This window comes from Pantoea sp. NPDC088449 (genome assembly GCF_044753225.1).
GTDB classification, from domain to species: domain Bacteria; phylum Pseudomonadota; class Gammaproteobacteria; order Enterobacterales; family Enterobacteriaceae; genus Pantoea; species Pantoea floridensis.
Genome location: NZ_JBIVMT010000004.1, coordinates 519,390 through 577,060, shown reverse-complemented (window position 1 = coordinate 577,060; position 57,671 = coordinate 519,390). Strand labels below are relative to the sequence as shown.

General features: G+C 53.9%; 49 protein-coding genes and 5 tRNA genes (2 of these 54 cut by a window edge). 7 read left to right on the top strand and 47 right to left on the bottom strand.

The annotated features are described in order from the left end of the window. From gshA to tam, 14 genes are all read right to left on the bottom strand, one after another. On the bottom strand, nt 1-1,171 hold the 5' portion of the coding sequence (gene gshA / locus ACIP6T_RS19910; RefSeq protein WP_097096309.1) for a glutamate--cysteine ligase. It extends 434 nt beyond the left edge of the window; only the first 1,171 of its 1,605 coding nucleotides appear in the window; the start codon lies at nt 1,169-1,171; its stop codon lies off the left edge, out of view. Nucleotides 1,172-1,202: 31 nt separating this feature from the next. Next, on the bottom strand, nt 1,203-1,631 hold the full coding sequence (locus tag ACIP6T_RS19905) for a YqaA family protein (protein WP_097096308.1): 429 nt from the start codon (nt 1,629-1,631) through the stop codon (nt 1,203-1,205). Further along, nucleotides 1,628-2,194 carry a fructose-1-phosphate/6-phosphogluconate phosphatase gene (gene yqaB / locus ACIP6T_RS19900; RefSeq protein WP_097096307.1) on the bottom strand — a complete coding sequence of 189 codons (567 nt, stop codon included), beginning with the start codon at nt 2,192-2,194 and terminating at the stop codon, nt 1,628-1,630. The genes ACIP6T_RS19905 and yqaB overlap by 4 nt, the downstream gene beginning before the upstream one ends. 241 nt (nt 2,195-2,435) lie before the next feature. Continuing rightward, a tRNA-Arg gene (locus ACIP6T_RS19895) sits at nt 2,436-2,512 on the bottom strand. 43 nt (nt 2,513-2,555) lie between these two features. After that, nucleotides 2,556-2,632, bottom strand: a tRNA-Arg gene (locus ACIP6T_RS19890). A gap of 189 nt (nt 2,633-2,821) precedes the next feature. Then, nucleotides 2,822-2,898: transfer RNA gene (locus ACIP6T_RS19885), tRNA-Arg, on the bottom strand. Nucleotides 2,899-2,983: 85 nt separating this feature from the next. Further along, nucleotides 2,984-3,060, bottom strand: a tRNA-Arg gene (locus tag ACIP6T_RS19880). Nucleotides 3,061-3,068: 8 nt separating this feature from the next. Then, nucleotides 3,069-3,161: transfer RNA gene (locus tag ACIP6T_RS19875), tRNA-Ser, on the bottom strand. Between the two features lie 315 nt (nt 3,162-3,476). Continuing rightward, on the bottom strand, nt 3,477-3,662 hold the full coding sequence (csrA, locus tag ACIP6T_RS19870) for a carbon storage regulator CsrA (protein WP_004155916.1): 186 nt from the start codon (nt 3,660-3,662) through the stop codon (nt 3,477-3,479). Nucleotides 3,663-3,911: 249 nt separating this feature from the next. Beyond that, on the bottom strand, nt 3,912-6,539 hold the full coding sequence (alaS, locus tag ACIP6T_RS19865) for an alanine--tRNA ligase (RefSeq protein WP_400458542.1): 2,628 nt from the start codon (nt 6,537-6,539) through the stop codon (nt 3,912-3,914). A 135-nt stretch (nt 6,540-6,674) separates the two neighbouring features. Next, the gene (locus ACIP6T_RS19860; RefSeq protein ID WP_400458540.1) at nt 6,675-7,187 is read right to left on the bottom strand and encodes a regulatory protein RecX; all 513 of its coding nucleotides are present in this window, start codon (nt 7,185-7,187) and stop codon (nt 6,675-6,677) included. A gap of 116 nt (nt 7,188-7,303) precedes the next feature. Next, nucleotides 7,304-8,374: a recombinase RecA gene (gene recA, locus ACIP6T_RS19855; protein WP_345828557.1), complete on the bottom strand. Its 1,071-nt coding sequence runs from the start codon at nt 8,372-8,374 to the stop codon at nt 7,304-7,306. Nucleotides 8,375-8,466: 92 nt separating this feature from the next. Beyond that, nucleotides 8,467-8,961, bottom strand: coding sequence for a nicotinamide-nucleotide amidase (gene pncC, locus ACIP6T_RS19850; RefSeq protein ID WP_097096304.1), 495 nt, complete (start codon nt 8,959-8,961; stop codon nt 8,467-8,469). A 102-nt stretch (nt 8,962-9,063) separates the two neighbouring features. Next, entirely contained in the window at nt 9,064-9,840 is a 777-nt protein-coding gene (gene tam, locus ACIP6T_RS19845) for a trans-aconitate 2-methyltransferase (RefSeq protein WP_400458537.1), read from the bottom strand. 164 nt (nt 9,841-10,004) lie between these two features. On the opposite strand from tam, the gene ACIP6T_RS19840 reads away from it, so the two are divergent. Next, nucleotides 10,005-10,892 carry a dihydrodipicolinate synthase family protein gene (locus ACIP6T_RS19840; protein ID WP_400458535.1) on the top strand — a complete coding sequence of 296 codons (888 nt, stop codon included), beginning with the start codon at nt 10,005-10,007 and terminating at the stop codon, nt 10,890-10,892. A gap of 32 nt (nt 10,893-10,924) precedes the next feature. Here the strand turns inward: ACIP6T_RS19840 and ACIP6T_RS19835 are convergent, their stop codons facing one another. After that, nucleotides 10,925-11,260, bottom strand: coding sequence for a zinc ribbon domain-containing protein YjdM (locus ACIP6T_RS19835; RefSeq protein ID WP_400458533.1), 336 nt, complete (start codon nt 11,258-11,260; stop codon nt 10,925-10,927). An 85-nt stretch (nt 11,261-11,345) separates the two neighbouring features. Next, nucleotides 11,346-12,428, bottom strand: coding sequence for a lytic murein transglycosylase B (gene mltB, locus ACIP6T_RS19830; protein WP_400458531.1), 1,083 nt, complete (start codon nt 12,426-12,428; stop codon nt 11,346-11,348). 449 nt (nt 12,429-12,877) lie between these two features. On the opposite strand from mltB, the gene ACIP6T_RS19825 reads away from it, so the two are divergent. Beyond that, a complete protein-coding gene (locus tag ACIP6T_RS19825; protein ID WP_400458529.1) occupies nt 12,878-13,819 on the top strand; it encodes a fimbrial protein in 942 nt (313 codons plus the stop codon). 554 nt (nt 13,820-14,373) lie between these two features. Beyond that, on the top strand, nt 14,374-16,935 hold the full coding sequence (mutS, locus tag ACIP6T_RS19820; protein ID WP_400458527.1) for a DNA mismatch repair protein MutS: 2,562 nt from the start codon (nt 14,374-14,376) through the stop codon (nt 16,933-16,935). 108 nt (nt 16,936-17,043) lie between these two features. Here mutS and rpoS read toward each other — a convergent pair whose 3' ends face one another. The 18 genes from rpoS to cysG all read right to left on the bottom strand — a co-directional run bounded on the left by rpoS (nt 17,044) and on the right by cysG (nt 35,496). Continuing rightward, nucleotides 17,044-18,042 (bottom strand): RNA polymerase sigma factor RpoS, encoded by a 999-nt coding sequence (gene rpoS / locus ACIP6T_RS19815; protein ID WP_097096268.1) that lies wholly within the window; start codon nt 18,040-18,042, stop codon nt 17,044-17,046. A 48-nt stretch (nt 18,043-18,090) separates the two neighbouring features. Beyond that, nucleotides 18,091-19,206, bottom strand: a complete 1,116-nt coding sequence (nlpD, locus tag ACIP6T_RS19810; protein ID WP_097096267.1) for a murein hydrolase activator NlpD — start codon at nt 19,204-19,206, stop codon at nt 18,091-18,093. 172 nt (nt 19,207-19,378) lie between these two features. Continuing rightward, complete coding sequence (locus ACIP6T_RS19805; protein WP_061719940.1) at nt 19,379-20,005, bottom strand: protein-L-isoaspartate(D-aspartate) O-methyltransferase; 627 nt, start codon at nt 20,003-20,005, stop codon at nt 19,379-19,381. Continuing rightward, nucleotides 19,999-20,760, bottom strand: coding sequence for a 5'/3'-nucleotidase SurE (gene surE / locus ACIP6T_RS19800; protein ID WP_400458524.1), 762 nt, complete (start codon nt 20,758-20,760; stop codon nt 19,999-20,001). Before surE ends, ACIP6T_RS19805 begins: the two co-directional genes overlap by 7 nt. Before the next feature lie 229 nt (nt 20,761-20,989). After that, nucleotides 20,990-22,834 (bottom strand): glycoside hydrolase family 9 protein, encoded by a 1,845-nt coding sequence (locus ACIP6T_RS19795; RefSeq protein WP_400458523.1) that lies wholly within the window; start codon nt 22,832-22,834, stop codon nt 20,990-20,992. A gap of 27 nt (nt 22,835-22,861) precedes the next feature. Further along, nucleotides 22,862-24,241 carry an OprD family outer membrane porin gene (locus tag ACIP6T_RS19790; RefSeq protein WP_345828520.1) on the bottom strand — a complete coding sequence of 460 codons (1,380 nt, stop codon included), beginning with the start codon at nt 24,239-24,241 and terminating at the stop codon, nt 22,862-22,864. Nucleotides 24,242-24,324: 83 nt separating this feature from the next. Then, nucleotides 24,325-25,692, bottom strand: a complete 1,368-nt coding sequence (locus ACIP6T_RS19785; protein WP_097096263.1) for a PTS transporter subunit EIIC — start codon at nt 25,690-25,692, stop codon at nt 24,325-24,327. A 31-nt stretch (nt 25,693-25,723) separates the two neighbouring features. Next, nucleotides 25,724-26,794, bottom strand: coding sequence for an SIS domain-containing protein (locus ACIP6T_RS19780; protein WP_061719935.1), 1,071 nt, complete (start codon nt 26,792-26,794; stop codon nt 25,724-25,726). 159 nt (nt 26,795-26,953) lie between these two features. Then, complete coding sequence (locus ACIP6T_RS19775; RefSeq protein WP_061719934.1) at nt 26,954-27,997, bottom strand: LacI family DNA-binding transcriptional regulator; 1,044 nt, start codon at nt 27,995-27,997, stop codon at nt 26,954-26,956. A 15-nt stretch (nt 27,998-28,012) separates the two neighbouring features. Next, nucleotides 28,013-29,056 (bottom strand): tRNA pseudouridine(13) synthase TruD, encoded by a 1,044-nt coding sequence (gene truD, locus ACIP6T_RS19770; RefSeq protein ID WP_345828515.1) that lies wholly within the window; start codon nt 29,054-29,056, stop codon nt 28,013-28,015. Continuing rightward, nucleotides 29,053-29,535 (bottom strand): 2-C-methyl-D-erythritol 2,4-cyclodiphosphate synthase, encoded by a 483-nt coding sequence (gene ispF / locus ACIP6T_RS19765; RefSeq protein WP_097096259.1) that lies wholly within the window; start codon nt 29,533-29,535, stop codon nt 29,053-29,055. The genes truD and ispF overlap by 4 nt, the downstream gene beginning before the upstream one ends. Further along, complete coding sequence (gene ispD / locus ACIP6T_RS19760; protein ID WP_345828513.1) at nt 29,535-30,251, bottom strand: 2-C-methyl-D-erythritol 4-phosphate cytidylyltransferase; 717 nt, start codon at nt 30,249-30,251, stop codon at nt 29,535-29,537. Before ispD ends, ispF begins: the two co-directional genes overlap by 1 nt. A gap of 3 nt (nt 30,252-30,254) precedes the next feature. Then, nucleotides 30,255-30,572, bottom strand: coding sequence for a cell division protein FtsB (ftsB, locus tag ACIP6T_RS19755; protein ID WP_013510229.1), 318 nt, complete (start codon nt 30,570-30,572; stop codon nt 30,255-30,257). A 171-nt stretch (nt 30,573-30,743) separates the two neighbouring features. Beyond that, nucleotides 30,744-31,064: a DUF3561 family protein gene (locus tag ACIP6T_RS19750; protein ID WP_097096257.1), complete on the bottom strand. Its 321-nt coding sequence runs from the start codon at nt 31,062-31,064 to the stop codon at nt 30,744-30,746. Nucleotides 31,065-31,119: 55 nt separating this feature from the next. Continuing rightward, on the bottom strand, nt 31,120-31,725 hold the full coding sequence (cysC, locus tag ACIP6T_RS19745) for an adenylyl-sulfate kinase (RefSeq protein ID WP_400458518.1): 606 nt from the start codon (nt 31,723-31,725) through the stop codon (nt 31,120-31,122). Next, complete coding sequence (gene cysN / locus ACIP6T_RS19740) at nt 31,725-33,152, bottom strand: sulfate adenylyltransferase subunit CysN (protein ID WP_400458516.1); 1,428 nt, start codon at nt 33,150-33,152, stop codon at nt 31,725-31,727. Before cysN ends, cysC begins: the two co-directional genes overlap by 1 nt. Before the next feature lie 10 nt (nt 33,153-33,162). Continuing rightward, nucleotides 33,163-34,071, bottom strand: coding sequence for a sulfate adenylyltransferase subunit CysD (gene cysD, locus ACIP6T_RS19735; protein WP_007893231.1), 909 nt, complete (start codon nt 34,069-34,071; stop codon nt 33,163-33,165). A gap of 9 nt (nt 34,072-34,080) precedes the next feature. Beyond that, nucleotides 34,081-35,496 carry a siroheme synthase CysG gene (cysG, locus tag ACIP6T_RS19730; RefSeq protein WP_400458514.1) on the bottom strand — a complete coding sequence of 472 codons (1,416 nt, stop codon included), beginning with the start codon at nt 35,494-35,496 and terminating at the stop codon, nt 34,081-34,083. 248 nt (nt 35,497-35,744) lie between these two features. Here cysG and ACIP6T_RS19725 point away from each other — a divergent pair, with 248 nt between their 5' ends. After that, on the top strand, nt 35,745-36,767 hold the full coding sequence (locus ACIP6T_RS19725; RefSeq protein WP_097096253.1) for an aminopeptidase: 1,023 nt from the start codon (nt 35,745-35,747) through the stop codon (nt 36,765-36,767). A 9-nt stretch (nt 36,768-36,776) separates the two neighbouring features. Further along, nucleotides 36,777-37,061 carry a YciI family protein gene (locus tag ACIP6T_RS19720; RefSeq protein ID WP_400458512.1) on the top strand — a complete coding sequence of 95 codons (285 nt, stop codon included), beginning with the start codon at nt 36,777-36,779 and terminating at the stop codon, nt 37,059-37,061. A gap of 147 nt (nt 37,062-37,208) precedes the next feature. Here ACIP6T_RS19720 and ACIP6T_RS19715 read toward each other — a convergent pair whose 3' ends face one another. From ACIP6T_RS19715 to cysJ, 3 genes are read right to left on the bottom strand one after another with little or no spacing between them, the layout of a single operon-like run. After that, nucleotides 37,209-37,943, bottom strand: a complete 735-nt coding sequence (locus tag ACIP6T_RS19715) for a phosphoadenylyl-sulfate reductase (RefSeq protein ID WP_345828498.1) — start codon at nt 37,941-37,943, stop codon at nt 37,209-37,211. Beyond that, nucleotides 37,940-39,664: an assimilatory sulfite reductase (NADPH) hemoprotein subunit gene (cysI, locus tag ACIP6T_RS19710; protein ID WP_400458510.1), complete on the bottom strand. Its 1,725-nt coding sequence runs from the start codon at nt 39,662-39,664 to the stop codon at nt 37,940-37,942. The genes ACIP6T_RS19715 and cysI overlap by 4 nt, the downstream gene beginning before the upstream one ends. Then, nucleotides 39,664-41,463 carry an NADPH-dependent assimilatory sulfite reductase flavoprotein subunit gene (gene cysJ, locus ACIP6T_RS19705; RefSeq protein ID WP_400458508.1) on the bottom strand — a complete coding sequence of 600 codons (1,800 nt, stop codon included), beginning with the start codon at nt 41,461-41,463 and terminating at the stop codon, nt 39,664-39,666. The genes cysI and cysJ overlap by 1 nt, the downstream gene beginning before the upstream one ends. A gap of 298 nt (nt 41,464-41,761) precedes the next feature. Between cysJ and queD the strand changes: the two genes are divergently transcribed. Beyond that, nucleotides 41,762-42,121: a 6-carboxytetrahydropterin synthase QueD gene (gene queD / locus ACIP6T_RS19700; RefSeq protein WP_097096245.1), complete on the top strand. Its 360-nt coding sequence runs from the start codon at nt 41,762-41,764 to the stop codon at nt 42,119-42,121. A 104-nt stretch (nt 42,122-42,225) separates the two neighbouring features. On the opposite strand, the gene queE is transcribed toward queD, so the two are convergent. The 6 genes from queE to rlmD all read right to left on the bottom strand — a co-directional run bounded on the left by queE (nt 42,226) and on the right by rlmD (nt 50,917). Further along, a complete protein-coding gene (gene queE / locus ACIP6T_RS19695; RefSeq protein ID WP_097096243.1) occupies nt 42,226-42,897 on the bottom strand; it encodes a 7-carboxy-7-deazaguanine synthase QueE in 672 nt (223 codons plus the stop codon). A 149-nt stretch (nt 42,898-43,046) separates the two neighbouring features. Beyond that, nucleotides 43,047-44,345 carry a phosphopyruvate hydratase gene (eno, locus tag ACIP6T_RS19690; RefSeq protein ID WP_097096241.1) on the bottom strand — a complete coding sequence of 433 codons (1,299 nt, stop codon included), beginning with the start codon at nt 44,343-44,345 and terminating at the stop codon, nt 43,047-43,049. Between the two features lie 75 nt (nt 44,346-44,420). Beyond that, nucleotides 44,421-46,058, bottom strand: coding sequence for a glutamine hydrolyzing CTP synthase (gene pyrG, locus ACIP6T_RS19685; RefSeq protein WP_007891723.1), 1,638 nt, complete (start codon nt 46,056-46,058; stop codon nt 44,421-44,423). Nucleotides 46,059-46,300: 242 nt separating this feature from the next. After that, nucleotides 46,301-47,092 carry a nucleoside triphosphate pyrophosphohydrolase gene (gene mazG, locus ACIP6T_RS19680; RefSeq protein WP_097096239.1) on the bottom strand — a complete coding sequence of 264 codons (792 nt, stop codon included), beginning with the start codon at nt 47,090-47,092 and terminating at the stop codon, nt 46,301-46,303. Between the two features lie 244 nt (nt 47,093-47,336). Further along, the gene (gene relA, locus ACIP6T_RS19675; RefSeq protein WP_097096237.1) at nt 47,337-49,568 is read right to left on the bottom strand and encodes a GTP diphosphokinase; all 2,232 of its coding nucleotides are present in this window, start codon (nt 49,566-49,568) and stop codon (nt 47,337-47,339) included. A 32-nt stretch (nt 49,569-49,600) separates the two neighbouring features. After that, nucleotides 49,601-50,917 (bottom strand): 23S rRNA (uracil(1939)-C(5))-methyltransferase RlmD, encoded by a 1,317-nt coding sequence (gene rlmD / locus ACIP6T_RS19670; protein WP_345828489.1) that lies wholly within the window; start codon nt 50,915-50,917, stop codon nt 49,601-49,603. Nucleotides 50,918-51,008: 91 nt separating this feature from the next. Between rlmD and barA the strand changes: the two genes are divergently transcribed. Further along, nucleotides 51,009-53,738 carry a two-component sensor histidine kinase BarA gene (barA, locus tag ACIP6T_RS19665; protein ID WP_345828487.1) on the top strand — a complete coding sequence of 910 codons (2,730 nt, stop codon included), beginning with the start codon at nt 51,009-51,011 and terminating at the stop codon, nt 53,736-53,738. 241 nt (nt 53,739-53,979) lie between these two features. On the opposite strand, the gene ACIP6T_RS19660 is transcribed toward barA, so the two are convergent. From ACIP6T_RS19660 to gudD, 4 genes are all read right to left on the bottom strand, one after another. Beyond that, on the bottom strand, nt 53,980-55,119 hold the full coding sequence (locus ACIP6T_RS19660) for a glycerate kinase (RefSeq protein WP_400458504.1): 1,140 nt from the start codon (nt 55,117-55,119) through the stop codon (nt 53,980-53,982). 85 nt (nt 55,120-55,204) lie between these two features. Beyond that, on the bottom strand, nt 55,205-56,089 hold the full coding sequence (gene garR / locus ACIP6T_RS19655) for a 2-hydroxy-3-oxopropionate reductase (protein WP_400458502.1): 885 nt from the start codon (nt 56,087-56,089) through the stop codon (nt 55,205-55,207). A gap of 19 nt (nt 56,090-56,108) precedes the next feature. After that, the gene (gene garL / locus ACIP6T_RS19650; protein ID WP_400458500.1) at nt 56,109-56,876 is read right to left on the bottom strand and encodes a 2-dehydro-3-deoxyglucarate aldolase; all 768 of its coding nucleotides are present in this window, start codon (nt 56,874-56,876) and stop codon (nt 56,109-56,111) included. A 52-nt stretch (nt 56,877-56,928) separates the two neighbouring features. Beyond that, on the bottom strand, nt 56,929-57,671 hold the 3' portion of the coding sequence (gene gudD / locus ACIP6T_RS19645) for a glucarate dehydratase (RefSeq protein WP_400458498.1). 589 nt of this gene lie beyond the right edge of the window; only the last 743 of its 1,332 coding nucleotides appear in the window; the start codon falls outside the window, past its right edge; its stop codon occupies nt 56,929-56,931.

The window sequence follows — 57,671 nt, the reverse complement described above, 5'->3', positions numbered from 1 at the left end:
TATTACGCGTACACAGAAGCTCATCTGAACTCATTTCTGGCGCATCGGCCAGCGTACACCAAATCAGGAACAGATCGAGGAAACGTGCCTGATCGGCATCTACACCGATTGCGGAGAATGGGTTGATATCCAGTGAGCGCACTTCAATGTATTCGATACCGCCGCGCAGCAACGCATCGGACGGTGCCTCGCCTGAACGCGTCACGCGTTTCGGACGAATCGGCGCATACAGCTCATTTTCAATCTGCAGCACATTGGTATTCAGCTGTAGCCAGTTGCCTTCGGCATCTTTGGTGCCCATCGCCGCATACTCTTCCGACGGCGTTTTAATCGCTGCTTTCAGAGCCGCTACGTAGCCTTCCAGCGAGTTGAAGGTGATGCCTAATCCGCTCTGCGATTTATTGGTGTAACCCAGATCGCTTAAGCGCAATGACGTAGCGTGAGGTAGCCACAACGTCCCCTTGCCATCAGTTTCAAACGGCAACGTACTTTCACGCCCCTGCAGGAAAGAGGAGCAGATTGCCGGTGAGGCACCAAACAGATACGGAATCACCCAGCCAAAGCGATAATAGTTGCGAATTAAGCGCAGATAGCCAGCAGAGATGGTCTCTTTACCGCTTTCTGCATCTTTCACATCCGCCCATTCCTGCCAGAACGACAGCGGCAGCGAAAAGTTGTAATGCACGCCAGAGATGATCTGCATTAGCGCGCTGTAACGGTTTTTAAGCCCCTGTCGATACAACGTTTTCATTTTGCCGATATTAGAGCTGCCATACTGCGCTAGCTCAATGCTATTAACGTCATCAATGTAGCCAGGCATGCTAAAAGGCCACAAACGTTCCTCGCCCAATTCACGCGCCACATGACGGTGAATATCACGCAGGAAGGCCAGCGATCGATCGATGTCCTGATCAACTGGCGTGATGAACTCCATCAGCGTTTCAGCAAAATCGGTGGTAATCCAATCGTGCTTGAGCGCGGAACCGAGTGACTCAGGATGTCCTGTCGTTGCCAGGTGACCATCGGGCTTGACGCGTAATGATTCGCGCTCAATACCACGGCCGATACCCTTTAACGCGTCAGGATGCGCTTCCAGCCAGGAAAGCGCCTTTGATACGTCCGGGATCACATTAACCTCCCGCTGTGTGAATAATTTATTTTTGTTCAGCATAATGTTAACCGTAGCCTCGAATCTGTGCGAATCAATGCCACCATTGCAAAGTTTGTAAGGTGGCAGTCGCGATAACGATATAACGCAGCGTTTTACCGATGGTGAGGAACAGCACCGAAGGCAGCCAGGCAAAGCGTAACCAACCTGCAAGCACGCAAAGTAAGTCGCCCACTACCGGCAGCCAGCTAAAAATCAGTGCTGCAGGTCCCAATCGGTGTAACCACGTCATTGCTGTGTCGTGCCATCGCCCTTGCTTTTTAAGCGGCATCAGGCGACCAAGAAGAATGTTGGTCAGGCCACCCAGCGTGTTTCCCACTGATGCAGCCAATAACAATCCATAAACCGAGCCCTTTTGAGCGATCAGCAGTGCTACCAGCACCGCTTCCGAGCTTCCCGGTAACAGGGTTGCGCTCAGAAAGCTACTGCCGAATAACGATCCATAGGTCAGGAATTCATTCACAGTAAACGGACATCAACCACGTCCATGCCTGCTGCTTTAGCGGCTTGTACGCCAAAGTCAGCATCCTCAAACACCACACAGCGCTCGGGCGCGATACCCATCAATTCGGCGCAGCGTAAAAAGGTATCCGGTTGCGGTTTATGACGCTGTACGTCATCAGCCCCGACAACCGCATCAAACAGGTGGTAAACACCTAACTCTTCAAGCAGTGCTTTCGCCAGACTGTGCTCGCTGCCGGTGCCTACCGCCATCGGACGACGACCATGATAAGCCTTGACGACGTCCATCAACGGAAGCGGGCGCACATCATCCAACAGCATTGCTTTCAGTGCAGCGGTTTTTTCCGCCGCCAGCAGATGTGGATCGTGACTGGCATTATTCTGCTCAACAATGAACTGCGCCAGTTGCCAGGTTGGCGCACCGTTGAAACCCACCATTTTTTCTTCATCCATGGTGAAACCATAGCGGCTCAACACCTGCTGCCAGGCTTTTCGATGTGTCGGCTCAGTATCGAGAATGGTGCCGTCCATATCGAAAATCAGGGCGTCATATTGGTCGTACATTGTCACTCCGTCGAGTACCACAAAATGAGCCATTACTTTAGCGTAATGCGCTCAGGTTGTCGCCAGGCGCGCTTAACCGCAAATGCTTTGAAAGCATTAGCATTTTTCGTTTTAGGAAAAAGGTCAGAGTGCAATGCCGAAGATAAACGCCGGTTAATTCAGCGATTTTTTTACAAGTTGATTTGATTGCCGCAGGATTCAGAAACTGAGAGTCAAAAACAGAAAAGTATCGAAGAAGAGATGGTGCATCCAGGAGGATTCGAACCTCCGACCGCTCGGTTCGTAGCCGAGTACTCTATCCAGCTGAGCTATGGATGCATCGAGTTACCGCTGAAGAAATTTTGAGAGGTTTGAAGAGGAATGGTGCATCCAGGAGGATTCGAACCTCCGACCGCTCGGTTCGTAGCCGAGTACTCTATCCAGCTGAGCTATGGATGCATTGAGGTTTTCTTACGATGGACTAACTGAAACAACCTGAGGATGATACTAAGAATGGTGCATCCAGGAGGATTACTCGGCTACCGCCTCGCCCTTCAGGCCGTTGCTAAAGCAACGTTATCCTCCTTAGTGTTTACTGAACGTTTATCACGCCATGACACACTGAGGCACTTTCCATATTCGAGAATATGGTGCATCCAGGAGGATTCGAACCTCCGACCGCTCGGTTCGTAGCCGAGTACTCTATCCAGCTGAGCTATGGATGCATCGAATTAATTCTTGTACAACGCAGGGTGCTAACAACTCACCATGAAAGGAACTGCTCGTTCACTCTTACTTCATCTTTCCGAATGGTGCATCCAGGAGGATTCGAACCTCCGACCGCTCGGTTCGTAGCCGAGTACTCTATCCAGCTGAGCTATGGATGCATCGGAAATGGCGGTGAGGCGGGGATTCGAACCCCGGATGCAGCTTTTGACCGCATACTCCCTTAGCAGGGGAGCGCCTTCAGCCTCTCGGCCACCTCACCTTACGCGTTCTTCCGAACCGTGCTTCTGAACTTGTTTCTGCTCATCGGCACTGCGTGGCGCACATATTACTTTCCCGGACTTATAAGTCAAACATTTATTTCCAGCCATTTGTTTGATTGCACAAATGACACTCAATTCGGATGTTTTGACGACAAAAAGAGTGATTTATCAACAAAGAAAGGACGTTACAGATAATAAAATGGGAACAAAGACATTCAGGAACGCGAAAGGAAGATGAGAGAGAAAGAGAGAGAAAAGGCAGAAAGATAGAGGAAACCGGTAGCGCCTCGCTGATTAGCGAGGCGCTGAATCCGTTAGTAACTCGTTTGCTGAGTTTTTTCGGCTTGAATACGCTGATAGATCTCTTCGCGATGTACCGAAACTTCTTTAGGCGCGTTAACACCAATGCGGACTTGGTTACCCTTAACACCCAGCACCGTTACAGTCACCTCATCGCCAATCATGAGGGTTTCACCAACTCGACGAGTTAGAATAAGCATTCTTTGCTCCTTGAAAGATTAAAAGAGTCGGGCTTGTTCGGTCTCCCGGCCGTATCCATCATATAACGCTGAACAATGCCTATGACAAATACACCATTGTGCTTCGCCATGCCAATACATTCTGCTGATAGTTAGTTTAGCCGAAATACACTACATCAACCGGACTTTGTCATTACCTGGTGCGCACCGCGTTAAAAAAGCGCCAGAAAACGGGCTTCTGGCGCTTATCACAATGCGAAGTTTTATACGTTACAGTCGGTTACTGACCCATTCCTGCACGCCAGCCAGCGCGCCAGCCAGCGCCTGCGGATCGGTTCCGCCTGCCTGAGCCATATCTGGGCGACCACCGCCTTTACCGCCAACCTGAGAGGCCAGTTCGCCCACCAGTTCGCCAGCTTTTACGCGGTCAGTGAGATCTTTGGTCACGCCAGCAATCAGTGAAACTTTTCCTTCATCAACGGTTGCCAGCACGATAATGGCAGAACCTAACTGGTTTTTCAGATCGTCAACCATGGTACGCAACATTTTTGGCTCAACATTGCTCAGTTCTTTCACTAACAACTTAGTGCCTTTAATTTCAACTGCTTTGCTGCTCAGTGAAGCGCTTTCCTGCGCTGCTTGCTGATCGCGAAGTTGTTGTAACTCTTTTTCCAGCGCGCGGACGTGATCAACCAGGCCGCGCACTTTCTCGTTGAGATTACTGCTGTTGGCCTTCACCAGCTGCGCGACATCCTGCAACTGTTGGCTCTGCGCATTAATTTGCGCCAGTGCGCCTTCACCCGTTACGGCTTCGATACGACGTACACCGGCCGCAGTACCCGATTCAGACTGAATACGGAACAGACCGATATCACCGGTACGAAGTGCGTGGATACCACCACACAGCTCGGTAGAGAAATCGCCCATGGTCAGCACACGGACGCGCTGATCATATTTCTCGCCAAACAGCGCCATTGCGCCTTTCTGTTTCGCGTCGTCGAGGTCCATGATCTCCGTTTCAACCGCAAGGTTGCGGCGAATCTGCGCATTGACAATATCCTCAACCTGACGGATTTCCTGCGGCTTCATCGCCTCAAAATGCGAGAAGTCGAAACGCAGATACTTGTCGTTAACCAGTGAGCCTTTCTGTCCAACGTGGTCACCTAAAACCTGACGCAGCGCAGCATGCAGCAAGTGCGTGGCGGAGTGGTTCAGTCGGATGCGTGCGCGGCGAGCTTCATCAACCTGCGCATGTAAACGATCGCCAACGCGTAATTGACCGTGGCTCAGCTTACCGATATGACCAATCGCTTTACCATACTTCTGCGTATCCTGAACGCTAAATTCAGCATTCTGCCCAGTCAGCACGCCGGTATCGCCAACCTGTCCACCCGACTCGCCGTAAAATGGCGTTTCCTCGAGAACGACAACCGCATCCTGGCCTGCGTCAATCTGCTCAACTTGCTGGCCATCAACGAACAGTGCCTGAACAACAGCATTCAGTTCCAGATGGTCATAACCTTTAAAGTTGGTCGCAGCATCAATGCGGATAACATTGTTGTAGTCAGCACCAAAACCACTGGCTTCACGCGCGCGCTGGCGTTGTTGTTCCATTGCCGCTTCAAAGCCCGCTTCATCGATCTTCAGATTGCGTTCGCGGCACACATCAGCCGTCAGATCCGCCGGGAAGCCGAAGGTATCGTACAAACGGAAGACCGTTTCGCCGTCAAGCGTATCGCCCTGCAATTTCGCCAGTTCATCATCCAGCAGCGCCAGTCCACGCTCCAGAGTTTTAGCAAACTGCTCTTCTTCATTTTTCAGCGCATTTTCAACATGCTTCTGCTGACGCTTCAGATCTTCACCCGCTGCGCCCATCACTTCAATCAATGGCGCTACCAGCTTGTAAAAGAAAGCATCTTTCGCCCCCAGCATGTTGCCATGACGCACTGCGCGACGAATGATACGACGCAATACATAGCCGCGGTTTTCATTCGACGGGATCACACCATCGGCGATCAGGAAGGCGCAAGAGCGAATATGGTCAGCAATAACGCGCAGCGACTTATTATCCAGATCGGTCGCACCAGTCACCTGCGCAACGGATTTGATCAATTTGGCAAAAAGGTCGATTTCGTAGTTGGAGTTAACGTGCTGCAACACCGCAGCAATACGCTCCAGCCCCATACCGGTATCGACGGAAGGTTTTGGCAGCGGCTGCATGGTACCGTCGGCCTGACGGTTAAACTGCATAAAGACGATGTTCCAGATCTCGATGTAACGATCGCCATCCTCTTCCGGGCTGCCCGGAGGGCCACCCCAGATATGATCGCCATGATCGTAGAAAATCTCGGTACACGGGCCACAAGGGCCAGTGTCGCCCATCTGCCAGAAATTATCAGATGCGTAGGCGCTACCTTTGTTGTCACCGATACGGATAATACGCTCACGCGGTACACCAATATCGTTGGCCCAAATTTCAAAGGCTTCATCGTCAGTTTCATAGACGGTCACCCAGAGACGCTCTTTTGGCAGCTTAAACCACTGCTCACCCGTCAGCAGTTCCCATGCATAAGCGATCGCCTCTTTCTTGAAGTAATCGCCAAAGCTGAAGTTGCCCAACATTTCAAAGAAGGTGTGGTGACGCGCCGTGTAGCCCACGTTTTCTAAATCGTTATGCTTGCCACCGGCACGTACACAACGTTGGGACGTAGTTGCACGGCTATAGTCGCGCTTGTCCTGCCCGAGGAAAACGTCTTTAAACTGGACCATTCCGGCATTGGTAAACAGCAATGTCGGATCGTTGTTTGGCACGAGGGAGCTACTAGCTACAACCTGATGCCCCTTGCTATGAAAAAAATCGAGAAACGCTTGACGGATCTCAGCAGTGCTCTTGCTCATAAAATTCCTGGAATCACGCTAACGAACGTTCCCTTTCGCAGACAAACCACATCCATCCGGCCTGCCGCTGATTGAGGAACAAAAAGTGGGAATAAGATAAATTTTCTTCAGTGGGAAGTAAAATCACATCGCCTTTCAGTCGTCACTATTTCTGAAAACAGCCTGAATATCTTCCATCATAAAGCCTTTTGACATTAAAAAGCGCTGCACTTTGCTTTTCTCAGCCCAGGTTTGGGGCAATGGCTCGCCAAACTTGCGCCTGGCGAGATCGGCAGCACACTGGCTCCAGTCAACCTCTGTATCAAATAGAGCCTGGTTAATCTCGTCCCGGTCGATCCCTTTTTGCTGCAGCTCCATCCGGACGCGCTGAGGACCATACCCCTTTCGGGCACGGCTTTGAATGAAGCGTTCAGTAAAGCGCTGGTCGTTTAACCATCCGCTTTCCTGACACCAGTCGAGAACTTTCTCCAGTAACTCTTCTGGAATCGGTATGTTTTCTTGCTGCTGTAGGTAAGCGGCGCGTTGGGAAGAGAGCTGAAGTTTACGCTTCAACTCTTCGCGGCTATGGTCACGCTGCGCAAGAATGCGCATGGCACGGTCGAGTAAACGGGAATATGTTGGTGCAGGTGCCGCTGATGATGATGACATGTGATCAACCTTGTTCTAACCGTCGTGCAGGGTCGCAGGGTAAAGCAAGAAGACGAGGAGGAAAAGCGCTGGCGGGGGAAAAGCAAAACGGGAGCATTTCTGCTCCCGTTGTTATTTTAGAAATCTTCGTTGGTTTCGCTAGCTTCTTCGCGATCCTCAGCAGAGATAGTCGCAGTCTCTGCCGCCGCGGCATCTCCGCTCAACAGCAAGTCACGTAACTTCTTGTCGATTTCATTAGCGATCGCCGGATTCTCTTTGAGGAAGTTGGTTGAGTTCGCTTTACCTTGACCAATTTTCTCACCGTTATAGCTGTACCACGCACCGGCTTTTTCAACCAGTTTGTGTTTCACGCCAAGATCCACCAATTCACCAAAGGTGTTAATACCTTCGCCGTACATGATCTGGAATTCAGCCTGCTTAAACGGTGCCGCAATTTTGTTCTTCACGACTTTCACGCGGGTTTCGCTACCCACCACTTCATCGCCCTCTTTGATCGCACCGATGCGGCGGATATCCAAGCGGACAGAGGCGTAGAATTTCAGTGCATTACCACCGGTTGTGGTTTCTGGGTTACCGAACATCACACCAATTTTCATACGAATCTGGTTTATGAAGATCAGCAGCGTGTTGGACTGCTTCAGGTTACCGGCCAGCTTACGCATCGCCTGGCTCATCATACGCGCGGCCAGACCCATATGCGAATCACCGATCTCGCCTTCAATTTCCGCTTTCGGCGTCAGTGCTGCCACGGAGTCGACGATGATCACGTCAACCGCACCTGAGCGTGCCAGCGCATCACAGATCTCCAGCGCTTGCTCGCCGGTGTCCGGCTGCGAGCACAGCAGGTTGTCGATATCGACACCCAGTTTTTTTGCATACACGGGATCCAGCGCGTGTTCAGCATCGATAAAGGCGCAGGTTTTGCCTTTGCGCTGCGCGGCAGCAATAACCTGCAGGGTCAGCGTAGTTTTGCCTGAAGATTCTGGTCCGTAAATCTCAACGATACGTCCCATCGGCAAGCCACCCGCGCCAAGCGCGATATCCAGTGACAGTGAACCCGTAGAGATGGTTTCGACATCCATTGAGCGGTCTTCACCCAAGCGCATGATGGAGCCTTTACCAAATTGCTTCTCAATCTGGCCCAGTGCGGCAGCTAAAGCCTTCTGTTTATTCTCGTCGATCGCCATTTCTACTCCTAATCATACTGGGTGAGCCGACATCAAGTATGTCGCTCGTTCTGTTGCTGCTAATTATACTGTATGGTCATACAGTATCAAGTTTAATTTGTCAGAAATTCATCAAGCAGTGTTTGTAGCGCCCAAGCTACTGACTGACGACGTACTGCATCCCGGTCACCGGCAAAGATCTTACGCTGCGCTAATACGCGCCCCTCTGGACCCGCAATAGCAAACCAGACGGTACCCACTGGTTTATCGACAGAGCCGCCATCCGGTCCCGCAATGCCACTGACAGCAATTGCGTATTCTGCCGACGCTGCCTGTCTGGCGCCGCTTGCCATTTCACGCACAGTTTGTTCGCTAACGGCGCCATACTGCTCTAATGTCGTACGATGTACGCCCACCATCTGCTGCTTAGCTTCATTACTGTACGTCACGAAACCGCGCTCAAACCAGGCGGAGCTTCCGCTAATGTCAGTAAACACTTTGGCAATCCAGCCCCCGGTACACGATTCCGCCGCGGTTACCGTGGCCTTACGTCTCTTCAACTGCTCGCCAATGTGGCGACTTAAGTGCTGTAACTGTTCATCGTTCATTGGCTTCTCCCGGTGTGGCGCTTAACGTTAGCAGTAAATGGTGCGCCGAAAAGCCCTTTTCAACCTTGATCGACCAATTCTGCGCACTCGCTTCCAGTTACCTTAACGGGTTTTCACTGCAACCATAAACAGTCGCGGGAAAGCCAGCAAAACCCGGCCATCATTGCGAACAGGATAGGCAGGAATCAGTGCCTGATGGTAATCATGGAGAAAGGCAGCTTGCTGCGCTTCATCCAGCGCCGAGAGGAAAGGACGTAGCCCGGTGGCGCGCAACCAGGTAATGATGCCCTGCGTATCCGCCATCAGGTGATAATAGGTCGTACGCCAGATATCAACCTGACAGCCCGCATCAGTTAACAGATCGTAATAGCGATCGGTGGTAAGCAGCCGTTTGCGGTCGGCCGCCTGCGGCGAAATCAGCCCCTGCCATTTTTCACTCGCAGCGACTTCACGCATCAAGCGGTGTGATGGTTCTTCAAGATTGTCGGGCATTTGAATAGCCAATACGCCACCGACGGCCAGCTGGTTCACCAGATGTGGCAGTAACGTAGGGTGATCGGTTAACCACTGTAATGAAGCGTTTGCATAGATGACCTGCTGCGGTTGCTCGGCTTGCCAGGTGCGAATATCCGCCTGCTGAAAATGGCAATTTGGTAGCCGCTCACGTGCCTGCACCAACATCGCTTCAGAGCTGTCAATGCCGGTTATCTGCGCATTCGGCCAGGCGTGGGTCAACAACTCCGTACTGTTTCCAGGGCCGCAGCCGAGATCGACAGCAAAGCGCACATCTGTGTGCGGTATACGCTCCAATAGCTCTCGCGCCGGACGCGTACGCTCAGATTCGAATTGACGATACAACTGTGGATTCCAGTCTTGCATGGCAATGCTCCTGTCTTGGCTGAAGAGGCACACACTACCTGCTTTTCTCTTCAGAATAGAAAGAGAAAAGTGCGATACCTCACCTTTTTAGCCCCGCCGACTGGTTAGCGTACGTCGATGACACTAAATTAAAACGACGTTTCATTTTTATGATGGAGATAGCTATGTCTGCGCAACCTGTATTAACCGGCGTATGGTGTCCATCAGTGACGCCCTTTGACAGCAACAATAATCTGGATATGGATGCGCTCGGGCGACACTTTTCACGTCTCAGTCAATCGGGTATTGATACCCTGCTGTTGATGGGCAGCATTGGCGAGTTTGCATCGCTTACTCAGCAGGAGCGGCTATTACTGATACGCGAAGCGAGACAACTTTCGCCGCTGACGATGGTGGCCAATGTCTCAAGCACCTGCATCCCGGATATGTTGCAGCTAGCAAATGCCGCCTGGCAAAGCGGGTTTGATGCTGTGATGGTGTTACCCCCCTATTATTATGGGCAGACACAGAAACAGCTGCTGAGCTATTTCAAAGCTCTGGATAAACAGTTAGGCGGCAAATGGTTTGCCTATAATTTTCCTGCACGCACCGGCTGCGATTTAACGCCTAACCTGGTGGCGGAACTGGCGGCAGAGTTGCCTAATTTTATCGGTATTAAAGACACCATGGATTGTTTGTCGCACAACCGTGCGTTAATTGAAGAAACGAAAAAGGTGCGCAGCGATTTCACCGTGCTTTCCGGCTACGACGAATATTTACTGCCCAATCTTTTAGCGGGCGGATCCGGGGTGATTTCAGGATTGAACAATATTGTGCCCGAACTGTTTGCTCGCGCGATGCAGGCCTGGCGTGCGGACGATTTAGCACAGCTCTGTGAGATCCAACAGCGCATCGGAAAACTGATGGCGATTTACAGCATTGGTGATGATTTTGTTACCACCATTAAAACTGCCGTTGCTCGCCGATTTGGCTCCATGAACGCTTACTCGCGCAATTATGGTGGCGAGCTGACAGCGGAACAGTGCGAGGACGTGGATCGTTTGCTGAGTTGAAACAGGCAGGACGGCGCAGTGCCGTCCTGTCATTAGTTCTTTTTCACAAACTCAGATTTGAGTTTCATCGGACCAAAGCCATCAATTTTGCAATCAATATTATGATCGCCTTCGACTAAGCGAATGCTTTTTACTTTGGTACCAATTTTCAGCGTGGAAGAGCTGCCTTTAACCTTAAGATCTTTGACCACGGTAACGCTATCGCCATCCACTAACAGGTTGCCATTCGCATCGCGGACCACTAAACCCTCCGCTGCATCATCGGCATTTGCGGTCCAGATATGTCCACAAGATGGGCAATTCAGGTTATCGCCATCTTGCCAGGTGTAATCAGCCTGGCAGACAGGGCAAGCAGGTAAGGTACTCATAAGCGCTCCTCAGAAGTCGGATGCGGTGAAGATGGCACCGCAAAAGGGGCGCCATCTTATACCCATACACTTTATATGGACAGCATTAAAGCATGTTGCCCTGGCGCGCTTTCGCGACGGCTTCACCTAGCTGCCACACCGCCATGGCATAGTGCGTACTGTGGTTATAGCGCGTGATGGCGTAAAAGTTAGGCAGGCCATACCAATATTGATAACTGGTGCCGAGATCTAAACGCAATAAGCTAACCTGATTGTTTCCGTCCAGGGAGCCCTGCGGCGTTAAACCACTTGCGGCTAATGTGCTTACCGGGTAGCGGGTCTTAAAGCCATTCTCAAGTGCCGGAGCCTGACCGCTGGCGGGCACCGCTACGTTTTCGCCCGCACGCCAGCCATGTTCTTTGAAGTAATTAGCTACGCTGCCAATCGCATCAACCGGATCCCAAAGATTGATATGTCCGTCGCCATTAAAATCGACGGCATACTCTTTATATGAAGACGGCATAAACTGCCCATAGCCCATCGCCCCGGCAAATGAGCCGCGTAGATCCAGCGGATCATCTTGTTCTGTGCGCGCCATCAGCAGGAAGGTCTCCAGTTCGCTGCTAAAGTAGGCCGCACGACGTGGATAGCTGAATGACAGCGTTGCTAATGCATCTAGCAGACGCGTTTTACCCATCACCCTGCCCCAACGTGTTTCCACACCAATAATGCCGACAATGATTTCCGGCGGTACGCCGTAAACCTGCTGGGCGCGTTGGAGCGCATCCTGATACTGATTCCAGAATGCCACGCCATTCTGCACGTTATCCGGCGTAATAAATTTATTGCGATAGCGTATCCACGCGCCATTTGGACCGGTTGGCGGCGTATAGCTCGGGGCCTGCTGATCCATCAGACGTAACACGTAATCCAATCGCTTCGCCTGGCCAATAACGGCATGCAGTTGTTCACGGTTAAAGCCATGTTTTGCCACCATTTGGTCGATAAACTGCTCGGCGGCAGGGTTACCGGCAAAATCGCCAAACATGGGTTGAACAGCATGTGAAGGCTCAAGTAAGAAACCGCCTTTTGGTGCAGGAACAACGGCGGGTTGCTGATGGGATGCAGGCTTACTGCTGCAGGCAGCGAGCAGAATAATAAGCGGGAGAAGAGCAACCTTAAAACGCATTGGATATCCATAAGCCAAGTGAAAACGTAATCACTAATGGTAATCGTTCATCGGAGAGGGATACAGAGCTATGTCTTAAAAAGGTGTCATTTTTTCGCCGTTTTAGAGGATTGCAATAATCATGTATGCCATATCCGCGATTCTTGCTATTTCGAGCAGGAAGAGCTGATTTTTTTACACTCAAAACTTAAGCATTTTCCCACGCAAACCCAGGACATTCCCCTGTTGCCGCTAAAACGGAAAAGAATTTAAACTATCTACAGCAGCAACTTTAAAGTATTACAGGCAATTATCTTCAACAGCACTCAGCGCTGATTTTAGAATGAAGAGTGTAGCAATAGCAGATTTATGCGCGGCATAAAGAATAGTATTTAATATCACTTATGCTTTTGGAAGTAACATTTAAAAAATCAAAAAATGATATATAAGAAGGATAACCAGGGAACAAAATGAAAACGAGAACCTCACTGTTCTATTTTATTCTGGTGACATTATTAATAATCTCAGATTCAGCTTTAGCCGTTTGTAAATGGATGCCCGGCCACACCGGACCGGTAAAAACCTCAGTAAACTTTGGTGATATATATGTCCCCCGCGACGCACCGATTGGGCACATTGTGGCGTCTAAATATGTATTAGGATCAAATAATGCTGTGTTTGTGTGTACCACGGACTGGACTTGGGGGGGAAGAACAGTGCTTTTCAATACGCTAAGTTCATATGGCAACCGGGTATTCAATACTAACATTAGCGGTATTGGGATCAGGATTAAGCAGTCAGGAGCCAATGAATGGGCATATCCTTTTGAAGAAAAGGGCGAAGCAGATAATCCATTCTTTTTACTCAGTTACCAGGTTGAACTAGTCAAAACGAGTGCTAACTCGGTTGGAGCAGGTGAAATTACAACGGGAGAAATTGGTCGGGCGCTGAGTGTGACTGATCCAAGATATTACACCTCATTGTCCTTAACCGGCAGTAATAAAATCATTCCTGTGGCCTGCAGCGTAAAAAATACGGTAATTGATGTCAAACTCGCTAATGTAAGTAGTTTAGACTTTAAGGGCGTTGGAACCACAGCTAAACCGAAAGGGTTTAATATTGACCTCGACTGTGATGAAAATGTCAGAGTCAGCGTTACGCTTGATGGCCCCATCGCTGGTCCAGCTAGTGTCTTAGCCTTAAATGCAGGTGAAGATCAGGCGAAAGGGATTGGCATTCAGTTATTAAAAGGTACAACACCTATAAAATTGGGTTCGCCAGTAGATTTCGGCACGGTGACTAGAGCGGGAAACTTTAGTGTGCCTTTGATTGCTCGCTATTATCAGCTCAGCGACCCTATTGATGGCGGAACCGCCAATGCCAACGCAACATTTACTATGGCCTATAATTGAGGCGCCCCCCAAGCAAGATTAATCTCCTCCCACTTTTTGCGTTACCTGCCGGGAAAGATACGACAGTTAGCCTATTTTGATAGGCATGTCATTCCCCCTCTATTCCCGTTCTGAAGTGATTGTTTAGACAAGCGTGTAATCTTGCGAGCCGCCTCGCGTGCGTGACCAAAACTAGCAAAATCCGATGCATTTCCGGTGGTTACTCTGTTAACGTCTTTCCCGCTGGATATGCATTGAGAGAAGGGCCAGGCCCTTTGAGTAACACATCCCTTTATCCTCAATCCCGCTGGTGAAACTCAGTTGTTGTCAGTGATAAGATACGGCTAATGGTAATCATTTCTGGTTTGATGTTAACCGGTCGCATTTTTGACCGCAGTCGGCCATGATGATGATTTTCACTTACTTTTGCCTCCATCCGTTCAGCACCACCAGGCACTCTTCTGCAAAGTAACCTGGATACATTAGAGATAGAATTTCGATTTTAGGAAGTTAAATCAAAAGCTTATGGTTAGCCATTACGTGCACCTGAAATCAATAAAACAAGTTAGGGTATTATGAAAGAGTCTATTGACAAGGATCTCGCCATCCACACGCCCATGATGCAGCAATACCTGCGCCTGAAGGCCGATCATCCTGACATTCTGCTGTTTTATCGCATGGGCGATTTCTATGAGCTGTTTTACGATGATGCGAAACGCGCCTCGCAGCTGCTGGAAATCTCGTTAACCAAACGCGGTGCATCCGCGGGTGAACCGATCCCAATGGCCGGCGTGCCTTACCATGCAGTAGAAGGTTATCTGGCAAAGCTGGTCCAGCTCGGCGAATCAGTAGCGATCTGTGAGCAGATTGGCGATCCCGCCCTGAGCAAAGGCCCGGTAGAGCGAAAAGTCGTGCGCATTGTTACGCCCGGCACCATCAGTGATGAAGCGTTGCTACAAGAGCGTCAGGATAATCTCCTCGCCGCCATCTTCCAGAGCCAGCGCGGTTTTGGCTATGCAACACTGGATATCAGTTCTGGTCGATTCCGCCTAAGTGAACCTGCCGATTTGGAAACCATGGCAGCCGAGTTGCAGCGCACTAATCCGGCCGAGTTACTCTACCCCGAAGATTTTCAGGCCATGGCGCTGATTGACCAGCGCCGCGGCCTGCGCCGTCGTCCTCTTTGGGAGTATGAAATCGATACTGCGCGCCAGCAGCTCAATCTGCAATTTGGTACCCGCGATCTCAGTGGCTTTGGCGTCGAACAGGCGCATCTTGCCCTGCGCGCCGCAGGATGCCTGTTGCAATATGTCAAAGATACGCAACGCACCTCGCTGCCGCATATCCGCTCGCTGAGTATGGAGCGTCAGCAGGACAGCGTGATTATGGATGCTGCTACGCGCCGTAATCTGGAGATCACTCAGAATCTGGCAGGCGGCATCGAGAATACGCTGGCGGCGATCCTGGATAAAACAGTTACGCCAATGGGCAGCCGCATGCTGAAACGCTGGCTGCATATGCCGCTGCGCGATGTCACCACTATCGCACGCCGTCAGGAATCTATCGCTGAGTTGCAATCGCTTAGTCAGGATTTGCAGCCAGTGTTGCGGCAGGTAGGCGATCTGGAGCGTATTCTGGCGCGCCTGGCACTCCGCACCGCTCGCCCACGCGATCTAGCGCGTATGCGCCACGCTTTCCAGCAGCTCCCGGAATTAAATCAGCTGCTTGAAGGGGCTGAGGCAACTCAGCTGGTCAATCTGCGATCGCAAATGGGTGAGTTCAAGGAACTGCGCGAGCTGCTGGAGCAGGCCATCATTGAATCTCCGCCGGTACTGGTGCGCGACGGTGGCGTGATTGCACCCGGCTATAATGCAGAACTGGATGAATGGCGAGCTTTGGCGGATGGCGCGACCGATTATCTTGATCGTCTGGAGATCCGTGAGCGTGAAAAGCTGGGGCTGGACACGCTCAAAGTCGGCTTTAATGCCATCCACGGCTATTACATTCAGGTTAGTCGCGGACAAAGTCATCTGGTACCAATTCACTACGTACGCCGCCAGACGCTTAAAAATGCCGAGCGTTATATCATTCCTGAACTGAAAGAGTACGAAGACAAAGTTCTGACATCGAAAGGCAAAGCGCTGGCGCTGGAAAAAGGCCTTTATGATGAGTTATTCGATCGCTTATTGCCACATCTCGAAGCGCTGCAAATCAGCGCGGCCGCGCTATCAGAACTGGATGTGTTAGCAAACCTGGCCGAACGTGCCTGGACACTTAATTACTGCCGTCCGGTGTTACAAGAAAAAGCCGGCATTCGTATTACTGCTGGGCGCCATCCTGTGGTTGAACAGGTGCTAAAAGAGCCCTTTATCGCTAACCCGCTATCGCTCTCACCCCAGCGTCGCATGTTGATCATCACCGGGCCGAATATGGGTGGTAAAAGTACCTATATGCGCCAGACTGCATTGATTGCATTAATGGCGTGGATTGGCAGCTATGTGCCGGCGGAAGAGACGGTCATCGGCCCAATTGATCGTATTTTTACCCGCGTTGGTGCAGCCGACGATCTGGCTTCTGGTCGCTCAACCTTTATGGTAGAGATGACTGAAACCGCCAACATTCTGCATAACGCCACCGAAAATAGCCTGGTGTTGATGGATGAAATTGGTCGCGGCACTTCTACCTATGATGGGCTATCGCTGGCATGGGCGTGCGCCGAGAGCCTGGCAAATCGCATTAAGGCCATGACGCTGTTCGCCACCCACTATTTTGAGCTGACAACCCTGCCTGAGAAAATGGAAGGCGTGGTGAATGTGCACCTGGATGCCGTTGAGCATGGCGATACCATCGCCTTTATGCACAGCGTACAGGATGGTGCGGCGAGTAAAAGTTATGGTCTTGCTGTAGCAGCGTTGGCGGGCGTACCTAAAGAGGTAATTAAGCGCGCGCGTAACAAGCTTAAAGAGCTGGAAGCGTTATCTGGCAGTTCTGCTGCATCAACGGTTGAAGGATCACAAATGCAGCTTTTGGTCGCTGAAACCTCTCCGGCAGTCGACGCTCTTGAGGCGCTGGATCCCGATAGTCTAACGCCAAAACAAGCGCTGGAATGGATTTACCGGCTCAAAACGCTGGTCTAGCATTAGCTGGGGATAAACAATCAGTGCATTGCGTATCCTCATAATCGTCTGAATCCAGGAAAAAAAAAGGTGACCTAAAGGTCACCTTTTTTACTGGTTAGTTAACGCTTATTCACGAAACAGTGCTTCAATGTTCAGGCCCTGTGTCTGCAGGATTTCGCGCAGACGACGCAGCCCTTCCACCTGAATCTGACGGACACGTTCACGGGTCAACCCGATTTCACGGCCCACATCTTCCAGCGTTGCCGCTTCATAGCCTAATAGGCCGAAACGACGCGCCAACACTTCACGCTGCTTGGCATTCAGTTCAAACAACCACTTAACGATGCTTTGTTTCATATCATCGTCCTGCGTGGTGTCTTCCGGGCCGTTGTCTTTTTCATCGGCCAGGATATCCAGCAGCGCTTTTTCGGAATCGCCACCTAAAGGTGTATCAACCGAGGTGATGCGCTCGTTGAGACGCAGCATACGGCTGACATCATCAACTGGCTTGTCTAACTGCTCGGCAATTTCTTCAGCACTTGGCTCATGATCAAGCTTGTGCGAAAGTTCACGCGCGGTACGCAGATAAACATTCAGCTCTTTAACAATGTGAATCGGCAGACGGATAGTACGGGTTTGATTCATGATCGCCCGTTCAATTGTCTGACGAATCCACCAGGTGGCGTATGTTGAGAAACGGAACCCACGTTCTGGGTCAAACTTCTCTACAGCGCGAATCAGGCCAAGATTACCCTCTTCAATCAGATCCAGCAGAGCCAGACCACGATTGCTATAACGGCGGGCAATCTTTACCACCAAGCGTAAGTTACTTTCAATCATGCGGCGGCGAGAAGGAATATCACCCCGCAGTGCACGGCGCGCAAAGAAGACTTCTTCTTCTGCCGTCAGCAGTGGTGAGTAACCAATCTCTCCGAGGTAAAGCTGCGTCGCATCCAAAACGCGTTGCGTCGCACCCTGTGACAACAGCTCTTCTTCCGCTACGTCGTTGTTATCACTAGGTTCGTTCTCAACGAGAGCCTTCTCATCAAAAACCTCAGCTCCGTTGTTTTCCTCGAATTCCGCATCTTCATTTAAATCGGTAACTTTCAGCGTATTCTGGTTCATTAGCGGCTCCTACCCGTGATCCAAGGGCAGAACCAAGGTTCTGCCGGATTATCGCTGCGGTAAATAACGCAACGGGTTTACGGATTTCCCCTTGTAACGAATTTCAAAGTGCAATCTTACTGAACTGGTACCGGTGCTACCCATGGTAGCGATTTTTTGCCCCGCCTTAACTTCCTGTTGTTCCCGGACCAGCATAGAGTCGTTGTGGGCGTAGGCACTCAGGTAGTCATCATTGTGTTTGATGATGATTAAATTGCCATACCCGCGGAGCGCGTTGCCTGCGTACACCACTCTTCCCGAAGCTGTGGCGACAACAGGTTGTCCACGCGAACCGGCGATATCGATTCCTTTGTTTCCGCCTTCCGCAGCGGAGAAGTTATCGATGATCTTCCCATCAGTCGGCCAACGCCAGCTTCCCACTGGAGTTGTGCTATTTGTCGTGCTGCTGACTGTAGGTGGTGCGACAACCGGAGCTGTGGTCGTTGCCACATTATTTGCTCCTTTCGACGGCAGCAATTTGCTACCTGACGAATTACCCGAATCATCAGAATACGTAATAACAGGTTGCTGTGCAACAGGGGTCGATTTAATTTGCGTCTGGTTTGGCGTTGCAGGCACGCCCCCCTGGGTTGCATCCGCTACGGTTATCGCATTGCCGCCGGTAATCGTCTGGCCATTCGCGTTACCTACCTGCAGCGTTTGGCCTGCGGTCAAGCCATATGGGGCTGCAATGTTATTGCGCTGAGCCAGATCGCGAAAATCGTTGCCGGTAATCCAGGCAATATAGAACAGGGTATCACCGCGTTTTACGGTATAAGTCTCGCCACCGTAGCTACCTTTCGGAATATTCCCATAATTTCGATTGTACACAATATGACCATTTTCTGTGGTCACATTATTATTATCACTAACCATTGCACCAGAGGTTGGCGCTGAAGAAGTACCACCACTTAACATTCCACCACGCGGCATCGCTGGCACACCGCTGTTTTGCGAGGAGATCATGCCACCACTTGGGGCTGAAGCCATACCGCTGTCGCCGCCGTTACTGCCTACCTGGCTAATGGGTGCCTGAGTATTATCGCCTGAGCTACAGCCCGCCAGCCAAAAACCTACCAAAGAAAGTGCCGCCAAACGGCGTAATTGAAATACTGTGCTTCCCATGCTCACTGATCCCCCGTGATGGCAACCCTGAATATTAATGTGTAACGACTGAAACCGCATTATTCACTGCGCGTAACGTCAAAAACGGTTTTTAGCATTGATAAACAAGGATAGTAACAATATCAACTGTGCCGTGCCATGTAACAGTTGTGAAGAATTGCGTAATAACGGCTCAGGCCAGATCGCCCTGCACCAGCGGTACAAACCGGACAGGTTCTATGATTTCTTCAATCAGTTCTCCGCCCTGGCGACGTAAACGCTTCAACACTTGCTGGTCCTCGCCCACCGGCAGCACCATTTTGCCGCCTTCGCCCAATTGCGCTATCAGCAAAGTCGGAATTTCAGGTGGCGCTGCAGTCACGATAATGGCATCGAACGGACCGCGCGCTGCCCAGCCCTGCCAGCCATCACCATGCCGCGTTGATATGTTATGCAGATCGAGTTGCTTGAGGCGGCGCTTAGCCTGCCACTGCAACCCTTTAATTCGTTCTACGGAGTAAACATGATTGACCAGATGCGCCAGAATCGCGGTCTGATAACCCGAACCGGTGCCGATTTCCAACACGCGCGATTCCGGTGTGAGTTCGAGCAGTGCGGTCATCCGCGCCACCATATAAGGCTGTGAGATGGTCTGACCGCTGCCAATGGGCAGGGCAACGTTTTCCCACGCTTTATGCTCAAATGCCTCATCGATAAAACGCTCACGAGGCACTTCAGCAATGGCTTTCAGCAGGTTTTCATCATGAATGCCCTGCGCGCGCAGTTGCTCCAAAAGCGTTTCGATGCGCCGATTCACCATGCCAGCTTTACCTCGGCTTGCAGCAGCCAGTCGCTCAATACCTCTTGCGCAGCATGTGCAGTCAGATCCACATGTAGCGCGGTAAGCGATACATAGCCCGCATCGACGGCGGCAAAATCCGTATCCGGACCAGCATCCAGCTTCTCACCCGGCGGACCAATCCAGTACAGTGGCTGGCCGCGCGGATCCTCGGTACAGATCACTTGATCGGCCGGATGGCGGCTACCACAGCGTGTGACGCGAAAACCTTTGATTTCGGCTAACGGTAGATCGGGGACATTGATATTGAGAATGCGGCCGGTACGTAATGGCACCCGCGAGAGCGCGCGCAGCAGAGTGCAGGTTACGCTCGCAGCGGTAGCATAGTGCTGATGTCCATTGAGCGAGACGGCGAGTGCAGGCAGTCCAAGATGCCGGCCCTCCATGGCCGCAGCAACCGTTCCGGAATAGATCACGTCATCGCCAAGATTAGGCCCGGCGTTAATACCCGACACGACAATGTCGGGACGCGGCTGCATCAGCTTGTTGACACCGAGAAACACGCAATCGGTCGGCGTCCCCATCTGTACGGCAATATCGCCATTTTCATGGGTAAAAGTGCGCAACGGGGTTTCTAATGTCAGAGAGTTTGATGCGCCACTGCGATTGCGATCGGGCGCAACCACCTGCACCTCAGCAAACTCACGTAGCGCGCGAGCCAGCGTCTGAATGCCGGGAGCATGAATTCCATCGTCGTTGCTGAGCAATATCCGCATCTATTCCTGACCTTTGTTCATTCAACTGGCCCTCAACCCACCTGCTAAACGCAGCTCAACCGTAAAAAGAGGCAATCTGGCGGGACAAGGATGTTTGCATTCTAGCGGTGAGGCGCGGGAAGTGGTAGGCGAAAATCAAGGAACTGCCGGTGTTTGCCGTAACAATATGCAATTAGTGATGATGCGTGAAACAGAAATGCCCGGCGAAAAAGCCGGGCAAATGTGAAGATTACTGACGGTCAGGTAAGCTGACCGCATACAAGTACCAGGCCGAATGAGGCAACCAACCCTCCGCCCAGCGCCAGTCATCGTCTTTTCGTGTAACCGCATAACCTTCGTCGAAGGCGATGCCATCGGCAACCTGATTGGATGCACCGGTAATACCGTTAACAATGCCACCCGGCAGCGTGGTGTATTTCCATGAATTGAAGAACAGATAGCTGATATGGCGATAACCGCTGCCAGTCAGCATGCTAACGTCATACGGATTGTTCCCCAGAATCCAGTTAAGCTGATCCCAGGCATAATTTTGCAGCTGCAGCGTAAAGGCTTTGTCATCAGCAAACAGCGGCATTGCCTGACGTGCCGCCGCAGCCAGCGACGCGACGCGCGCATTTTCACCCTGCCACCACGGCGCGGCTTCACTGTCATGCGGGAAGAAGAAGCTGGTGCGCTTCTCGCCATTTTTTAGCTGAATCAGCTGGCGTGCATAGCCAAACGGATTACTGGTTTCTTTTGTCACCGCCAGCTCAAAGCCCAGTGAACGTTTCACCGTATCTTTGATTTTTGTCTGCTGATCGGGGGACGCAATGCGGGCATACTCCAGCAGCGCGATCACCGGCAGGCCAGCATCCGATGGGTGGAAGAAGGGACGCTGCTGCGCATCCGCTCTCCAGTAATCATGCCAGTTATCCAGAGATGTCAGGCGCGCCATCAGGCTTTGCGCCCGCTGTTGTGCTGCCGCCAAATAGTCAGCTTTATGCGAAGCACGATACAGTTCAGTTGCCGCCAACAGCGCGGTATAGTCATCAACGATATTTTCCTTACCGTCGTTAACCATCTGCACATTGTGTTTTTGCAGGAAAGCAAAGGCGTCTTCGGCGGTTTGCAGATACTGTTTGCGACTGAAGTTACCGTCATTTTCCATGGTGCTAGCCAGCGCTAGCGCGGCAATCGACATACCGGCACCGGAACGGAAGCTTGCCTGCCACGCCAATGGCCCAACGGCATCTTCCTCAACAATGGTTGAATCTGACTCTTTCTCTTTAATCTGCGTGCGCCAATTCGGATTAGCAATGACCCGATCCTGCGCCAGCTTCTCTTTACCCGGAGAGGAGATGGCCTGGAAGAACGATTCACCAGGACGTTTCATGCGTACCAGGAAATCTGCGCCGTAGAGACCTTCATCCAGCATACGTCGGCGATACTCATCAAAATTCTGATTATGCCTTTCGCCAAGATGTTGATATCCACGCAAGAGGCTCCAGGCCACCAGCGGAGCCTGCTGTGGATTAAAATAGGAGGTTAGATTTTGGTGTGACAGGTGTACACCGTAATCGCCGGTGGCATCATACCAGCCACCGTGCACATCAACGGTGCCCGATCCTGTGCCGGCTGGCAGCGGGAGTTTCTGATCGGCTTTGTCAAACAGGCCGGTAACGCGCTGGCTTTTGAAGTAAGCAATCACATCAGAAAGCGTGTAGCGTTCCAGCAAATCGGCACCGATGATAAAGGGCCCCGAACGGACGTCACCATCGCTACTGGTGGTTTGCAGCACGTAGCGCCCCGCTTTTTTCCAACCCGAGAAATCGGCACGGTAGAAGGTGCGATCGCCCCAACTCTGCACTTCCCCCTGCGGTTGTAAAGTGCCGCTCAGTACTTGCTGATTGGTTTCACTGTCGAGCAATACAAAGTTGACCGGCGGTTTAACGCGTGATTCGCCAGTCAATTGCACTATCGCGTTTTTCGGTGCGGCAATGTCGTAGCCCACCTGATTAATTAAAACCTGGGTTTCGGCGTGCGCGAGACCGGCCACCAGCAGCGCTGCGGTTAGCGCGGAGAAACGAATCCTCATACTCATCATCCTTTGTGTCGTGAGTGATTAAAACAGGCTAAAAGGGGCAATCATCAGGAATTTGATGTCCTTTTCGTCCTGGAAAACGTTGCCATAGCCACCACCCCAACTTGGGTTATCGCTATGATTATTGAAGGCGGTGAGATGCAGTTTAAATACGGTGTCTTTAGCCCAGCCGGATTGCACCTGCCAGACCAGATCGCCATTAATGGCGGTTTCGGTCAGGCGCTGGTTCTGTGACCAATCACCACCGCGCGCTGGTTTGCCATCCCAGCCCCAGGCAAAGGAGCCGCCGATGCTAACGCCAGGCCAGAGGATATCGCTGAGATCGACCATCATGCCGGCAAACAACGCCTTCTCGCCGTCGGCATTAAAGTCAGAACGCGAGTCCCACCACATATCGATGCGGCCTGCGGAGTTAGGGTAAATCGGGGTCATCGCGACGGTGTAATAGCCCTGTTTACCCGGCGAGTGCACCACACTGCCCTCCAGACGGAACTGATAACGATCCACCTGATACGCCAGCGTTAACCCTTGTTGCCAGGCGAATTCATCATAAACATCATGGCGGCCCGTACGATCCTGCGAGCCGTAAAATTGCCAGCTCATGCTCAGCGGATTTTCCCAAAGCGTGGTTTGACGCGCGGCCTTGGCGAAATATTTATCGAGATAGTGCGGTGATTCTCCCCACGCCAGCTCAAGCGTGTTGCCGTTTTTGAAGTCGTATTTGCCGCCTAACGAATGCAAATAGCGAATGCGCGTCTGGCGGTCAATTTCGCGAAACTCGTACATTTTGCGATACCACGGCGCTTTATATTTGTTGGCTCCCATCCATGAAAGCGACAGCGCCCCGGCTGAGCCATAATCATATACAGCTCCGACTTCAACACCCTGATAGGTGCCGGGTAAAAATCCCCACTGCGTACCCAACAACGTCTGGCCGCTCGGCTGGATATAACCGGCACGTAGCCAATAATCACCGGCCTTGAACTTCAGCGCTGCACGATAAAGATCGAGGCTATTTTTTTCGCCGACGCCGCGGTCTTCCCACATAGAGGGACCATGGCTAAAGCTAATTTCGTTAGGATGTGCCGGGCTTCCTTCAAACAGATCCCAGGTTCCAAAGGCGGCGATATCAACGCCGACAACGTCCGCCAGATAGCCCGATTGATAATCCAGCGCGCCAGTCAGCGTGCTGTGATGCAAATTGGTTTGATAGTGCTGGTAATGGCTACTATCGGGATTGAGATCTTTGCGTTCGCGATGGCGCTGCCAGTAGTACAGCGTGCCATCTAATTTGCTGTCTTCAATAAAACCTGCGGCTTCAACCGCGGGCGGTGCCGCAAACAACATCAACGTTGCCAACGGCAGCAGCGCCACTTTTTTTCCCTGAAGTAAAGCGTTCATTATATTTCCTTAAGGTGTACGCAACCCTGCGATAGCGGCCGCATACCTATTCCCTGTTGGTCAGTATTTAAAAATGTTGCGCGTCAGGCGCGGGGCGTCGTCACACTCGGCCGCGTCCAGCGACCATAAATCAGCGTTAGAATGAAGGGGACCAGGAAGGCCACGGCAATTGCCGCCACTTCATAAATCATTTTCGACTCGGGTCCTTCAAACAGACCGAGTTCAAACACGTTTAGTACTGGCAGGAAGCTGTAGGTTTTTACCTGTAGCAGTCCGGTAATGCCGCCGCCCAACGCCGCACCGATGCAGCCGAAGATAAACAACATGCGGAATTTGAGGTTTACGCCGTACAGCGCGGGTTCAGTAATGCCGAAGAAAGCGGAGAGCGAAGCCGAGATGGCAATCTGGCGGTCACGAAGATTACGGGCAATAAAGATCGCGCCGCTCACCGCGCCAAACTGCCCCATCACCGCCGACATGAACATCGCCATGATGGTGTCATAGCCCTGCACCTGAATATTAATCAGCGCGAGGGGGATGATGCCCCAATGCACACCGAATACCACGAACAGCTGGCCAATACCCGCCAGTAGAGCGCCGGAGATCATAGGACTGAGCTGATATAGCCAGCTGTAACCATTGGCGATACCGATCCCCACGTAATCGGCCAGCGGGCCGATGATGGTAAATACCACAAAGCCACAGATAATCAGCGCGAGACACGGCACAAAAACCAGCGCCGCGACGTCCGGAATCCACTGCTTCAGTTTGCGTTCAACTTTGCTCAGCAGCAGGACCGCCAGAATCGCGGGGATCACCGCTCCACCGTAAATTTTCAGGCTGATACTCAAACCAAACAGGGCGAAGTGCTGCGGCAGATCGGGCTGCGTAAGAGGAAATACCATTGCTGCGGTTAGCGCCAGCGCGGTGAAGCGGCTGGCCCCGAAACGATCGGCGGCAGTCACGGCGATAAACAGCGGCAAGAAGACAAATACGCCGCTGGCCAGGGCATTGAACATGGCAAAAAGCAGGTCATCACTGGAAACCAGACCCTGCGTTTGCAGCAGCACCATAACCCCTTTGATGACGCCAATTCCAGCCAGCACGCCGATATAGGGGGTGAAAATAGCGCCAAGCGTCGCCAGCATTTTTCCAGCAAGGCCGCGTTCGTCAGTACCCGGTTTAGCGGGCTCCACTACCGGTGCAGCACCGTGCTGCATGGCCTGATACAGCTGCTCTACCTGCGGGCCTACGACTACCTGCAGTTGTCCTGGTGCATTCACGACGCGAATCACCCCCGGCAAACCGCTAATTGCGGGAATATCGACCTTGGCTATATCGTGAATAGCCAGGCGTAAGCGAGTCGCGCAGTGCGAGATATGGCTGATATTATCGTCGCCGCCGATCTGCTCTTTGATGGCTTGCGCCAGCTTCACGTAATCGAGTTTCATCGTTGTTATCCTTATTACATCGCGCCCGATGTTAGTCGTAATCGCCCGGTTTGGTTTTGCTCTTCATCGACACACCAAAGTCGGTGAAAATACGCTGCGGCAGATTGTTGCCCTTCGCTTCCGCAATGTGGTGCGCCAGGATTTGGAAGGGCACCACCAGCAGCAGCGGCGCGATCCATTCGCTCACTTCTACACCCAGCGCCAGCGTGCGTTCGTCATTGCTTTCGCCCAGGCACAGGCTCCAGACATGAGGCGTCACGCGCTGTTCATAGTCACGTAGCAGGCGCAGACGTTCGCGAACAGGCGCATCAACATCAATAAAGAACAGGCGGTGCTGCGGGTTAATCTCAAAATAGGGGCCGTGCATAAACGCCTCTAGCTCAATTCCCTGCGAAGGCACGCGTACCGTTTCACTGAACTTGGTCTCCATCTCCTTAATCACACCCAATGCTGGACCAAAGCCAATCGAGATAAAACGTGGCGCGGCGGTAAGATCCGCCTGCCAGCGCTGCCAGAAGGTTTCGGTACGCGCAATAATGTCTGGAAGGGCTGCCGCACCGCGCTGCAGCATCGCGAGTTCTTGTTGCTCTTGTTCAGCACTCAAACGGCCGCTCTGGCGAGCGCTATGCAGGCCGATGAGCATCAGCGTCATGATGGTGGCTAAATAGCCTTTCGTAACGTAGCCAACGCGCTCTTCGCCGCTGCGGATCTCCACGGCGTGATCCACCGTCTGAGCGAGAGGACTCGCCATCTTGCTGGTCATTCCCCAGGTTGCCACGCCGTGCTGCTGCTTGAGCGCCTCAATGGCGGCCAACGTTGAAGTGCTTTCACCGCTTTGTGAAATCGCGAAAACCAGATCGGTGGTGGGATCCCACTGCTCGTAATGCTGGAAATGAAACGGCTCCTGCACGCTGATGCGCACGCCCGTTAGCCGTTCAACATAATATTTTGCGCTTAGCGCGGCGTTAATGCTGGAGCCTGTGGCAAGCACCAGCACCGATTTTGCAGCGCCAAGCGCGGGCAAACCTTCTGGATAGTTCGCTAGCAGGTTGCTCAGCACCTCAGGCTGCTGGTGGATGTAAGTCATCATGGTGGGTTTCATTGCCGCTCCTTAAACCGATTTCCTGAAAAAACCTGAAAACGTTTTCAGGTTGCAGGCAAACTTATTTAATGGCGCAGATTAAGTCAACGAGATGATCGACAAAATGCGATCGCGCTAACAAAGCGCGGATCGCTGGGAATTAAAGGAGCGCGTAAAGAATCAGGCGGATTCGCCGGCGATCAGCGCAGGTAGCGGCGGTGCAGTTCGACGCGCCTCATCGGCTAAGATCCCGTCGAGTTGGGCCATCATCATAGTGATGATGTTCTGCCCAAGAAGCGGATTTTGATGATCGACGCTGGTGATGCGGGGAATGAAGAATTCGCTACCGGGAAAGCGCTCGCAGCTGATCACGGCAACCTGTTGAGGCACCTGAATGGCGCGATCGTTGAGGGCGCGAATGGCCCCCATCGCCACACGATCGTTGATAGCCACCAGCGCCTGCGGCGGCTGAGGCAAATCCCATAGCGTTTCAACTGCTTGATAACCGTGCTGCGGATAGAAGTTATTCAGGCAAATCCACGCCTCGCACGGCGTAACGCCCCCCTGTTCAAGAGCGCGACGAAAATGGCTGACGCGCTCGCGCGTAACCCATACTTTGCGCGACCCGCCGATAAAGGCGATATCACGCAGACCACGCGACAGCAAATGATTAACCGCCAGCTCGACACAGTGTTGGTGGTCGCGCATCACGCACGGCCAGAGATTATCCGGATGAGGTTGCCCCACCACTACCACCGCCATTTTGCTCATCAGCGTGTCCAGCATCGCCAGATAGCTTGGAGGAATAGGCGCATAGTCGCTATGACCACCCAACACGATCACGCCATCAATTTGGCTATCAATAATTGATTGAAAAATAGCGCTTTCGTCGCCTGAAGCGTCCTGACTGCGGTTGGCGGACTGCGTATCGTAAAGCGTAATTTTATAGCCGATGGCCAGGCAGGCTTGCTGAATCTGCGCCACCAGCGTAACGAAGTAGGGGTTGGTGATATCGGAAACGATGACAGCCAGAGTGTAACTCTGGCGCGAAATCATGCCGCGCGCCATCAGGTTAGGACTGAACTGATGCTCAGCAATCACTTTATCGACGCGCGCGCGCGTCTTTTCTGAAACCCACGCATGCTTATTGAGCACGCGCGAGACGGTAGTAATGGAAACACCGGCGAGCAGCGCAATATCCTTAATAGTGAGATTTTTGCTCATGATTGCCGAATGAGCCTATTCATCGCCAATCGGCGCTGCCGCACCGTTGCTCAGCAGCTCACGTACGACGCTGGTAGCAAAGCTTCCGGCGGGTAGCCAAAACTGCATCTCCAGCGTGACATCATCCCACCAGCTCCAGCGCAGATCTTTTGGTACCACGAGCATGGCGCGACGTGCCGCATCAACGCGTTCGCGATCCAGCAAAGCCAGCAGATCGGATGCGGTCGCCAGCTGTTCCTGTTCGAACGCCAGCACCTCACCCTGGGTCCCTAATTCCCCGCGTCCGGCCAGTGGCGCGGTGATACGCAGCTCATGGTTCGCAACGCGCTGTTGCAGCGACGGCAGCTCTTCAGCTTGCGCGACAAACCAACTGCCGCGACCGGCCAGCTGCAGTGCATCGCCTACCTGTACGCGATCGAGGGAACCTTCGCTTACCAGTCGCGCGCTGGTGAGCTGGTTGAACAGCTGGCTGCGCGTAGCGGAGAGTAAAATGCCTTTCATACTGCGATCGCGCGGGCGGAATTTACCCTCAGCCCACAATTTCGCCTGCGTCAGGTTGTTACCACCGCGACCAAAGCGCTGCTCGCCAAAATAGTTCGGCACGCCGTGCTGTTGGATTTGCTGCAGGCGCGTTTCAACGTCGCTGCGATCGGAAATCTGGCGCACGATTAACCGAAAGGCGTTGCCTGCCAGCGCGCCGGTGCGCAGTTTGCGTTTGTGACGGATCACCTGCAGAATTTCGACGCCCTCCAGCTGAAAACCGGCCAGATTGGGCATCGCATTGCCTGGCACGCGGAAGCACAGCGTCTGCTCGGTGACGGCATGACGATCTTTCATGCCGGCAAAGCTGAGATCGCGTACCGGCACCTTAAGGAATTTAGCGATAGCTTCGGCAACAAAGCGGGTGTTGCAGCCAATTTTACGAATGCGAACTAAAACCTGCTCCCCTTCGCCATCGAACGGATAGCCAAGATCTTCAATCACGACAAAATCTTCGGGATTGGCTTTAATCACGCCGCTGGCATTGGGGACGCCGTGCAGGTAACGCAGCTCACTCATGCCCGATCGGCCTTAATCAGCAGCGCAACCGCCTCACAGGCAATGCCCTCACCGCGACCGGTAAAGCCGAGCTTTTCTGTGGTCGTCGCTTTAACGTTAACTTCATCCATGTGACAACCGAGATCTTCGGCGATATTGACGCGCATTTGCGGCACGTGCGGCAGCATTTTGGGGGCCTGCGCAATGATCGTCACATCAACGTTGCCGATGCGGTAGCCTTTTTGCTGGATACGACGCCAGGCTTCGCGCAGCAGGCCGCGGCTGTCCGCGCCCTTAAACGCCGGATCGGTATCGGGGAATAACTTGCCAATATCGCCCATCGCCACGGCGCCGAGCAAGGCGTCCGTCAACGCATGCAGCGCCACATCGCCATCGGAATGGGCGATAAAACCGTGTTCGAAGGGAATACGCACCCCACCAATCACTAACGGACCTTCGCCGCCAAAAGCGTGAACGTCAAAACCGTGACCGATACGCATCATGCGCTCTCCTGTAACTGAATCTGGGTAAGATAGAAGGCCGCCAGCGCCAGATCTTCTGGCCGCGTCACCTTAATATTGTCACTGCGCCCGCTCACCAACTCAGGATGATAACCGCAATACTCCAGCGCTGACGCTTCATCAGTAATGGTAGCGCCTTCATGGAGTGCGCGCGTCAGGCAAGCGGTGAGCAGTTGATGCGGGAAAAATTGGGGTGTTAACGCATGCCATAAATCTTCGCGATCCACGGTATGCGCAATGGCGTTTTTGCCCGGCTCGCCGCGTTTCATGGTGTCGCGTACCGGCGCGGCTAAAATCCCGCCCACCTTGCTGTATTCACGTATTGCCAGCAGGCGCGCTAAATCGTCAGGATGCAAACACGGACGCGCAGCGTCGTGTACCAGCACCCATTCGTGATGCTGAATGGCGTTTAAACCCGCCAGCACCGATTCGGCGCGCGTGTCGCCACCCGTCACTCTGACAATTCGCGAATCCTGCGCCAGCGGCAGCGAATCAAACCAGCCGTCGTCGTTACTGACCGGCACAATGACCTGTTTAACCGCCGGATGAGCCAGAAGCCGTGCGACGCTGTGTTCAAGAAGGGTGAATTGACCAATGGTCAGATACTGTTTTGGGCAGGCAGCCTGCATACGGCTGCCCACACCTGCGGCGGGCACCACGGCAATCACATCCGCAAGGATCGGGCGCTGGTTCATGGCTTATCGTTGTTGGTTTTGCGCAGCTTGTTGCGCGTTACGTTTGTTCTGGTCTGGCACCAGACGATAGAAAGTCTCACCGGGCTTAATCATGCCCAGTTCATTGCGTGCGCGTTCCTCGATCGCTTCAGAGCCGCCATTGAGATCGTCAATTTCGGCAAACAGCTGATCGTTACGCGCTTTAAGTTTGGCGTTATTCGCCTGTTGTGACGCCACGTCATCGTTGACGCGCGTATAGTCATGAATACCGTTCTTACCCAGCCACAGGGAATATTGGAGCCATCCCAGCAGCACGAGTAGCAGTAACGTCAGTTTTCCCATCCCCGCCCCCTGAAAAACGGCCCAATCATCCCATAACTTGACGCAGGACTCCACTGCGGCGGCGAAAATGCTGCGTACCCGCGATGATCCGGACAAATAATGACAGAGAGAGGCGCGAGACGGCAGGTAAAGTTTTGTAACCAGCCGATGCGTTTGCACATCAGGTGCGGGTTACCAACCTGAAAGAAATGAGAACAGCAGCCAGAACAGGCACACCACCACCATCGCCGTGGCGATACCGCTCCAGAATAAGTGGGTGCGGAAAGTCAGGCTCAGCACGATGCCAATCAGCACCGAAACCGGTAATAGCGCGAGGAAGAAGGGCCAGGTGTAGAGGAAGAAGAACAGCGTGTTGGAGCCGTAGAGCAAGAACGGAATCGCTAGCGCGCACCAGTACGAGAGAAAGCCAATCACGCCGCCCGGCAGCGATGAGCGAGGCTCATCTGGGGTGCGTTCATCTTTACGGGCTAGCATGGGCGTTACGTTCTGCATAGAGATCCTGTTGACGCTAAGCGCGGCAAACCCAAGAGGATTCGCCGCTGTCGATTCAGGATTTGATGATATCGCGGTGACGCAGCAGGTCTAACAATTGGCCGGTCAGTTTTGTAACCAATTGTTCGCCATCAAGATGGATTTCAGGGGCATCTGGCGCTTCATATACGCTATCAATGCCGGTGAAATTACGCAGCTCGCCGGCACGGGCTTTTTTGTAGAGACCTTTGGGATCGCGCGCTTCGCATACTGCTAACGGCGTATCGACAAACACCTCAACGAACTGCCCTTCGCCCAGCAGATCGCGCACCATCTGGCGCTCGGCACGATGCGGCGAGATAAAGGCGGTCAACACCACTAAACCGGCATCGACCATTAATTTCGCCACTTCGCCCACGCGGCGGATGTTCTCTTTACGATCGTCATCGCTAAAACCAAGGTCACGGCACAGGCCGTGACGCACGTTGTCGCCATCCAGCAGGTAAGTGTTCACCCCGGCGCGATGCAGCGCCTGCTCCAGCGCGCCGGCCACGGTGGATTTGCCCGAGCCGGAAAGTCCGGTGAACCACAGCACCACGCCTTGATGGCCATGCTGCTGTTCACGCTCCTCACGCGTTACCGGATGATCGTGCCACACCACGTTTTCATCGTGCTGCGCCATTACTTACCACCCAGCAGGTCACGCGCGTTCCAGTGCGGGAAGTGACGACGCACCAGCGCGTTCAGCTCCAGCTCGAAATCGCTGAACTGACCTGCTTGCGTACGCACATCGCTAAGCGGCTGATTGATCATCCCCGCGCCGACCGTGACGTTGCTCAGGCGATCGATAAAGATCATGCCGCCGGTGACCGGATTCTGACGATAGGCATCCAGCACCATCGGTTCGTCAAAGGTGAGTTCCACCAGGCCGATGCCGTTGAGCGGCAGGCTATCAACCGTGCGTTTCTCTAGCGAATTAATCTCCACCTGATGAATCACTTTCTCCACGCGCGCACGGGTTTTCTTCCCGGCGATCTTCACTTCATAGCTTTGACCCGGCTGCAGCGGCTGCTCAGCCATCCACACCACGTCCACCGTGGCGGATTGCACCGCTTGCAGATCGGCAGCGGCATCAACCAGCAGATCGCCACGGCTGATGTCGATCTCATCTTTTAGCACCAGCGTAATGGCTTCACCGGCACCCGCTTCAGGCAAGTCGCCATCGAAGGTCACGATACGCGAAATGGTGGAGTCCACGCCTGATGGCAGCACTTTCACGCGCTGGCCCACTTTCACCACGCCAGATGCCAGCGTACCGGCATAACCGCGGAAATCGAGGTTCGGACGATTGACATACTGCACCGGGAAACGCATTGGCTGATGATCCACCACGCGGTTCAGTTCCACGGTTTCCAGTACGTCGAGCAGCGTTGGGCCGCTGTACCACGGCATGGTCACGCTCGGCGTCGCCACGTTGTCGCCTTCCAGCGCCGACATCGGCACAAAGCGAATATCGAGATCGTCCGGCAGCTGCGCGGCGAAATCGAGGTAATCCTGTTTGATTTGTTCGAAGGTCTCTTGCTTATACTCCACCAGATCCATCTTGTTGATGGCGACCACCAGATGTTTGATGCCCAGCAGCGTGGAGATAAAACTGTGACGGCGCGTCTGATCCAGCACGCCTTTACGCGCATCGATCAGCAGGATCGCTAAATCGCAGGTCGAGGCGCCCGTCGCCATATTGCGCGTGTACTGTTCGTGTCCCGGCGTGTCGGCAATGATAAATTTGCGCTTCTCGGTGGAGAAGTAGCGGTATGCCACATCAATAGTGATGCCCTGCTCGCGCTCGGCCTGCAAACCATCGACCAACAAGGCGAGGTCAAGCTTCTCGCCTTGGGTACCGTGACGTTTGCTGTCGTTGTGCAGCGAGGAAAGCTGATCTTCATAAATTTGACGCGTGTCGTGCAGCAGGCGACCAATCAGCGTACTTTTGCCGTCGTCGACGCTACCACAGGTGAGGAAACGCAGCAGGCTTTTGTGTTGTTGCGCGGTCAGCCAGGCTTCTACGCCGCCCTGATCGGCAATCTGTTGTGCAATAACGGTATTCATCTGCGTCTCCTTAGAAATAACCCTGACGTTTTTTCATTTCCATCGAACCGGCCTGGTCGCGGTCAATCACGCGCCCCTGGCGTTCACTGGTGGTGGAGACCAGCATCTCTTCAATAATTTCCGGCAGCGTCTGCGCTTCGGATTCCACCGCGCCGGTTAACGGCCAGCAGCCGAGGGTACGGAAACGCACCATACGCTGTTTGATCACTTCGCCGGGCTGCAGATCGATACGGTCGTCATCGATCATCATCAGCATACCGTCACGTTCCAGCACCGGGCGCGGCGCAGCAAGGTACAGCGGCACGATTTCGATATTTTCCAGGAAGATGTACTGCCAGATATCCAGCTCGGTCCAGTTGGAGAGCGGGAACACGCGAATACTTTCGCCTTTGTTAATCTGGCCGTTGTAGTTGTGCCACAGCTCCGGGCGCTGGTTTTTCGGGTCCCAGCGGTGGAAGCGATCGCGGAACGAGTAGATACGCTCTTTAGCGCGCGACTTCTCTTCGTCACGACGTGCGCCGCCAAAGGCCGCATCGAAGCCATATTTATTCAGCGCCTGCTTCAGGCCTTCGGTTTTCATGATGTCGGTATGCTTGGCACTGCCGTGTACGAAGGGATTTATGCCCATCGCCACGCCTTCCGGGTTGCGGTGCACCAGCAGCTCCGCACCCATCGCTTTTACGGTGCGATCGCGGAACTCGTACATTTCACGGAATTTCCAGCCGGTATCAACATGCAGCAGCGGAAATGGCAGCGTGCCTGGATAGAAGGCTTTGCGTGCCAGATGCAGCATTACCGAGGAGTCTTTGCCGATGGAGTACATCATCACCGGATTACTGAACTCGGCCGCCACCTCGCGGATGATATGGATACTCTCTGCCTCCAGCTGGCGCAGATGAGTAAGACGATTTTGGTCCATAATTTTTCCTCAAGCCAAATTGACAACGGCGGACTCGCGAGTCCCCTGCTGTGCCGAATGTTGGAACCAGGCCAATTGCCCGTGCAAATTCACTACTTCGCCAATCACTAACAGTGCGGGCGTGGGCGCGGCGGCTGCCAGCGACTCCAGTTGATCTAATGTCCCGGTCAGCACCTGCTGATCCTGACGCGTGCCGCGGCCAATCACCGCCACCGGCGTGGAGGCCGCGCGCCCATGTTCGATAAGCCCGGCGGCGATTTCCGCTGCTTTCACCGTGCCCATGTAAATCGCTAAGGTTTGCCGTGCGCGCGCCAGCGACGGCCAATCAATGCCGTCACCCTCCGCGCGGCAGTGGCCGGTAATAAACAACACGCTCTGCGCGTAGTCGCGATGAGTGAGCGGGATACCGGCATAGGCGGTTGCGCCCGCTGCCGCGGTGATGCCGGGCACCACCTGGAAGGGAATCCCGGCGGCCTGCGCGGCCTGCAGCTCTTCGCCACCGCGACCAAAAATAAACGGATCGCCACCTTTCAGACGCACCACGCGTTTACCCTGCTGCGCCAGGCTCACCAACAGCTGATTGGTCTCTTCCTGCGGCACCGAATGCGCACCGGCGCGTTTGCCAACGCAGATGCGATCGGCATCGCGGCGCACCAGCTCTAACACTTCGTCGCTGACCAGATGGTCATACAGCACCACATCGGCTAATTGCATCACCTGTAAGCCCCGCAGCGTCAGCAACCCGCTGTCGCCTGGACCGGCGCCAACCAGCGTAATTTCGCCCTGGTTATCGCTGTCATTCTCCAGCTCATGATCGAGCGTGCGGCGCGCTTCGATCACGTTGCCCGCCGCCATCTGGCTGGCGAACAGCCCGTTGAAGGCGCGCTCCCAAAAACGACGACGTTCAGACATGCGGTGATAGCGCTGCTTCACTTTGTCGCGCCACTGCCCCGCCACTTCGGCCATCTGCCCAAGGTTGGCAGGCAACAACGCCTCAATCTTTTCACGCAGCAGACGGGCCAGCACCGGCGCGGTGCCGCTGGAGGAGATCGCAACCACCAGCGGCGAGCGATCGACAATCGATGGGAAGATAAAGCTGCATTTCGGCTGATCGTCCACCACGTTCACCAGCTTGTGGCGCGCGTTGGCGGCTTCAAATACCTGGGCATTGAGCGCGTTGTCATCGGTAGCGGCAATCACGAGGAACACGCCGTCCAGCTGGGCCGGATCGAAGCTGTGGGCGATCCATTCAATCGCCTTAATCTCCAGCAACGCCTGCAGTTCATGGCCGAGATCGCGCGCCGCGACCAGCACGCGCGCGCCGGCGCGCCGCAGCAGCTCAATTTTGCGCGCAGCAATGTCGCCACCGCCGACAACCAGCACCGGACGGCTTTTGAGATCGGCAAAGAGAGGCAGATAATCCACGTTAACCTTGCTAGTTTTACAATAAGTTAACGCGACTATACGTCCCGCCCTTCCGGCAGATGAAATTACGAATTGGAATGAGTAGTTACCGAATGGAATAACGACCCAGGATTACTGATAACATTTTGTGCTTAACAAATGATATTGCTGGTGTTTCGGAGCAAATCAAATTGTGCAAGCGTCGTCACAGTTTCATACTATCTCGGAATTTTTTTAGCATGACGGGATGTCAGAAAAGGATAATAACTATGTTTGCCACTCTCCGCCGCAGCGTGCTGGCTGCACTGATTGCGGGCGGTTTGCCTTTCTTTGTTCAGGCAGCGAATCCCCTCGCGCCGGGACACTTTGCAGAACAGCAGCTACGCCATATCGCCACCTATTTTCCTGGCCGCATGAGCGGCAGTCCGGCCGAATTGCTGACCGCCGATTATTTACAGCAGCAGTTTGACCAGCTCGGTTATCAGAGCAACACCCGCCAGTTCAACACCCGCTATGAATGGGTGGAGAAAAAGGGTGAGAGCCGCACCCATAAAGTCACCGCCACGTCGGTGATTGCCGCACGTGCCGGGGAGGTGCCGCAGGAGATCCTGATCGTTACCCACCTGGATACCTGGACACCGCTCAGCCGCCATGAGGCCGATAACAATCTCGGCGGCCTGCGTTTGCAGGGCGTGGATGACAATGCGTCTGGCCTTGGCGTGATGCTGGAGCTGGCGCAGGCGCTGAGCAAAACCCCGCTACACTATGGCGTGCGCTTTGTGGCGCTGAGCGCCGGTGAGGCGGGCCTGCACGGCATGGATGATTACCTGGCGCGCATGAGCGCGCAGGAGAAGAAGAACACGCTGCTGGTGGTTGATCTCAATAGCCTGATTGTGGGCGATCATCTCTACTTTAATAGCGGCATCAATACGCCGTCGGCGGTGCGCAAGCAAACCAGCGCGCGTGCGGTGCAGATCGCACGTCGTTATGGTATTTCCGCCGCCAGCCATATTATGACCGCACGTGATTATCCGGGCGTGAATCCGTTTGATAAAGCCGGTATGCCGTTAATGGATGTCACCGCCGCCAACTGGACGCTGGGCAACAAAGATGGACAGCAGCAGCGCGCGCGTTCCAGCCATTTTCCGGAAGGCAACGTGCGCCATCAAACCGATCGCGATAACCTGAATTATCTCGATCGCTGGCTGCCAGGCCGTATTACCCAACGCACGCGCGATAGCGTAAAGATTTTGCTGCCGCTGCTGACCGAACTCGCCAATCCGACAACCTAAGGATTCACTATGTACGTGGTATATCTGAACTATTTTCGTCCGGTAGAAGAAGTCGAAGCGTTGCTGGCACCGCATATCGAGTGGCTGGACCGCTATTTCGCCAATGGCGTGTTTATCGCGGCGGGACGTAAAGAGCCGCGCACCGGCGGCGTGATCCTGGCTAAGGATATCGATCGCACCCGGTTGGATACCATCCTGGCGGAAGATCCGTTTGTCGCGGTGGCGCATTATGAGGTGACGAAGGTGAATGTGACGCGGGCGGCGGAAGAGTTTGCGGGGTTGCAGGGGGTTTAGGTTGGGTGCGATTTTTCCCTCATCCTAACCTTCTCCCGCAAGCGGGAGAAGGAACTGTTTAGGTGGTGCTGCGTATTAAATCTTCGCTCGATTGGCTCCCTCGCCCGCTTGCGGGAGAGGGCTGGGGTGAGGGGAAAAACGACCTAATCACCCTTCATGCAACCCGCACTCGCGCTTCAGGCCGAAGAAACGCGTCTCTTCTTCTGCCATGCCCGGCTCCCACTTCCTGGTGGTGTGCGTATCGCCGACTGACAGATACCCTTCATCCCACAGCGGATGGTATTTCAGTCCGTGCTGCTTCAGATACTGGTGCACCTGGCGGTTATCCCAATCAATGATCGGCAGAATTTTGAACACGCCGCGCTGCACCGCCAACACTGGCAAACTGGCGCGACTGCCCGACTGATCGCGGCGCAGGCCAGCAAACCAGGTTTGCGCCCCCAGCGTTTCCAGCGCGCGGTTCATCGGCTCGACTTTATTAATCTGGTTGTACTGCTCAATCCCTTCAACGCCCTGCTCCCACAGTTTGCCGTAACGCGCTTCCTGCCATGCTGCTGAGGTCTCCGCGCGGAAGATCTGCAGGTTGAGATTGAGCTTGTCCGTCAGCTCATCAATAAAGCGATAGGTTTCCGGGAACAGATAGCCGGTATCGGTGAGAATCACCGGAATGTCCGGTTTCTGCTGCGTCACCATATGCAGCAAAACCGCCGCCTGAATGCCAAAGCTGGATGACAGTACAAATGCACCCGGCAGATGTTCCAGTGCCCAGCTGACGCGCTCTTCGGCCGAGCGCTTCTCCAGCTGCACGTTGCTCTCTGCCAACGCCATAATGCGATCCACTTTTGATGAACCATTCAGTGCTGCGAGATCGAGTACCGTCATACTGCCTCCGAGTCCCAAAAATCACGGGCGGGATCAACCACGGCTTTAATGATGCCTGCACGAATCACGAAGTCACCGAAACCTTCATCGGCCTGACGCTCGGTTGCCCAGCGCGCCACCAGTTCATCGATACTGGCGAGGATTTCGCCTTCGTTGATATTCTCGCGATACATGCGCGGAATACGCGTACCCACGCGGTTGCCGCCAATATGTAAGTTGTATCGACCCGGCGCTTTACCCACCAGACCCAACTCAGCCAGCAAAGCACGTCCGCAACCGTTCGGGCAACCGGTAACGCGTAGCACTATGTGCTCTTCACCCACGCCATGCTTATGCATGATCTCTTCCACCTTGGTGACGAACGACGGCAGGAAGCGCTCGGCCTCGGCCATGGCCAGCGGACAGGTCGGGAACGCCACGCACGCCATCGAGTTTTCACGTTGCGCCGTCACGGCTTCCATCAAACCGTGTTCATGGGCGATGGCTTCAATCTGCGCTTTTTGCTTCTCGGGTACGCCAGCCACAATCAGGTTCTGATTAGCAGTCAGACGGAAATCACCCTGATGAACTTTGGCGATTTCGGCGATACCGCGTTTCAGCGGGCGGCCCGGATAATCCAGCAGACGCCCGTTCTCGATGAACAGCGTCAGGTGCCATTTTTTATCAATGCCTTTCACCCAGCCGATGCGGTCGCCGCGCGTGGTGAACGTATAAGGGCGGATTGGCTCAAAGGTAATACCGGCACGTTTTTCCACTTCAGCTTTAAACGTTTCGACGCCGACACGTTCTAGCGTGTATTTGGTTTTGGCATTTTTACGATCGGTACGATTCCCCCAATCACGCTGGGTGGTGACAACTGCGGCCGCTACATCAAGCACCTTTTCCAGCGGCAGGAAACCGAATTCACTGGCGGTGCGCGCATAGGTGGCTTTGTTACCGTGATCGATCGACAAACCACCGCCGACCAGCAGGTTAAAACCAATCAGCTTGCCCTGCTCGGCGATAGCGATGAAGTTCATGTCATTGGCATGCAGATCGACATCGTTATGCGGCGGCACCACTACCGTGGTTTTGAATTTTCGCGGCAGATAGGTTTCACCCAGAATCGGTTCTTGATCGGTGGTGGCGACTTTCTCTTTATCCCACCAGATCTCAGCATAAGCACGGGTTTGCGGCAGCAGATGTTCAGAGAGCTTCTTCGCCCACTCGTACGCTTCCTGATGCAGTTCTGACTCAACCGGATTTGAAGTGCACAGCACGTTACGGTTTACATCGTTCGCCGTTGCCAGCGCATCCAGTCCGACCTCGTGCAGCATCTGGTGCGTCGGCTTCACGTTCTTCTTCAGAATGCCGTGAAACTGGAAGGTTTGGCGGTTGGTTAAACGAATGCTGCCGTAAATGGTTTTATCGGTGGCGAACTTATCAATCGCCAGCCACTGCGTTGGCGTGATGATGCCGCCCGGCAGACGGCAGCGCAGCATCATGGCGTGACGCGGCTCAAGCTTCTGCGCGGCGCGCTCGGCACGGATGTCGCGGTCATCCTGCTGGTACATGCCGTGGAAACGGATTAGCAGGAAGTTATCGCCAGTGAAACCGCCGGTCAGGCCATCGTCGAGATCGTCGAGGATGGTACCGCGCAGATAGTTGCTCTGTTTTTTTAGACGCTCAGCGTCGACCAGCTTGCCTTCAACGACCAGCGGTCCAGGATGTTTTTCGCTCATTAGTAAACGTCTCGCTGATAACGGCGCTCAATGCGCAGCTCACTCAAAAATTCGTCAGCCGTTTCACGATCCATGCCGCCGTGTTCGACCACCACATCCAGTAATGCTTGCTCAACGTCTTTCGCCATACGATTAGCATCGCCGCAGACGTAAAGGTGCGCGCCCTCTTCAATCCAGCGCCACACTTCCGCGCCTTTCGCACGGATTTTATCTTGTACGTAAACTTTCTCGGCCTGATCGCGCGACCATGCCAGATCGATATTTGTCAGCAAGCCATCTTTGACGTACTTCTGCCACTCCACCTGATAGAGGAAATCATCGGTGAAGTGCGGGTTGCCAAAGAACAGCCAGTTTTTGCCGCCTGCGCCATCGTTATCACGCTGCTGCATAAAGGCGCGGAACGGCGCGATGCCGGTGCCCGGGCCAATCATTATCACCGGGGTTTCCGGATTTGTCGGCAGGCGGAAATTGTCGTTATGTTCGATGAAGACGCGGATTTCGCCCTCTTCTTCAATGCGATCGGCCAGCCAGGTGGATGCCCCGCCGCCGCGCTGGCGACCATCGATCTCAAAGCGCACCGCACCCACGGTGATATGCACTTCGCTTTCGGTTTCCGCTTGCGAAGAGGCGATGGAGTAAAGGCGCGGCGTCAGCGGACGCAGCAGACCGGTAAGTTGTTCTGCATTCAATTCAGTAGGTGCCTGACGCACCATATCGACAATCGGGAAACTCTGCGCATAGCTCTGCAACTTCGGCTTGTCGCCGGCCAGCGCCAGCAGCGCATCGTTGCGTGACAAGGCAGCATACTGCTCGACAATTTGCGGCGTATTCACCGTCAATTCGAAATGTTTTTGCAGCGCTTCAGCCAGCGGCAGCGTTGTGCCCTGCACCTCAACCGGCTCGTCACCTTTCAGCCACACCAGCTGCAGCAGTTCCTGCACCAGCTCGACATCGTTTTCAAACCACACCCCCAGCGCATCGCCCGGCTGATAGCGCAGGCCCGAATCGCCAAGGTCGATTTCGATGTGACGCACATCTTTATCTGAATCACGGCCCGTAATTTTCTGGTTAGCGGCAAAGCTGGCGGTTAATGGCGCTTCTTTAGTATAGGGGCTGCTGTCGACTTCATTGACGGCGCCCGCCGCGGTGACGGCCGCCTGCGCTGGCGACTCACTTGGCACGCGGGCTTTGAGAATCTCAGTAATCTGCTGACGCCAGGCACTGGCCTGCTCTTTGTATTCAACGTCGGCATCCACGCGATCCAGCAGGCGCTCTGCGCCCAGCTCAGCCAGACGTTCATCAAAATCTTTTCCGGCTTTGCTGAAAAATTCATAAGAGGTATCGCCAAGGCCGAAGACGGCAAAGGCAGTGCCTGCGAACTTCGGCGCTTTCTTCGATAGCAGGAACTTATGCAGCGCGACGGCCTCTTCCGGCGGCTCGCCTTCGCCCTGCGTGGACGTCACGACCACCAGCAGCTTTTCCTGGCCAATTTGCTTGAATTTATAATCGCCGGCATTCACCAGGTTAACGCTCAGCTTCGCGGCCAATAGGTCATCGCGTAGCTGCTCAGCGAGGCGACGCGCGTTACCGGTCTGCGAGGCGGAGATCAGCGTGATGGTCGGTGCTTCTGACTGAATCGGCGCGGGGGCAGCCGCACCCGGCGTCTGGTTGACCATGCCCCAGAAATAGCCAGAGAGCCAGGCCATCTGCGTGGTGTTGAAATCCGTGGTCGCCGCCTGTAAGCGCGCGAGTTGCTCCGGTGAAAGCGGAAGCAGTGAACCTGGTGCCTGAGTCGTCATTGCGTTAAAAATTCCAGTGTCAGAAGTCCGGATCAATATGTTGCGGAAGAGTGCGTAGGTTACCGGGCTGTATATTAACGATTAAATACGCCTTCGACATATTAAATAACCAAAATGACTAAGTGGTTTTTCGGGTAAAGTTAACCAGCAAAAGTGGTAAATGAAGGCGATATGATTCAATGAGTTAATTAGGCGTTTTTCGCGGTGCGCCATCGTAAAATGCCCTTTTCACGGCGAGCGGGTGCGAAAAATCTGCATTTCAGGTAGACTTCAGCGGTTTTTAAGTCTGAGAGCCATTATGTCTACCACCTTATTTAAAGAGTTCCAGTTTGAATCTGCACATCGTCTGCCACATGTGCCGGAAGGCCACAAGTGTGGACGCTTGCACGGCCATTCGTTCCTGGTGCGATTAGAAATTACCGGCGAAGTGGATGCGCATACCGGTTGGGTAATGGATTTTGCCGAACTCAAGGCGGCATTTAAGCCTCTATATGAACGTCTCGATCATCACTACCTGAATGACATTCCGGGGCTGGAGAATCCTACCAGCGAAGTGCTGGCCAAGTGGATTTGGGATCAAATGAAGCCGCTTCTGCCCGAGTTGAGTGCGGTGATGATTAAAGAGACCTGTACCGCAGGTTGCGTGTATCGCGGTTGAGGTCAGTGAAGCAGTAACCGTTGAGTGAGGTCGCCATGAATGGCGACCCTACGTTTACAGAGCTGGGTTTTCGTAGGGTGCGCATTCATGCGCACCGTGCCGACTCAGGCAATATTCAGATATTTGTGCGTCTGCATTGAAAGCCGCCAGTTACGGGCGATACAGGTTTCAATACACAGTTTGGTGGCAGCATCACCGCGACTGATCGGCTGTAGCGCCACAATGCGCTTTTTATCGTCGTGCAATCCTGCCAGCAACGCATCCAGCGCTTCGACGTCACGCTCACGCGCTACCGGATGTTTAATTTCATCCGCACGTTGTAGCGCCTGCGGCAGCACATCGTAACCACCGCGCATATTCACCTTTGGTGAAACCGTCACCCAGGTCGCCTCTGAACACTGCACTTCATGCGTGCCGCTGGTTTCGATCTGGCACGCAAATCCCGCCACTTCTAACGCTTCCGTCAATGGACGCAGGTCGAAAATCGCCGGTTCCCCGCCGGTAATAACCACATGACGTGCGGTCCAGCCTTGACGCTGGATAGTGTCGAGAAGCATCGCGGCATCGGCGCTGCCCCACGCATCGCTCTCCACGGTCTTCACCAAAATATCACCCAGCGAGGTCTCCCGATCCGCCCGCTTTTCCCAGGTATGTTTGGTATCACACCAGCTACAGCCCACCGGACATCCTTGTAAGCGGATGAACAGCGCCGGAACACCGGTGTAAAAACCTTCGCCCTGCAGCGTCTGGAACATTTCGTTAATCGGGTAGAACATTTTTCACTCACATCTAAAATTTGAGGCGCAGATTATGGCAGATCTTGCGCGCCGAGTAACAGCTGCTTCGTGCCAAATAAAAGCAAAAGCCCCGCACAAGGCGGGGCTTCATTCGGACGATGCTGCCCGCAGGCAGCATACTCAGGCGATTATGCCTGGCCTTTAACTTCTTTCAGACCGTTAAACGGTGCTTTTTCGCCCAGCGCTTCTTCGATACGAATCAGCTGGTTGTACTTAGCAACGCGGTCAGAACGGCTCATAGAACCGGTTTTGATCTGGCCAGCCGCAGTACCTACCGCCAGGTCAGCGATGGTGGCATCTTCGGTTTCACCTGAACGGTGTGAAATCACCGCGGTGTAGCCAGCATCTTTCGCCATCTTGATTGCAGCCAGGGTTTCGGTCAGTGAACCGATCTGGTTGAATTTGATCAGGATGGAGTTAGCGATACCTTTATCGATACCTTCTTTCAGGATCTTGGTGTTGGTTACGAACAGATCGTCACCCACCAGCTGGATTTTGTCGCCCAGCACTTTGGTCTGGTATGCGAAACCAGCCCAGTCAGATTCGTCCAGACCATCTTCGATAGAAACGATTGGGTACTGTTTGGTCAGGTCTTCCAGGAAGTGCGTGAACTCTTCTGAAGTGAAGGCTTTGTTGCCTTCGCCAGCCAGCACATATTTGCCGTCTTTGTAGAATTCAGATGCTGCGCAGTCCATCGCCAGAGTGATGTCTTTGCCCAGCTCATAGCCCGCTGCTTTTACCGCTTCAGCGATAACAGCCAGTGCTTCGGCGTTAGAACCCAGGTTTGGTGCATAGCCACCTTCGTCACCGACTGCGGTGTTCATGCCTTTAGACTTCAGCACTTTCGCCAGGTGATGGAACACTTCAGAACCCATACGCACGGCTTCTTTCAGGGTTTTCGCGCCAACCGGCTGAATCATGAACTCCTGAATGTCGACGTTGTTATCCGCATGCTCACCACCGTTGATGATGTTCATCATTGGCAGCGGCATAGAGAATTTGCCCGGAGTGCCGTTCAGGTCAGCGATGTGTGCATACAGCGGCAGGCCTTTAGAGGCAGCAGCAGCTTTAGCAGCAGCCAGTGAAACCGCCAGAATGGCGTTTGCACCGAAGTTAGATTTGTTCTCAGTACCGTCCAGCTCGATCATGATCTTATCGATGTTCGCCTGGTCTTTCGCGTCTTTGCCTTTTACCGCTTCAGCAATCGGACCATTAACCGCAGCAACAGCTTTGGTTACGCCTTTGCCCAGGAAACGAGATTTGTCACCGTCACGCAGCTCCAGTGCTTCGCGAGAACCGGTAGATGCACCTGATGGCGCAGCAGCCAGACCAACGAAACCGCCTTCCAGATGCACTTCTGCTTCAACAGTTGGGTTGCCACGGGAGTCGATGATTTCGCGACCGATGACTTTTACGATTTTGGACATTCGATTTTCCTCAGTACAAGTTAGTCAATCCTAAGACAAACAACGCGCGAAAAGTTGGCGCGCTGCTCGTGAAACTTACTTCGCTAAACGCTTCTGGTGCTCCTGCGCGGCTTTTACAAAGCCAGCGAACAGCGGATGACCATCACGCGGGGTCGATGTGAATTCCGGGTGGAACTGACAGGCAACAAACCACGGGTGATTCGGGATCTCAATGATCTCAACCAGCTGATCGTCGCCGGAACGACCGGCAATATGCAGACCCGCCGCTTCAATCGGCTTCAACAGCATATTGTTTACTTCGTAACGATGACGGTGGCGTTCGGTAATGATTTCAGAACCGTACAACTGACGCACCTTGCTTTCCGGCGTCAACTGGCACTGCTGGCTGCCCAGACGCATGGTGCCGCCCAGATCGCTCTGCTCAGTACGCTGCTCCACGTTGCCCTCTTCGTCACGCCATTCGGTGATAAGCGCCACCACCGGATACTTACAGTCTGGCACAAATTCAGTAGAGTTCGCGCCTTCCATACCGGCAACGTTGCGGGCAAATTCCATCAGCGCAACCTGCATACCCAGGCAAATACCGAGATAAGGCACATTGTTCTCACGGGCGTATTGCGCCGTCATCATTTTGCCTTCCACACCGCGGTAGCCGAAGCCGCCAGGGATCAGAATAGCATCAAGATCTTTCAGTAATTCGACACCGCGCGTTTCCACATCCTGCGAGTCGATCAGCTTGATATTCACGGTCACGCGATTTTTCAGGCCGCCGTGTTTCAACGCTTCAATCACCGATTTGTACGCATCCGGCAGTTCGACATATTTGCCGACCATACCGATGGTCACTTCGCCACCCGGATTAGCTTCTTCGTAGATAACCTGTTCCCATTCGGCCAGGTTGGCTTCCGGCGCGTTCAGATTGAAACGCTTGCAGATGTAATCATCCAGACCTTGCGACTTCAGCATGCCTGGAATTTTGTAGATGGAATCCACATCTTTCAGGGAAATAACCGCTTTTTCCGGCACGTTACAGAACAGCGCGATTTTGGCGCGTTCGTTGGCAGGCACCGCACGGTCCGAACGGCAGATCAGCACATCCGGCTGAATCCCGATCGACAACAGCTCTTTCACTGAATGCTGGGTTGGCTTGGTTTTCACTTCGCCTGCGGCCGCCATATAGGGCACCAGCGTCAGGTGCATATACATGGTGTGTTCACGACCGACATCGACCGCCATCTGGCGAATCGCTTCGAGGAACGGCAGAGATTCGATATCACCCACGGTACCGCCGATCTCAACCAGAACGACGTCATGACCTTCGCCACCTTCAATGATGCGTTCTTTGATGGCATTAGTGATGTGCGGGATGACCTGAATCGTGGCGCCCAGATAGTCGCCGCGACGCTCTTTGCGCAGCACTTCTGAGTAGATACGACCGGTAGTAAAGTTATTGCGGCGCGACATTTTGGTACGGATGAAGCGCTCGTAGTGACCTAAATCCAGATCGGTTTCGGCCCCATCATCGGTAACAAACACTTCACCGTGCTGCGTAGGGCTCATGGTACCCGGATCGACGTTGATGTACGGATCGAGTTTCATGATGGTCACATTCAGACCACGTGCTTCAAGGATGGCTGCGAGGGAGGCTGCGGCAATGCCTTTCCCCAGAGAGGAAACGACCCCGCCGGTCACAAAAATATAATTCGTTGTCATGCTGAACCTGAGAGTTTAGGTTTAAAGACGGTGGAATAACCAAGACGGGAAAATAGTATACCCGAAGTCGTCTTAAGCCACAATTGATGAATCACACCATCCTCCTACGCATGTAGGCCGGTAACATAGCGGATAGCGGGGGGTGAAATGTTGATGTATGTCACAAAGTCACCGCAAGGCTGAATCGAGTAAGCTCAAGCGGTGAAATTATGCGCAGCGCTGGAATAATCACCAGATTACGCTTAACCTTTGTTCTCGCTAACTTTAACCTGCTGCCAGGCCTCTTCCATCTGAGCCAAAGTTGCATCGCTCATCGCTAACCCTTGCGATGCGATAATTGACTCAACCTGGCGGAAGCGGCGCTCAAACTTATCGTTAGCTTTCTGCAAAGCAACTTCCGCTTTGCTGCCTAAATGGCGCGACAAATTGACGGTGGCGAAGAGTAAATCGCCGATTTCCTCTTCCAGCTTGTCTTTATCGACCACCGCTTGCTGCGCTTCATGCATCACTTCATCAATCTCTTCATGCACTTTATCCAGCACCGGGCCGAGATTGTTCCAGTCGAAACCGACCGTGCTGCAACGCTTCTGAATTTTGTGCGCGCGCATTAAGGCAGGCAACGCTTTGGGAATGTCATCTAAAACTGAATGCTGCGATTTTTCCGCGCGTTCACTGTGTTTGATCGCTTCCCAGTTTTTCAGCACGTCTTCGCTGGTTTCAGCCTGAACGTCGCCAAAAATGTGCGGATGACGCCGCTCAAGTTTGTCACTGATGGCATTGCAGATATCGTCGAAATTAAAGCGCTGCTGCTCATCGGCCATTTGTGCGTAGAACACCACCTGAAACAGCAGATCGCCGAGTTCACCGCGTAAATCATCAAAATCCTCGCGCTGAATAGCATCGATGACTTCGTAGGTTTCTTCCAGCGTGTAAGGCGCGATGGAGGAGAAGGTCTGCTGACGATCCCACGGGCAGCCACGTTGCGGATCGCGCAGGGTTTGCATGATGGTGAGCAGGCGGTTTAACGGGGTCATGAAGGGATCCTTTGGGGCTGCTATGTAAAAAGGTCGCCATGAATGGCGACCCCACGGCTACATTTGTAAGGCCGCCATTTATGGCGTAATGCCGCTCACTTAAGCAAAAAAATGCCTGTTTATGCAGGTGCGCATGAATGCGCACCCTACGAAAACCCGGCGATATCCACGTAGGGTCACCATTCATGGTGACCGATTCATGCTTAACTGACGAGCATTACGCCATTTATGGCGACCCGCTAAATCAATGCAAACGGCGCGCGTCAATAATATCCGGCACCTGATTAAGACGTGCCAGCACGCGGCCGAGCACCTGCTGGTTATAGATCTCAATATCCATATCGATGGTGGCAAGCTGCTTTTTGGTATCGCTGCGGCTGGAAACGCCCAGTACATTGACCTTTTCGTTAGCCAGAATCGTGGTGATGTCACGCAGCAGACCGCTGCGATCGTTGGCGGTGACGCGCACCACCAGCGAGTAACCGCTGGAGTAATCTTCGCCCCACACGGCATCAACGATACGTTCCGGCGCGTGGGAAATGAGTTCGGTTAACTGGTCGCAATCCGCGCGGTGAATCGAGATGCCGCGACCTTGCGTGATAAAGCCCACGATATCATCACCGGGAATCGGCTGGCAGCAGCGTGCGATGTGGTGCAGTAGATTGCCCACGCCTTCCACCACCACGCGTCCGCTCTCTTTGCGTGAAGACGATGCATGCGACTTCTGCGTCAGCTGGCGCAGCGCTTCGCGATCTTCCTCTTCCGCACTCGGCTTGTTGAGCTTGCCCTGCAGGAAGTTCACCATCTGATTGAGGCGAATATCACCGCCGCCAATCATCGCCAGCAATTCATCCTGCGAGCTGACGTTATAGCGCGGCAGCAGCAGTTTCTCGGCCTCGCGCATGCTGATATCCATCTGATTCAGCTCGCTTTCGAGGATCTGACGGCCGGCAATAATATTTTTGTCACGATCCTGCTTACGGAACCAGGCGTGAATTTTCGAACGGCCGCGGCTGGTGGTGATATAGCCGAGATTCGGATTCAGCCAGTCGCGGCTTGGATTTGGCTGCTTTTGGGTGATCACTTCAATCTGATCGCCCATCTGCAGCTGATAGGTGAACGGTACGATGCGTCCGCTGATCTTAGCGCCAATGCAGCGGTGGCCGATATCGCTATGAATATGGTAGGCGAAATCGAGCGGCGTTGAGCCCGCCGGCAGATCGACCACGTCGCCTTTCGGCGTAAACACGTACACGCGATCGTCAAACACCTGGCTGCGCACCTCTTCCAGCATCTCGCCAGAATCGGCCATCTCTTCCTGCCAGGTAATCAGCTTACGCAGCCAGGCAATGCGTTCTTCGTGTCCCGCCGCGCCGCGCGCGTTGCTGGTGGTCGGCCCTTCTTTGTACTTCCAGTGCGCCGCTACGCCCAGCTCCGCATCTTCGTGCATTTGACGCGTACGAATCTGGATTTCAACCGTTTTGCCCTGCGGGCCCAGCACCACGGTATGAATGGATTGATAGCCGTTAGGTTTCGGATTAGCGACGTAATCGTCAAACTCACTCGGCAAATGGCGGTACAGCGTGTGCACCGTTCCCAGCGCGCCGTAGCAATCCTGCAGACGCTCAGCGACAATACGCACCGCGCGTACGTCAAACAGTTCATCAAACGCTAATGACTTCTTCTGCATCTTGCGCCAGATGCTGTAGATGTGTTTCGGGCGGCCGTACACTTCTGCCCGCACGCCCTCTTTCTGCATTTCTGCGCGCAGGTTCTCAACGAAGCTCTCAATATACCCTTCGCGGTCGATACGGCGCTCATGCAGCAATTTAGCGATGCGCTTATATTCATCGGGGTGCAGATAGCGGAAGCAGTAGTCTTCCAGCTCCCATTTGAGCTGACCGATACCCAGGCGATTGGCCAGCGGCGCGTAGATATTGGTGCTCTCTTTCGCCGCAAGCACGCGCTCATCTTCAGGCGCATCTTTCATTTCACGCAAATGAGCAATGCGTTCGGCGAGCTTGATGACCACGCAGCGGAAATCTTCCACCATCGCCAGCAGCATACGGCGGACATTATCCACCTGCTCAGAGGCCATCGAATCGTTATGAATGGCTTTCAGCTGGCGAATGGCATCCATATCGCGTACGCCGTGCACCAGCATGACAATGCCTTTGCCAAACGCTTGCTCCAGATCCTCTTCGCTCACCACATCGGCATTGGCTAACGGAAACAGCAGCGCAGCGCGCAGGCTATCAATGTCCATGCTGAGCATGGTGAGGATTTCCACCATCTCAATGCCACGCCACAGCAGCAGAGCCTGATCAGGATGGTTGTGCGTTTCGGCTTCACAGTAGCGCCACGCATCCGCCAGTCGCTGGCAAGATTGCGGATTGTTGATACTTAAACTGGCGATCCACTGGTCAAGGGCAAACTCACCCGCCGTATTTAAATGCGCACTTCTAACCGCAACCATATCCTCTCCTGCCACAGCGATGTGGACATCGCTTATGTTTTGCTAAATAGCACCATGGACTCGAGATGACTGGTATGTGGGAACATATCCAGCATCGCAACCCTTTCCAATTGGTAGCCCGCTGACAGCAATGTTTGACTGTCGCGTGCAAGTGTTGTTGGGTTACAGGAAACATAGACCACACGTTCCGGCGCAAGTTTAACCACATGCGCCATTACGCCCGCAGCCCCAGCACGTGCTGGATCTAGTAACACCTTGTTAAATCCCTGCGTCGCCCAAGGCTGACGCGTCACGTCCTCTTCCAGGTTATGCTGGAAAAAGCGAACATTCCCAAGATTATTCTGGGATGCATTATACGCTGCCTGTTGCACTAATGCTGCAACACCCTCCACACCTACTGCATTTTGTACGAATTTTCCCACAGGCAAAGTGAAATTTCCCATGCCACAGAACAGATCCAGCACGCGATCTTCCGGTTGTAAATCCAGCCACTCAATGGCTTTTGCCACCATCTGCTGGTTCACCCTATCGTTCACCTGAATAAAATTTTGCGGGCTAAAAGTGAGAGGTAAATCATAAGAACGATAAAACGGTTCGCGATCGCTCAGGGCCTGCAAAGTGTCACTGCCATCAGCCAAATAGAGCATTACCTGCTGCTCATGCGAAAAGCGTTCCAGCTTTGCACGATCGCCTAGCGATAACGCATCAAGATGACGAAGTACCATCAGCGGACCATTGTCTGCCAGCACCAATTCAACGTGGCCCAAACGTCGAGCCGCGCTTAGTTCACTCAGACAGCGGTACAACGGCGCTAACAACGCTTCAAGTTCGGGCACCAAAACCGGGCATTGCTTCAGTTCAACCAAATCATTGCTGGCCGCCTGACGAAAACCCATTTGCAGACGCTGCTGTTTTGGCTGCCACTGCACCCCTAAACGGGCACGACGGCGATAGCCCCAGGCATCGCCGCTGATAATCTCATCAACGGTAACCGGCAGTGGCGCATCACGGCTCAACATACGGCTTAATGCGCGCGCTTTGCTCTCCTGTTGTAACGCCACCGAGGCATGCTGTTGCTGGCAACCGCCGCACACGCCGAAATGAACGCAGCGCGGTTTTTCACGCTGTGGGCTAGGATTGATAATCTTGGTAGCTTTGGCGCGCGCATACTGACGCTTATCTTCCTGCACCGTAACGTCCGCCTGTTCACCCGGCAGCGCACCGCTAACAAACATCGCCTTGCCTTTATGGCGCGCAACACCTTGTCCAAAGGGATCAAGGTCTTCGATGGTGACGGATAAGCGTTGCTTTGTCGCCACACGCTGTTTTGCCGAGTAAAATTGCGCCATAGTATTGTGAAATCTCTATTTTATTGGGTGTGCAGCCAATCACGGCCGTTGCACAGGGATAAAAAATGCCAGGAGTCGCCAGGCCACAATTATGACCAAATATAGCCTGCGGGCGCGAATGATGATTTTGATACTGGCGCCAACGCTGATGATTGGCCTGCTGCTCAGTACCTTCTTCGTGGTTCACCGCTATAACGAATTACAACACCAAGTGCAGGACGCCGGGGCGAATATTATCGAACCATTGGCGGTCTCCAGTGAATACGGCATGACGTGGCACAATCGCGATGCCATTCGCGAGTTAGTGAGCCTGCTACATCGTCGCCACTCTAATATTGTCCGTGCCATCACCATTTTCGACAACAATAATCACGTCTACGTCACCTCGAATAACAATCAGAATCTGGCACTGCTGCAAAAAGAGGACATCTCCACGCTGGAAGATAGCGTCTCCGTTGAGCGCCAGGGCAATTTGATGATCCTGCGCACGCCGATTATTTCTGAACGCTACTCGGTAGATGAACTCCCGGGCGAAGATGCTAAACCTGCGGGCAATCCGTTAGGTTATGTGGCCATCGAGTTGGATCTGCAATCGGTGCGGCTGGAGCAGTACAAAGAGGTATTTGTTGCCACGCTGCTGCTGCTGTTTTGCTTGTGCATCGCCATGCTGTTTGCCTATCGCCTGATGCGCGATGTCACCGGGCCGATTCGTAATATGGTGACCACCGTTGACCGCATTCGCCGCGGTCAGCTCGATAGCCGCGTCGATGGCTACATGCTGGGTGAACTGAGCATCCTGAAGAACGGCATTAATGCCATGGCGATGTCGCTTACGGCTTATCACGAAGAGATGCAGCAGAATATCGATCAGGCAACTTACGATCTGCGTGAAACGCTGGAACAGCTGGAGATTCAAAACGTTGAGCTGGATCTGGCGAAGAAGCGCGCCCAGGAAGCGGCGCGCATTAAGTCCGAGTTCCTTGCCAATATGTCGCACGAGTTACGCACGCCGCTCAACGGCGTCATCGGTTTTACCCGTCAGATGCTAAAAACCGGGCTGAGTACCAACCAGCGCGATTACATGAGCACCATTGAGCGCTCGGCCAATAATTTGCTCAGTATCATCAACGATGTGCTGGATTTCTCGAAGCTGGAAGCCGGCAAGCTGGTACTGGAATCCATTCCCTTCCCGCTACGCGCCACGCTGGATGAAACGCTGGTGTTATTGGCACCCTCCGCGCATGACAAAGGGTTGGAAATCACCGTCTGCCTGGAAAAACAGGTGCCAGACAATGTGATTGGTGACCCGCTGCGTCTACAGCAAATCATGATCAACCTGATTGGCAACGCCATCAAATTTACCGAGCACGGTCATATTGATCTGCGCGTTGAACTGCGCAGCATTAACACGACACGTGTCGAGCTGGAAATACAGGTACATGACACCGGTATCGGCATTTCTGAACAGCAGCAGTCGCAGCTGTTCCAGGCATTCCGCCAGGCCGATGCCAGCATTACACGCCGCCACGGCGGTACCGGTTTAGGCCTGGTTATCACGCAAAAACTGGTGAGTGAAATGGGCGGTGAGATTGCGTTCCACAGCCGTCAAAATCAGGGTTCGACGTTCTGGGTACACATTCATCTCGATCTCAATCCGAACGCCCCCACCATTCCGCGCATGTTGGGCGATTTACGCGCCACGCCGCTCGCCTATATTGAGCCACATCCTGCAGTCGCCAAAGCGGTGCAGGAGATGCTGAGCATCACGCCGTTACAGGTGCAGCATTTCACCACTCTGGAAGAGATGCCCGATACGCACTTCCCGCTGCTGTTGATGGGATTGCCGGTTTCAGAGACCCATCCTGCCACGCTATCCGATGCCTTAATAAAACAGCTGCACGCGCGCGCTGATTCCGTGCTGCTGGCGCTGCCCAGCGAAATGATGCTGTTTGCCGACGATCTGCGGGCTCGCGGCATTGCGGGCTGCATTGCGAAACCGGTATCACTCACGCGCCTGCTGCCAATGTTACTGGATTTAGATGACTGGCAGCGTGATGCGCAGCCGCGAGGAACGCGGCAGCCGCTCACGGTAATGGCGGTGGATGACAATCCCGCCAATCTGAAACTGATTGGCGCCCTGCTGGAGGAGCAGGTACAGCACATTATTCTGTGTGATAACGCCGAGCAGGCCATTCGCCAGGCACGCCTGCACAAACTGGATGTGATTTTGATGGATATTCAAATGCCGGATATTGATGGCATTCGCGCCAGCGAAATCATCCGCAGCCTGCCGCTGCATGCCACCACGCCGATTGTTGCCGTTACCGCGCACGCGCTGGATGGCGAGCGTGAGCAGCTGATTAATGCTGGCATGAATGACTATCTGGCCAAGCCGATTGATGAAGATAAACTCAGCCAGTTACTGCAGCGTTATGCGCCACCTCGCGCGGCGCCACAGCCGCTGCGGCCGGATGTTGCGCCGTCGCTGGATTGGGCGCTGGCACTGCGTCAGGCCGCGAATAAACCCGATTTAGCCCGCGACCTGCTGCAAATGCTGCTCGATTTCCTGCCGGAAGTGGAAGAGCGCGTTGAAAGCGCGATGGCGAGGAACGATGTGGTTGGCCTGCGCGAGATTATTCACAAGCTGCACGGCAGCGCCAGCTACAGCGGCGTACCGCGTTTGAAACAGCTGTGTCAGCAGCTGGAGAAGAGTCTGCATCATGAGAGCGATATCGAGGCGCTTGAGCCGGAGCTGCTGGAGTTAAGCGATGAGATGGCGAACGTCGCGCGTGAGGCGAGGAAGCTGTTAGCGTTGGGTTAATGTTGTGCCACGTTTCCCCTCACCCCAGCCCTCTCCCGCAAGCGGGCGAGGGGACTGTCCTATGCGGAGTTGGAGATGAGTGCAAAATACTTCACCTCTACGAACGGTTCACTCACCCACTAGCGGCCGACGGGGCCGTCCTATACGAAGTTGAATTTGAGTGCAAAATACATCGCCTGTCCGAACGGTTCACTCTCCCACTTGTGGGAGAGGGTTAGGGTGAGGGCAACAGGAAAAACCATCATAACCCCTGCCCCGCCTTTATCGTCGCCGCCACATTGCGCGCCGTGAGCCGCACATTCTGCTCGGCATTAGCCAGCGCGTCGTCCAGCGTGCAGATGCTAAACAGTACGCTAAACACCGCATCCAGCCCGTGTTCGTGCACCACGCTGACGTCAGCCGTCAAGCTTCCGGCAATACCAATCACCGGCTTGTTAAACTGCTTCGCAACTTTGGCCACGCCAATCGGCACCTTGCCGTTGATGCTCTGACTATCAATGCGCCCTTCACCGGTAATCACCAAATCAGCATCTTTTACCTGCTCGGCCAAACCCAATGCTTCGGTAACAATCTCAATGCCGCTGCGTAGCTCGGCCTGACAAAATGCGTGCAACGCCGCGCCCATGCCCCCCGCCGCACCACCGCCGTCGATATGCAGCACGTCAATATCCAAATCGCGGTGAATAATGTCGGCGTAGTGTGCCAAAGCCTGATCCAGCTGCTGCACCAGCGCTGGCGTCGCCCCTTTTTGCGGGCCGAATATCGCCGAGGCGCCTTTGTCACCGGTCAATGGATTGGTGACATCGCAGGCCACTTCGAAGCGACACTGCTTAATGCGTGGATCAAGCTGCTCAATATCAATCCGCAACAGCTTTGGCAACGCGCCGCCACCGAAGGCAATTTGCTCGCCATGCTCATCCAGTAAATGTGCACCAAGCGCCTGGACCATGCCGGATCCGCCATCGTTGGTGGCAGATCCGCCAATGCCGATAATGACGTGGTCGACACCGCGATCGAGCGCATCTTTAATCAGCTCACCGGTGCCAAACGAGGTGGTAATCAGCGGATCGCGCTGCGCGGCCGGCACGAGCTCCAGCCCGCTGGCCGCCGCCATTTCGATAAACGCGGTGCGCGCGTCACCTGATAAACCGTAGAACGCATCCACGGGTTTGCCGAGCGGTCCTGTAACCGTCAGCCGGACAATGTTTCCCTGCGTTGCCGCCACCATCGCTTCAACCGTGCCTTCGCCACCGTCGGCAACCGGTATTTTCACGTAGTCAGCTTCAGGAAAGATCTCGCGGAAACCCGCTTCAATCGCCGAAGCCACTTCCAGGGCGGATAAACTCTCTTTATATGAATCCGGTGCGATGACAATTTTCATAGGCAATCCAGCGCGGTTGATGACGGATATCCGTCCTTGCTATGGCAGCGAGCCGCCCGGCATCCGCAGACGCCGGGCGCATGCACTACCGGGTGATCTCAACTTTTGCTAATTTTTCATAATAGCAGGCCAGCGCGCTATGATCCGACGTACCCTGTCCGTCCACTTTTAGCGCCTGCATCATCTCCATCACCGCGGCGGTCAGCGGCAGATGCGCGCCAATCTCGTGTGAAGTGTCCAGCGCATTGGCCAAATCTTTGATATGTAAATCGATACGGAAGCCCGGCTTGAAGTTACGATCCAGCACCATCGGCGCTTTGGCATCCAGCACGGTGCTGCCCGCTAAGCCTCCACGAATGGCCTGATACACCAGTTCCGGATTCACGCCCGCTTTGGTTGCCAGCGACAGCGCCTCCGACATCGCCGCGATGTTCAGCGCCACAATCACCTGATTGGCCAGCTTCGTGACGTTACCCGCGCCGATGTCGCCGGTGTGTACCACCGAACCCGCCATCGCTTTCATGATGTCGTAACACTGGTCGAATACCGCTTTATCACCGCCAACCATCACTGACAAGGTGCCTTCAATCGCCTTTGGCTCGCCGCCGCTCACTGGCGCATCGAGCATTTTGATGCCTTTCACCGCCAGCGCATCGTGCACTTCGCGGCTGGCTAACGGTGCGATGGAGCTCATATCGATGACGATGAGGCCTGGCTTCGCGCCTTCAATAATACCGTTGGGTCCCAGGCAGGCTTCTTTTACCTGCGGTGAGTTCGGCACCATAGTAATCACCACGTCAACCTGCTCGGCTACCTCTTTAGCGCTTTTCGCCACGGTAGCGCCCAGCTCAACTAATTCTGCTTCGTTGCTGGCATTGTGGTCACGCACCACCAGCGCATAACCGGCTTTCACCAGATTCTTACTCATCGGTTTGCCCATGATACCGAGGCCGATAAATCCAATTTTCATTGCCTTTCCCCTACGTCAGTTATTTTTTGAATTTGTCACACAGCGCCTGCGTGGCGTTGCGGAAAACACCCAGATCGCTGCCGACCGCCACAAAGCTGGCGCCCCACTCCAGGTAGCGACGCGCATCGGCTTCAACCGGTGCCAGAATGCCGCTCGGTTTACCCGCAGCTTTCGCGCGTTCAAATACGTGTTTAATCACTTTCAATACTTCAGGATGTGCCGGTTGACCGAGATAGCCCAGCGCCGCCGACAGATCGCCCGGTCCGACGAAGATGCCATCAACGCCGTCCACCGCAGCGATGGCATCAATGTTGTCTACTGCCTGCTGAGTTTCGATCTGCACCAGAACGGTAATGTTGTCGTTGATGGTGCTGTTGTAGTCCTGTAGCGTGCCGTACATGTTGCTGCGATGCGAAACCGAAACGCCACGAATGCCAGCCGGTGGGTAGCGGGTGGAAGCCACCGCGCGAATCGCCTCTTCCTCGGTTTCCACAAACGGCACCAGGAAGTTGTAGAAACCAATATCCAGCAAACGCTTGATGATAATCGGTTCGTTGCACGGCGGACGCACCACCGGCGCGCTGTGGCTGCCCTTCAGCGCCATCAGCTGCGGCACAAAGGTAGTGATGTCGTTCGGCGCATGTTCGCCATCCAGCACCAGCCAGTCAAAGCCCGCCAGTCCCAGCACTTCGGTGGTGAGTGGATTAGCCAGCGCACACCAGCTGCCAATCAGGGTTTCTCCTGCCAGCAAACGGCGACGAAAATTGTTCGGCCAGGCATTGCTCATTGTTTTCACTCCTGTCGGTTACAGCAGGCTCCCGCGCGGGGAGCCGGAAAAGTTAGCGCACCAGGCACGGACGCTTGTTATCAAAGGTCCAGTTCGGTACCAGGAACTGCATAGCCTGCGCATCATCGCGCGCGCCCAAACCGTGGTGCTGATATAGCGCATTGGCCTGCATCACCTGATCCATATCCAGCTCGACGCCCAGTCCCGGTTTCTGCGGCACTTGCACCATGCCGCCTTTAATCTGGAACGGCTCTTTGGTCAGTCGCTGATTGCCTTCCTGCCAAATCCAGTGCGTATCGATAGCGGTAATCGCCCCCGGCGCGGCGGCAGCCACATGCGTGAACATCGCCAGCGAGATATCGAAGTGATTGTTAGAGTGCGAGCCCCACGTTAGGCCGAAGTCATGGCACATCTGCGCCACGCGCACCGAGCCCTGCATCGTCCAGAAGTGTGGATCCGCCAGCGGAATATCGACCGATTGCAACGACAGCGTGTGGCCCATCTGACGCCAGTCGGTGGCAATCATATTGGTGGCGGTCGGCATGCCGGTGGCGCGGCGGAATTCAGCCATCACTTCACGACCGGAATAGCCCTGCTCAGCACCGCACGGATCTTCCGCATAGGCCAGCACGCCTTTCAGCTGCTTGCCGAGCAGAATCGCTTCGTTCAGTGACCAGGCACCGTTGGGATCAAGCGTCACGCACGCCTGCGGGAAACGCTTCGCCAGCGCCGTTACCGCTTCAGCCTCTTCGCCACCGCGCAGCACGCCGCCTTTCAATTTGAAATCGTTAAAGC

What these genes read in the sequence shown, in the direction of transcription:
- yqaB (WP_097096307.1), bottom strand. Translation starts at nt 2,194, where the DNA reads ATGTACGACCAATATGACGCCCTGATTTTCGATATGGACGGCACCATT.
- csrA (WP_004155916.1), bottom strand. Translation starts at nt 3,662, where the DNA reads ATGCTTATTCTAACTCGTCGAGTTGGTGAAACCCTCATGATTGGCGAT.
- alaS (WP_400458542.1), bottom strand. Translation starts at nt 6,539, where the DNA reads ATGAGCAAGAGCACTGCTGAGATCCGTCAAGCGTTTCTCGATTTTTTT.
- ACIP6T_RS19860 (WP_400458540.1), bottom strand. Translation starts at nt 7,187, where the DNA reads ATGTCATCATCATCAGCGGCACCTGCACCAACATATTCCCGTTTACTC.
- recA (WP_345828557.1), bottom strand. Translation starts at nt 8,374, where the DNA reads ATGGCGATCGACGAGAATAAACAGAAGGCTTTAGCTGCCGCACTGGGC.
- pncC (WP_097096304.1), bottom strand. Translation starts at nt 8,961, where the DNA reads ATGAACGATGAACAGTTACAGCACTTAAGTCGCCACATTGGCGAGCAG.
- tam (WP_400458537.1), bottom strand. Translation starts at nt 9,840, where the DNA reads ATGCAAGACTGGAATCCACAGTTGTATCGTCAATTCGAATCTGAGCGT.
- ACIP6T_RS19840 (WP_400458535.1), top strand. Translation starts at nt 10,005, where the DNA reads ATGTCTGCGCAACCTGTATTAACCGGCGTATGGTGTCCATCAGTGACG.
- ACIP6T_RS19835 (WP_400458533.1), bottom strand. Translation starts at nt 11,260, where the DNA reads ATGAGTACCTTACCTGCTTGCCCTGTCTGCCAGGCTGATTACACCTGG.
- mltB (WP_400458531.1), bottom strand. Translation starts at nt 12,428, where the DNA reads ATGCGTTTTAAGGTTGCTCTTCTCCCGCTTATTATTCTGCTCGCTGCC.
- ACIP6T_RS19825 (WP_400458529.1), top strand. Translation starts at nt 12,878, where the DNA reads ATGAAAACGAGAACCTCACTGTTCTATTTTATTCTGGTGACATTATTA.
- mutS (WP_400458527.1), top strand. Translation starts at nt 14,374, where the DNA reads ATGAAAGAGTCTATTGACAAGGATCTCGCCATCCACACGCCCATGATG.
- rpoS (WP_097096268.1), bottom strand. Translation starts at nt 18,042, where the DNA reads ATGAACCAGAATACGCTGAAAGTTACCGATTTAAATGAAGATGCGGAA.
- nlpD (WP_097096267.1), bottom strand. Translation starts at nt 19,206, where the DNA reads ATGGGAAGCACAGTATTTCAATTACGCCGTTTGGCGGCACTTTCTTTG.
- ACIP6T_RS19805 (WP_061719940.1), bottom strand. Translation starts at nt 20,005, where the DNA reads ATGGTGAATCGGCGCATCGAAACGCTTTTGGAGCAACTGCGCGCGCAG.
- surE (WP_400458524.1), bottom strand. Translation starts at nt 20,760, where the DNA reads ATGCGGATATTGCTCAGCAACGACGATGGAATTCATGCTCCCGGCATT.
- ACIP6T_RS19795 (WP_400458523.1), bottom strand. Translation starts at nt 22,834, where the DNA reads ATGAGGATTCGTTTCTCCGCGCTAACCGCAGCGCTGCTGGTGGCCGGT.
- ACIP6T_RS19790 (WP_345828520.1), bottom strand. Translation starts at nt 24,241, where the DNA reads ATGAACGCTTTACTTCAGGGAAAAAAAGTGGCGCTGCTGCCGTTGGCA.
- ACIP6T_RS19785 (WP_097096263.1), bottom strand. Translation starts at nt 25,692, where the DNA reads ATGAAACTCGATTACGTGAAGCTGGCGCAAGCCATCAAAGAGCAGATC.
- ACIP6T_RS19780 (WP_061719935.1), bottom strand. Translation starts at nt 26,794, where the DNA reads ATGAAACCCACCATGATGACTTACATCCACCAGCAGCCTGAGGTGCTG.
- ACIP6T_RS19775 (WP_061719934.1), bottom strand. Translation starts at nt 27,997, where the DNA reads ATGAGCAAAAATCTCACTATTAAGGATATTGCGCTGCTCGCCGGTGTT.
- truD (WP_345828515.1), bottom strand. Translation starts at nt 29,056, where the DNA reads ATGAGTGAGCTGCGTTACCTGCACGGCGTCCCCAATGCCAGCGGCGTG.
- ispF (WP_097096259.1), bottom strand. Translation starts at nt 29,535, where the DNA reads ATGCGTATCGGTCACGGTTTTGACGTTCACGCTTTTGGCGGCGAAGGT.
- ispD (WP_345828513.1), bottom strand. Translation starts at nt 30,251, where the DNA reads ATGAACCAGCGCCCGATCCTTGCGGATGTGATTGCCGTGGTGCCCGCC.
- ftsB (WP_013510229.1), bottom strand. Translation starts at nt 30,572, where the DNA reads ATGGGAAAACTGACGTTACTGCTACTCGTGCTGCTGGGATGGCTCCAA.
- ACIP6T_RS19750 (WP_097096257.1), bottom strand. Translation starts at nt 31,064, where the DNA reads ATGCAGAACGTAACGCCCATGCTAGCCCGTAAAGATGAACGCACCCCA.
- cysC (WP_400458518.1), bottom strand. Translation starts at nt 31,725, where the DNA reads ATGGCGCAGCACGATGAAAACGTGGTGTGGCACGATCATCCGGTAACG.
- cysN (WP_400458516.1), bottom strand. Translation starts at nt 33,152, where the DNA reads ATGAATACCGTTATTGCACAACAGATTGCCGATCAGGGCGGCGTAGAA.
- cysD (WP_007893231.1), bottom strand. Translation starts at nt 34,071, where the DNA reads ATGGACCAAAATCGTCTTACTCATCTGCGCCAGCTGGAGGCAGAGAGT.
- ACIP6T_RS19725 (WP_097096253.1), top strand. Translation starts at nt 35,745, where the DNA reads ATGTTTGCCACTCTCCGCCGCAGCGTGCTGGCTGCACTGATTGCGGGC.
- ACIP6T_RS19720 (WP_400458512.1), top strand. Translation starts at nt 36,777, where the DNA reads ATGTACGTGGTATATCTGAACTATTTTCGTCCGGTAGAAGAAGTCGAA.
- ACIP6T_RS19715 (WP_345828498.1), bottom strand. Translation starts at nt 37,943, where the DNA reads ATGACGGTACTCGATCTCGCAGCACTGAATGGTTCATCAAAAGTGGAT.
- cysI (WP_400458510.1), bottom strand. Translation starts at nt 39,664, where the DNA reads ATGAGCGAAAAACATCCTGGACCGCTGGTCGTTGAAGGCAAGCTGGTC.
- cysJ (WP_400458508.1), bottom strand. Translation starts at nt 41,463, where the DNA reads ATGACGACTCAGGCACCAGGTTCACTGCTTCCGCTTTCACCGGAGCAA.
- queD (WP_097096245.1), top strand. Translation starts at nt 41,762, where the DNA reads ATGTCTACCACCTTATTTAAAGAGTTCCAGTTTGAATCTGCACATCGT.
- queE (WP_097096243.1), bottom strand. Translation starts at nt 42,897, where the DNA reads ATGTTCTACCCGATTAACGAAATGTTCCAGACGCTGCAGGGCGAAGGT.
- eno (WP_097096241.1), bottom strand. Translation starts at nt 44,345, where the DNA reads ATGTCCAAAATCGTAAAAGTCATCGGTCGCGAAATCATCGACTCCCGT.
- pyrG (WP_007891723.1), bottom strand. Translation starts at nt 46,058, where the DNA reads ATGACAACGAATTATATTTTTGTGACCGGCGGGGTCGTTTCCTCTCTG.
- mazG (WP_097096239.1), bottom strand. Translation starts at nt 47,092, where the DNA reads ATGACCCCGTTAAACCGCCTGCTCACCATCATGCAAACCCTGCGCGAT.
- relA (WP_097096237.1), bottom strand. Translation starts at nt 49,568, where the DNA reads ATGGTTGCGGTTAGAAGTGCGCATTTAAATACGGCGGGTGAGTTTGCC.
- rlmD (WP_345828489.1), bottom strand. Translation starts at nt 50,917, where the DNA reads ATGGCGCAATTTTACTCGGCAAAACAGCGTGTGGCGACAAAGCAACGC.
- barA (WP_345828487.1), top strand. Translation starts at nt 51,009, where the DNA reads ATGACCAAATATAGCCTGCGGGCGCGAATGATGATTTTGATACTGGCG.
- ACIP6T_RS19660 (WP_400458504.1), bottom strand. Translation starts at nt 55,119, where the DNA reads ATGAAAATTGTCATCGCACCGGATTCATATAAAGAGAGTTTATCCGCC.
- garR (WP_400458502.1), bottom strand. Translation starts at nt 56,089, where the DNA reads ATGAAAATTGGATTTATCGGCCTCGGTATCATGGGCAAACCGATGAGT.
- garL (WP_400458500.1), bottom strand. Translation starts at nt 56,876, where the DNA reads ATGAGCAATGCCTGGCCGAACAATTTTCGTCGCCGTTTGCTGGCAGGA.